Origin of the sequence: Streptomyces sp. NPDC088923 (assembly GCF_044749745.1) — a bacterium.
In the GTDB taxonomy this organism is placed as follows: Bacteria; Actinomycetota; Actinomycetes; order Streptomycetales; family Streptomycetaceae; genus Streptomyces.
In genome coordinates, this window is record NZ_JBIVIO010000008.1 from 227,421 (window position 1) to 282,096 (window position 54,676).

Below are 54,676 nucleotides of genomic sequence, written 5' to 3' on the forward strand. Positions count from 1 at the left end.
CCTGTTGCTCGTCGAGACGTACGCGACGCGGTGGGGAACGGAGCCGAAACCGTGGGGGAAAAGGGTGTGGGCGGAGGTACGGGCATGAGTGCCGAACCGGAGGAAGTGTGTCGGCAATGCGCCGAGTTGAGGCGCCGGGAGGTGGCCGCCGAGGCGGTCGGGGACTACTCCCGTGCCACCGACTGCCGCGTCCTCATGAAGCGGCACCCGCACATAGGGGACGGTCCACGGTGAGCTGCGGGCGCCCCGCCCGGTGGCGGAGGCGCCTCGCGGTGGGGTCAGTGGCCGGAGTGGTCGACGGCGTTGCCGTTGGAGCAGTTGTTCTTGTGGTTGCCGAACCAGTCGCTGAGGGCCGGGACGACTGCGAGTTCCTGAATGCAGACGTCGGCGGCGGAGAAGTTCCAGTCCTTGGTGGCGCTGACGTCGCCCCCGAAGTTGTCGCCGTTGTCGGCGAAGGCCGGGGCGGGGGCGGCGGCGGAGAAAGCGGCGGCGGCCAGCAGACCGCAGGTGAGAATCTTTCGCATGGCCGGTAAACCGTCACCGCGCGCCTCCGGTCACGCCCCGCTCACCCGAACGTGCGCCGGGCGCACGCCCACCGGGCCGGACAAGCGCCCTGCCGCCCCCGCGGCGACCGCCCACCGGCCCCCCGGACTCGCGCAGCGCCCGTACGGCGGCGCCTCGCCGTCGTCCGCCCTCGGTGAACCCGCCCCCGGCCGGGCCGCGCGGCTCGTAGCGTGCCCCGTATGACAGAGATCCGCTCGCGCGCCGTCACGTACGCCGCAGACGGGCTGGACATGACCGGGTACCTCGCGCTTCCGGGCGGTTCGGGGACGGGGCCCGCCGTCCTGATCGGGCCCGAGGGGCCGGGGCTCAGCGGCGTCGAGCGGGGCCGGGCGGAGACGCTGGCCGAACTCGGGTACGTGGCGCTGGCATTCGACGTGCACGGCGGCCAGTACTTCCGGGAGCCCGCCGACATGCTCGCGCGCTGTCTCCCGCTCCTCGCCGACCCGGCGCGGCTGCGCGGCATCGGGCGCGCCGCTCTCGACGTACTGCTCGCCGACCCCCGCGCCGACGCCGGGCGGATCGCCGCGATCGGGTACGGGACCGGTGGGGCCGTCGTGCTCGAACTCGGGCGTGATGGTGCGCCGTTGAGGGCCATCGGCACGATCAACGCGCTGATGACGGGCGGCGTCGCCGCGTCGGCCCGTATCCGCTGTCCGGTCTGGGCCGGGGTCGGCTCCGAGGACCCGATCATGACGCCCGACCAGCGCGAAGCCTTCACCACCGAACTCCAACAGGCCGCCGTCGACTGGCGTCTCACCGTCTACGGCGGCGCCCACCACGCCTTCCCCTACCCACCGGTCGACCACCCGACGGTCCCGGGCGTGGCCTTCCACCCGGCCCACGCGGCCCGCGCGTGGCGGGATGTGGTGGCCCTGCTCGGGGAGTGCGTGCCGGTGGACAACTGAACGGTCTCAGCGGCCCGCCCCGCCCCGGTGGGCCTTCACCAGCGCGTGCACGAGCGTCGGCACGGAACTCGACGGATTCGGCGGGACATGGGCGTACACGATCGGCTCGCACTTGGCAGCGCGGGTCAGGGCGGTGGCGTAGGCCGCGTACGGAAAATCCGCGGGGATGTTCTTGTCCACGAAGCCTCGCTTGCCCAAGAGCTTCTTGAGTTCGGCGCCGTCGATCCATCCTGTCCTGTGCTCGAAGTGCCACAGAAGCCAGATCTCGAAGCACGGCGCGCTGATCGCCACGTCGATGCCGAGGTCCCGCGCCTCCTTGCACGCACGCGGCAACGTCTCGTGCCGGTCCACGTCCACCACGCACCACACCTCGTCGAACGGGTCCCCGCCGTTCCGCTCCGCCCTTCGCCGGCGCTCCGCCTCCTTCACCACTGCGGCGGGGTCCCTGCCGATCCCGACCGGCTTGACCTTGACCACCTGGACCGCCTTGGCGTTGAGGAGCGCCGCGAAGTTCTCGAAGTACTGCGGTTCGGTCCTCGTTCCCTCGGTGACGATGAGGAACTTCCGGTTCTCCTGGCGGCGAGCCCGTGGTTTGGAAATGCGCCCGCCCCCTCGGATCTCCCGCCGGCTCACGAGGCGGGCTCCGCGAGGGCGGCATGCAGTTCTTCCCAGGCGAGCGCCGGGACGGCGCCGTAGCGGCCACCGAGGTAGCGGCGCTCGATGTTCTGGTCCTTCTTCACCGGGAAATCGGTGAGGGGGTAGAGGTCCGTGACTCCGTTCCCGCCCTTCTCCGCGAACCAGACCTCCTCGGTGTCCAGGCTCTCGCCCGCGAGGTGCCCCATGAGCGAGGTGTCGTGGGAGGTGAAGATCAACTGGGCACCACGCGGGTTGATCTCGGGGGACTTGAAGAAGGAGATGAGGGCGGAGGCGAGGCGGGGGTGGAGGCTGGCGTCGAGCTCGTCCACGAGCAGCGTTCCGCCGTGCTGGATCTCGCGCAGTGCGGGCAGTGCGAGGGCGAGCCAGGCGATTGTGCCGCTGCTCTCGTCGGCGAGGTCCAGTCTGCGGGGGGTGTTGTCCTCCCCCGCGCCGTGCCAGAAGGTGATGCGCTTGTCCCGCTGGCCGAGGACTCCCGCGAGGGCGCGCTTGTCGAAGCTGTCCCCGGCCGCCAGAGCGGCCAGCGCGTCGCGCGATTCCCGCGTGGGCTCGCGCTCCTCCAGACTCACCCTCGCGATCCCCAGGTCTGCGAACCGCAGAAGGCTCTGTGCCTGCCGGACGTACCCCTCCTCTTCCAGCCACTTCCTCACAAGGAGCATGCGCCGGGTCTGGTTGACCTCGGAGAAGTCCGCGAACACGACGTGCTGGCTGATGCGGTGGTAAAAGGGCTTCAGGTAGGGGTGGTTGGCCATCGACGCGACCGAGAGGAAGAGGTTCTTCCCGCTCATGAGCCGCGAGATGCGCACGTTCTCCCCTTTCAGGTGCCGGCTGAAGGAGATGTCCTCCGGGTCCGGTCCCGTCCGCTCGAACAGCATCCGGCGGCGGCCCTCGGGAAAATTGCTCAGCCACTCCGAGACGATGCCCTCCGCCCGAAGCTCGAAGCCGTAGACGTGGCGGACGCCCCCGACCGTGAAGTCGAACTCGTAGGCCGAGGTCTCCGAGGCCGAGCCGCCGTCGAGCAGGAAGGGCCTGTGGGGGATGGCCCGGCGGTCGCTCCACGACGCGGAGTCCCTGATGACCGAGACAGCGAACGCCATCGCGTCCAGCACCGTCGTCTTCCCCGACGCATTCGCCCCGAACAGCCCCGCCACCCGGTTCGTGACCGCCCCCCAGTCGCCGTCCTTCGGACGCACCGCGTCGAAGCCGGACCGGGTCAGCACGAGTTCCGTCGTGTCCCGCAGGGCCTTGTGGTTCGTCGCACGGAATCTCAGCAGCACCTGTGCACGCTCCCAGGCTGTCGTTTCACCCTGTCTCAGGACGGTAATCGTCTCACGATCTTGTCAAAGCGTATGTGAGCGTCCTCTTCGGTACCGGAAACAGACTCCGCAGCACGAGGGCCCCGCACCCCCGCCGAAGCGTGAGGGTACGGGGCCCGTACGGCCGGTAGGGGCTCTACGCCGTTACCTCACCACCGTGATCCGGTCCGCCTTCGGCGGGGACAAGGGGGTGGCCGCCGACGAGTTGGCCGTCAGGTAGTCGTTGAACGCCTTCAGGTCGTCGCTTCCCACCAGGGGGCTCGTGCCCTTGCCGAGGGACGTGAAGCCGTCGCCTCCGCCGGCGAGGAAGCTGTTCATCGCCACGCGGTAGGAGGCCGCGGGCTCGATCGGTTCGCCGTTCAGACGGATCGAGGACGTGTCGACGCGGGACGCTCCCGACTTCGTCAGGTCCAGGGTGTAGGTGAGGCCGTCCGAGACCTGGAGGATCTTCGGGGACGCCTCGTTCGGGCCGCTGACCTGCTCCTGGAGCGCGCTCACGAGCTGCGCGCCCGTCAGCGTCACCAGGTTCACCGTGTTGCTGAAGGGCTGCACCGTGAACGCCTCCCCGTACGTCACGACGCCATCCCCCTCCGCCCCGCTCGCCGCGTGCACGAGGTCCGCGCGGATGCCGCCCGGGTTCATGAGCGCGAGCGACGTGCTCGGGTCGAGCGTCTTCGCGTGGGCCAGCTGGGCGTCCGCGATCAGGTCCCCGAGCGGCTGTTCCGGGCTCGTACCGCGCGGGACGTCCGCCGAGATCCAGCCCACCGCCTGGTTCGCGACCGGGGCCGCCAGGGTGTTCCAGCGGCTGATGAGGGCCGTCATGTCAGCGGCCTTCGGCTGCGTGCGGCTCACCACGTGGTTCGCCGAGCCCACCTTGGTGCGGACGATGTCGTTCGTACGACGGTCGTAGGTGAGGGTCGTGTCCGTGTACAGGCGGCCGAAGGACGAGGCCGAGGTGACCAGGCGCGGGTTCCCGGCCGGGTCGGGGATCGTGCACACGTACGCGTTGTGCGTGTGGCCGGTCACCAGCGCGTCCACCTTGGGCGTGATGCCCTTCGCGATGTCGACGATCGGGCCCGAGATCCCGCCGCCCGCCGCGGGCGAGTCGCAGTCGTAGTTGTACGCGCCGTTCGCGGGCAGTCCGCCCTCGTGGATGAGCGCCACGATCGACTTCACGCCCTGCTTGTCGAGCTCCTTCGCGTACTTGTTGATCGTCTCGACCTCGTCGTGGAACCTCAGTCCCTTGACGCCCTCGGCCGTGACGATGTCCGGCGTGCCCTCCAGCGTGACGCCGATGAAGCCGACCTTCACGCCGTTCTTCTTCCACACCCAGTACGGCTTCAGGAGCGGCTTCCCGGTCTTCTCCTTCGTCACGTTCGCCGTGAGGTAGGGGAAGTCCGCGCCCTGGAACTTCTTGCCCTTCTCGTAGCAGCCGTCGTCCGGGTGGCACCCGCCGTTCTGCATGCGGGAGAGCTCGGTGGCGCCCTCGTCGAACTCGTGGTTCCCGACGCTCGTGACGTCGAGGTCCAGCTTGTTCATCGCCTCGATCGTCGGCTCGTCGTGGAAGAGGCCGGACAGGAGGGGGCTCGCCCCGATGAGGTCACCGGCCGCCGCCGTCACGGAGTACGGGTGGCCCTCGCGGGCGGTGCGGAGCGAGGAGGCGAGGTACTCGACGCCACCCGCCGCGACCGCCTTCGTCGTGCCGTCCGGCTGGAGTTCGGTCACGGAGCCGGAGGAGCCGGCGGGGGTTTCGAGGTTGCCGTGGAAGTCGTTGAAGGAGAGCAACTGGACGTCGACGGTACGGGGGGTGGGGGCGTGGTGACCGTGGTGGCCGTGGCCCGGCCTGCCGTGCGAGGTGTGACCGTGGCCGTGCGCCGCCGCCGGGCTCGCCGCCGTCAGCGCGGCGACGGTGGCCAGACCGGCGGCAACCGTCAGCAGATGGCGGCCTGTTCGGGGTGGACGGGGCGGTGTGGCGGGCATAGGGGTCCCCTCGTGCGCTCGGGAGTTCGCGGAGATTCGCTGTGCGGAGCCTGTACGGACGCGGTGCCCGTACGGGCGGCAGGATACGGTCAACGCGCGTAGCGTGGCGAGGGATTGGGTGACGAGGAGCTGTACGGCTCAGAAACCGTCGGGGCACCAGGGGCGGCGGGCGGTGCGCAGGACGCGCTCCGCGCGGGCCGCGGCGCCCTCCGCGCGCTCTTCGACCAGACCCGCCTCCACCAGTGCGAGCGGCGAGCCGTCACCGAGCCAGAGCCGTGCCAAGTTGCTTACGCTCAACACGAGTTCGGGCTCCTCCCCGGTCCGCTCGACCCGCCCCGTACCGTCCGCGTCCGCGGTCAGCCGGTACGTGCCGCCCGCCGGTCCGCCCGGGTCGGCCACCCCGAGGACGAGGCCGCCGGGGGCCTCGTACGTACGGGCCTCGAAGGCGGCGACGACGTCCAGGAGGCGGACCCACAGGAAGTCCGTGACGTGCTTGACGGTCGCCGCGCGCGGGTCGGGCAGGAGGAGCGGGAGGAGGTCGTCGGGGCTCCGGTGGCAGGACTCGACGTGCGTGACGTGGTCGATCGCGCACAGGTACGTCCACAGCGCGCGCCGGGCCCCGGGGGTCACGGTGAGCAGGTCGTGGACCTTCGCGGTGCGCGAGGCGTCGTCCACCTCGTAGCAGAGCAGTCCGGCGGGGGTGCCGTCGGGCTCGCGGTGCAGGACGTACACCGGCTCGTTCCAGCCGGGCGGGCGCGAGCGGGTGCCGGTGAGGGTGCGCCACCAGTCGGCTCCCCTGCTGATCGCGCCCGGCTGGGTGGCGAGGAAGCGGGCGTGCAGCGCGGGGCCGTGCGTCAAGGCCGACTCGGCGTCCACGAGTTCGAGGCGCCCGTCCTGGGCGGGGAGCGCCCGCTGCCGGTCGAATCCGCTGGCCGCGGCATCGACGCGCCAGGTCACGGAGTGTGTCGCCGGGCCGAAGCCGAAGCGGCCGTAGATGGGGTACTCGGCGGAGATGAGCGTCGCGATCGCCTCGCCGCGCGCGTGCGCGGCGGCCAGTTCGGCGCCCATCACGCGGCTGAGGATGCCGCGCCTGCGGTGCGTCGGGGCGACGGACACGGCGGTGATGGCGTCGGCGGCGACCTGCGCGCCCCCGACCGCGGTGACACGCTGCGGGAAGGAGCGCAGCGTGCCCACGCACGCGCCGTCCTCGAAGGCCCCCGTGTACCGGGACTCCCCGAATTCCGCGGTGAGTTCGGCGAGACGCTCCGGCAAAACGGTCGGCGGTTCGAGGAAGGCGGTACGGACGACCCTGAGCCAGGCGGGGAGTTCGTCCGGCCCGGTCAGGGGACGTATGTCGAGAGGCATGGGGGCAGGCTAGGCGGACGTGCGGGTGGGACGCACGCCGGTTTACGGGCGCGCCCCACCACACCGGACGGGTCAGACCAGGCCGTTGAGCAGCCACCACTCGCCGTCGCCGCGCACGCCGCCCGCCAGCTTGCCGTTGCCGAGGCCCTTGTACGTGACGAGCCAGCCCGGATTGCCCTCGAAGCCGTCGAGCACGTACTTCTCGTTGGTCACCGTGACGAGGTCGGGGCGGCCGTCGCCGGAGATGTCGCCGACGCCCACGATGTCCTCGCGCGCGTTCCAGCCGCCGTTGCCGATCAGGACGCGGGAACCGAGGGCGGAGGCGCGGCCCGGGTAGAGCCACAGCTTCCCCGTGGCCTTCTCGCGCGCGTACAGGTCGGGTCGCCCGTCGCCGTTCGCGTCGCCCACGCCGACCAGCTTGTTCATGGCGTTCCAGCCGCCGTTGCCGATGAGCTTGCGCGCGCCCAGCCCGCCCCCCGACGTACCCGGGTAGAGGTAGAGCTTGCCCGTCGAGGTCTGGACCGCGACGAGATCGGCGCGCTTGTCCCCGGTGAGGTCGCCCACGGCGGTGATCGCGTTCATGCCGTTCCAGCCACCGTTCCCGATGAGCTTGCGGGTGCCGAGGCCCCCGTCGCCCTTGCCGGGGTAGAGCCACAGCTTGTCCGTGGACTTCTCGCGCGCCACGAGGTCCTCGCGCCCGTCGCCGGTGAAGTCGCCGTGCCGGGTCAGGGCGCTCATGCCGTTCCAGCCGCCGTTCCCGACGAGCCGCCCGGTGCCGTCGCCCGGCGAGAACCACAGCCGCCCGGCCTTGTCGCGGGTGAGGAGGTCGGCCCTGCGGTCGCCGTTGAGGTCACCGAAGCCGAGCGCCTTGGACGACGTCTCGCTGAACCAGGTGGGGTACGCGGTCCCGGAGCACTCGCGCTCGGTGGCGACGAGCTTCACGGAGTTGACGGTTTCGTCCGTGCCCCCGTGCCACTCCCCCGAGGTCCCCGGGTCTTCCGCGAAGTAGCCCTTCGCGATCTCGTAGTTCTTGGCGCTGTACTCGCAGGCGATCAGTTTCGTGCGGTTGCTGAACGCGTGGAGCTTGTTGGCCCAACTGCTCCCGAAGTCCTTGGCGCTGGTCTTCGTCTTGTACGGCGTGCCGGTGGCGTTCTTGCTCTTCCAGCCGCACCAGTACCCGGCCGGGCAGTTGGTCCCGCCCTCGTCCGCGGCGGCGGGCGCGGCTGTCGTGGTGACCAGGCCCGTACCGGCGAGCGCGAGACCCGCGAGTGTCGCGAGGCCCCTGATGAAACGCTGTCGCATATGGCTTCCCCTCCCTGCGCGGACCGGCGACGACACCGCCGGTCCCCGGGGGCACTTTACGGGCAGCCGCACACCGTCTCTTCACCGGTCGCCCACAAGTGGGGCCGAGGGCGGGGCCGGTGGCCTCAGAACGTCGCCCGGACCTCCCCGACCACCACGGACCCACCCGTCAGCGGGACTTCACCGATGCGGTCCACCACCGGGTCGTCCACGTCCAGGAGTTCCAGGCCCCGCGCGAGGACGGCGCGCAGAGCGCGGCCGCCGCCGTCGTCGATCTTGAAGGCGAGCGCGGAGCCGTCGGGGAACGCGACCGCCTGCACGCCCTCCGCGCCCATCTTGGAGAGGACCCCGGGGACGGCGCGCATGAGCCACGTGTCCGGGCGGCGCGTGCCCGCCACGTACTCGGGGTGCGCGCGCATCGCGGCGGCGACGCGGCCCTCGGCGCTCGACGGGTCGGCGAGGACGAAGGAGCGGAAGGCGCGCGCGAGGCCCGTGAGGCTGAGCGCCATGAGCGGCGCGCCGCAGCCGTCGATGCCGAGCGCGGAGATCTCCTCGCCCGCCGCCTCCTCGACGCAGTCGCGGACGAGGAGCTGGAGCGGGTGCCCCGGGTCGAGGTACGAGCCGGTCGGCCAGCCGTTGGCCCGGCAGGCGGCGAGCATCGCGGTGTGCTTGCCGGAGCAGTTCATGGTGACGCGGGCCCTGACCTCGCCCGCCGCGAGGTACGCCTCCGCCTCCTCCGCGTCGAGCGGGAGATCGGGCGGGCACTGGAGCTGCGCCGGGTCAAGGCCGTGCTCGTCGAGCATCGTCCGAACGAGCGAACGGTGGAAGGGCTCTCCGGAGTGACTCGCCGCCGCGAGGGCGAGCCGGGGGCCCTCCAGGTCGAGTCCGGCACGCAGCACGGCGGCCGCCTGCATCGGCTTGTTCGCCGAGCGCGGGTAGACCGGCGCGGCCGGATCGCCCAGGGCGGTACGGACCGAGCCGTCCGGGGCGAGCAGGACGAGGCTGCCGCGGTGCCTGCTCTCGGGGAAGCCGGACCGTACGACCTCAGCGAGTACGGGGGCGACGACGGAGTGCGACGGGGTGGTGCTCATGGGGGGTGCTACGGCCTTCCGGGCGGGCGGCCCGCCCCCTCGGACCCCGGCCGCGCCCCCACGGGGGCGGCACGGCCGGGGACGGCGGGATCACCGCCTCTTCACAGGAGCAGGTCGTCTACTTGCGCTTCTCCCTCACGGTACCTGCGGGCGATCTCCGCGCTGCACCCGTCGGCGGTGCGCTGGAGGGCGAGACGACGGCGCGAGACGTCCGCCTCGTAGGCGAGCAGGCGGGCCCGGCCGCGCGACAACTCCTCGTCGGTGCGGGCCGCGAGATCCGAGAGGGCGACCTCCTGGAGCATCGCCCCGGCGAGCCGCTCGGCCTCCTCGCCGTCCGGCGTCACGACGCTGAGGTGCCGGACCGAGGACCGCTGCCGCGCCGGGCCGTCCCGCAGGATGCCCGCGAGGCGCGCCACGACATCGGCGTCCCCGGGGCCCGCGACGGCGGGGGGCGCGGGGCGCGGGACGGGGGGCGCGGGGGGCGCTTGCGGCGCGGGGGGCGCCTGGCGCGCGGGGGGCGCCGGTGGAGCGGCGGGCGCGGCGGGCGTCTGCGCAGCGGCGGGCGTCCGCGGGGTGGTGCGGCCGCGGATCTCGGCGGTGAGGATGTCGATGCGGCCGTGCAGCATCCGTCGTACGTAACTGAGTTCGGCCTCCTCGCGGCCCGAGACCCGCCGCAGTTCGCGCAGTTCGGGCAGCGTGAGCCGGCCGAGCCGGGCCGCGGGCTCCTCGGGTCCGTCCGCACGCGGGCGCGGCGCGCAGGCCGTGACCCAGTCGTGCGCGGTGCCCTCGGCGCGCGTGGTGGGGGCCGCGAGGACCCCGGGGTGTCTCATGGCTGAGCTGTTCATGTGTTTCCGTCCCCTCGACAGCGCCTCGCGGCGCTGAATGCATTCTGCTCCCGCGGGACGGCCGTTGTGTCCAACTGGCCGCATTCGCGGGACGTTGAACCGTTAGCGACCGCTTTATGTGCGCACGTCCGGACCGGGATACGGAGTTCACGCGGGCGGCCGGGATGCAGCCATGTAGCGCAGCGCACGAGGGCGTACGGAGTGGAGCGGGGGCGGCACGGGGGGCGGCCGGGACCGAGCGGTGTGCGCCCCCGAGCGCCCCCTGCACGGCTTCGGGCGGGGCGGCGGGGGGCGGGCTGGGCGGTACCGGAGCGGGCGGGGCACCTCCGGGGCGGTACGGGGGCGGGCGGGGCACCTCCGGGGCGGTACGGGGGCGGGCGGGGCGGCGCGGTTCAATGGGCCCATGCGTGCAGTCGTGCAGAGGGTGGACGGGGCCGGTGTCGTCGTCGGCGGCGAAGTCGTCGGGGAGATCAAGGGGGAGGGCCTGTGCGTCCTCGTCGGGGTGACGCACGAGGACACCCCGGCCAAGGCCGCGCAGCTGGCGCGGAAGTTGTGGTCCCTGCGGGTGCTGAACGACGAGAAGTCGTGCTCCGACACCGGTGCCCCGCTCCTCGTCGTCAGCCAGTTCACGCTGTACGGCGACGCGCGCAAGGGCCGCCGCCCCACGTGGAACGCGGCGGCCCCCGGCGAGGTCGCCGAGCCGCTGGTGGCCGAGGTCGTACGGTGCCTGCGCGAACTGGGGGCACACGTCGAGACGGGCCGCTTCGGCGCCTCGATGCGAGTCACGCTGACGAACGACGGCCCGTTCACGGTCCTGCTGGAGATGTAGTCGCGCGTGCCGGCTCGGGCCAGCCATCCGAGGCCCGCAGGGCCGAGCAGCGTCGGCTGAGCCGAAGGGAGCGCGACGGTGTCGAGACGCCCGTCGCGCGCAGGTCGCGAGGAACGAGCGACCGAGCACGTCGGGTGACTCGACACCGGCTCGGGCGCTCCCGGAGGCGAAGCCGACGCAATTAAGAGAGGGTTTCCTGCGCCGCGGCCGTCTCCTCCGCCAGCAGCGGGGCGTCCACCGGCACGTTCCGCTTGATGAGGCCGAGCGCGATCGGGCCCAGCTCGTGGTGGCGGGCCGAGGTGGTGACGAAGCCGAGGACGCGGCTCTCGGGGCCGTCCGTCGCGAGGCGGAGCGGGGCGCCGTGCGGCGGGAGGTGGACCTCGCTGCCGTCGAGGTGGAGGAAGACGAGGCGGCGCGGGGGCTTGCCCAGGTTGTGGACGCGCGCGACCGTCTCCTGGCCCCGGTAGCAGCCCTTGTCGAGGTGGACGGCGCTCGCGAGCCAGCCGACCTCGTGCGGGATGGTGCGGTGGTCGGTCTCGAAGCCGAGCCGGGGGCGGTGCGCCTCGACGCGCAGCGCCTCCAGGGCGAGCAGCCCGATCGCGGGCCCCGCGGCCTCGGCGAAGGCCGCCAGCTCCGTACGGGGCAGGAAGACGTCCCGGCCGTCCGGCGTCTCCCGTACGGCCGCGGCGTCGGGCGTCGGCGTGATCGACCCGGCGGGCAGGTGCACGACCGCGTACTGATCGGTGCGGTCCGCGACCTCGACGCGGTAGAAGAACTTCATGCTCTCCAGGTAGCCCGCGAGCGCCTCACGGGTGCCGGGCTCGACGTGCAGCCACGTCGTGGTGCCGTCGTCGACGAGCGAGAGGTGGTGCTCGACGTGGCCGTTGGCGGAGAGGACCAGGGCCTCGGTGGCCCGCCCGGCGGGCAGCTCGCTGACGTGCTGCGTGAGCAGCAGGTGCAGCCAGGCGAGCCGTTCGGGCCCTTCGACGGTGAGCACGCCGCGGTGCGAGAGATCGACGAAGCCGCGCCCGTCCGCGAGGGCGCGTTGCTCGCGGAAGAGATCGCCGTAGTGCGCGGCGACCCCGGCGTCCACGCCTTCGGCGGCGACGGCTCCGGGAAGGGTGAGGAGCGGGCTCTGCGACTCGGTCGTCTTCATATCCACGAAGGGTACGACCCCGGCGCGGCCCGGGTTATTCCGGCAGGGAGCGGGTGTGCTCGGTGCGGTCACCGGATACGTGCCCGGCGTGCTCGGTGTGCTCACCGGGGGTCCGCTCGCGGCCCTCGCGGTCCTCGCGGCAGTCGCGGCAGCGGCCGAAGATCGCGAAGTGCTTGAGATCGGTCTCGAAGCCGAACTCCTCGCGGAGCTTGCGCGCGAAGGCGTCGGCGCTCGCGACCCCGGTCTCGATGACGTCGGCGCAGTCACGGCACACGAGGTGCAGGTGGTCGTGCCGGTCGGCGAGGTGGTAGGTGGGAGCGCCGTGGCCGAGGTGCGCGTGGCTGACGAGGTTCAGCTCCTCCAGCAGCTCAAGCGTGCGGTAGACGGTCGAGATGTTGATGCCCGAGGCCGTCTTGCGCACCTCGCAGAGGATGTCGTCGGGCGTCGCGTGTTCGAGCGCGTCGACGGCCTCCAGGACGAGCTGGCGCTGCGGCGTCAGCCGGTAACCGCGCTGCCTGAGATCGCTCTTCCAGTCGGTGCTCACCACACGACCAGTGTAGGCACGGGCGCGGAAAGCGGGACCGGGCCGCGGAAAGGGCCGGGGACCGGACCGCGGGAAGGCGGCCCCGGCCCCGTACGAGGGCCCGCGCGGGGGCCTACTTGAAGAACGCGATGCCGTCGTCCGGCATGTCCGGCAGGTTGCGGGCCATCTCGGCGACCTGCTCGGGGCTCACGACCTTCTTGAGCTGCGCGGACATGTACGGGCGCAGGCTGACCTCGGGGGTCTGCTTCTCGCCGACCCAGAGCAGGTCGCTGTTGACGTACCCGTACAGACGCTTGCCGCCGCTGTACGGCTCGGCCGCCTCGACGCGGGCCACGGCGTCCGTGACGAGGTCGATCTGCGGCTTGCCCTCGGCGAGTTGCCCGTACCAGACCTCGACGACTCCGGCGTCACGCGTCATGACGGTCTCGACCTGGCGGTCCTTGCCGATCCGCCAGAAGCCGGACTCGGACTCCAGCGGGCCCACCTTGTTGCCGTCCTTGTCGAGCACCCAGCTGTGCGAGGTGTACTCCAGGAAGTCCCTGCCGTCGTGGCTGAAGGACAGCTCCTGCCCGAAATTGCACTTCTCGGCGCCGGGGAAGTCGAAGACACCCGCGCCGGCCCAGTCGCCGAGGAGCCAGGCGAGGGGGACGAGGTCGCGGTGCAGGTCGGAAGGGATCTCGATCATGATGTGCGGCTCAGCGATCTCTCGGGGTGGTCTCTCGGGCGACAGTGATCAGCGCTGGCCCTGGTACAGCTTCTTCAGCGAGAGGCCGGCGAAGGCGAGGACGCCGACGCAGACGAGCACGAGGAGAGTCGTGTAGATGGCCTCAAGCATGGAGTGCTCCTTGGGAGGGGCGGACCGCGATCGCGGGACCCGGTGGTCGGGCAGCACTCAGCTTAATCGGAGGCGGCGGCGGAGGTGGGGGCGAGGGCGGCCGGGTGGGGGTACCGGGCCGCCCTCGGCACCCGGGGCGCGGCGGCTCGCGTCGTTCAGTAGAGGAGCTGGCTCTGGAGGACCACGGTCTGATGGAAGGGGAGGGCCGGCGTCTTGCCCTTGCGGTCCATGATCACGAACGCCACCGTGTCGCCGGCCTGGATGTACGCGTGGCGTACCTGCCGCGCGCCGAACGGGGCCTCCTCGGCGTACGCGGCGGTGATGCCGAGGCGCACCTTGGGGCCGGCCTGCTTGCTGCCCTGGTCGATGTAGCTGAGGGAGGAGCCGAGGGGTTCGACCTCGGGGCTCCAAGCGGTGTCGATGGCGGACGTCTGGTAGTAGGACGCCTGCGCCTGCCCGGGGAAACGGAGCAGGTAGACGCGGGTGTGCGTACCGTCCGGCGTCGTCCAGCCGCGCGCGGTGACCTGACGCAGCCCGCCGCCTTCGAGGTTGTCGCGCAGCTCCTTGCGGTCCTCCTCGCGGTACTCGGCGAGGTAGCGGTCCGTGGGCACGACGCCACCTGGCAGCGCCCTGTCCGCTCTCGCCCCGGCGGGAGCGGGAAGCAGCAGGTCGCGCGGGTCGGCGAAGTGCAGCCCCGCGCGGTTCGCCTCGTCGCCCGGTTGCGGCTCGCCCTCGCGCAGGGCGGGCAGCGAGAGCGCGGGGTAGTCCCAGCGGCCGTCGCTCTTGGTGGAGAGCCCCGGCACGTCGTCGCGGTGCATCGCGGTGACGTACGCGGCGGCGCCACCGCCGAGCCCGGCGCACAGCACGACGGCGAGCCCCCAGCGGACGGCGGCACGGAAGCGGGGGCGCGTACGGAGAGGGGGACGGGGCGGGGCGGAGGGCTCCGCGACGGCGGGGGGCTCGGGGGGAACAGGAACCTGGGCGTCAGCCGGGCTCTCCGCGACGGCGGGAACCTCCGTGGCCGCCGGGGTATCCGTGGCCGGGATATCCGTGGCCGCCGGGATATCCGTGGCGGCCTTCGTCTCGGCCGCTTCGTCCGCGGGCGGCGGTCCGGCGGGGATGGGGGGCAGGAGCTGGTCGGTCATACGGCGGTCCCCGTGGACTTGAGGCGGTCGAGCTGGCGGGCGAAGAAGGCGACGGCTGCGTGGGAGTTCAGCGGGTCCGCTCCCGTGGCGTCGATGGCGACGCTGAGATCACCGTGCCAGGCGACGCATGTCAGACGTGCGAGATCGACCGCGGTGCCATCGGTGTCCTCCATCCCGGGCATCCGGAAACAGGCGGCGTCCTTCGCGTGCCCGGGCACGGCCGGCCCCTTCTTGAGGTTCTTCTCCATGGCCGCCACGCTCGGCTTGAGGACCGACGCGGCGGGCTTGCCACCCTTGGACTGCGAAAGGCTGACGATGTAGACCGAGTCGTCGGGAGCCGCATAGCTGCGCACGGCCAAGGCGCGGGGCGCCGAGGTGCGCACGACTCGGTCCACTCCCTCGCGCTCCTCGGCGCCGAGCCCCTGCCCGGCCGCCGACGAGGTGAGCCACTGGGCGATTTCCCGGGAACTCAGCTCGACGTCGTCGCTCCCCTCCGTCACGTACGGGCCGAGCGCGTAGCCGTCGGGCACCGGCAGGAGCTGGCGCTGGAGTTTCCCCTGCGCCGAACCCTTTCCGTACGTGCTCTTCGGCCGTTTCGCCGCCGGGGCGTCCGTGTCCCACTGCCGGGTCGCGACGGTACGGTCCGCGCCGTCCACGCTGTGCTTCACGTACGCGAAGGAGCCGGCGCCCGCGCCGACGAGCATCACGGCGGGGAGTGCGTAGCCGAGGACGGTACGGAGCCGGGGGCGCCGCTTCCGTACGGGCGCGGCCCCTGCCGGTTCCACGACCTCGGCCGACGCGGTGACAGCCTCCGCCCGCGCGGTGACAGCCTCCGCCGGCGTCGTGGCCTCGGCCGGTCCCACCGGTTCCGTGGCCTCCGCCGTGGGGTTCACCGGCGGTTCGTTCTCGCTCACAGGCGCTCCCACTGCTTCTTCGCGGCCTCCGTCAGCTTCGCCTCACTGACGGGTGACGTGCCGAAGAAGACCATTTCGATGTTGACGTTCCCGCGCGAGCCGAACACGGCGCCGCCCCACATGGGCGGGTAGCCGGAGTGCGGAGGCTCCTTCCAGCGGAAGACGGAGGTTCCGGGGGCGACTTCGTCGGCGGTGGACCCGTCGTCCAGCTGGAAGTACGCGCCGTTGTCCGTGGCCCGCTGCGCGGCGTCGTCCTTCGAGCCCGGCCGGAACTCGATGAGCCGTACGTAGCCGTACAGGCCCCTGCCGTCCGTCCAGTTCTCGCCCGCGAAGCGGACCGCGCCGGTGCGGACCAGTTCCGCCAGCGTCTCCCCGGAGTCGTCGTACTCGACCGCGTACCTGGCGATGTCGTCGGTACGGAGGGTGCCCTTGCCGAAGACTTCCTTGCCGGCGCGCTTCCAGCCCTTGGGCGGGGCGACCACGAGCCGGTCCAGGCCGCCCCGGTACACGAGCTGGTGGTCCTGGTTCTCCTCCAGCGGCGGGCGGGAGCCCTTCGCGTCGGCCGGGAGCGCCTTCTTCGGGTAGCTCAGTCCCGGCTGGGCGAGGGGCGGGAGCTGCTTGGGGTGGCGGTCCGCCTGGACGTGGTAGCCGTAGGCCGTGCCGCCGCCGAGGCCGAGCACGGCGGCGGCGACGAGCAGCAGCGTGGTCGCTCCGCGCGGGCGGCGCGGGGCGGGCGCGGCCGGCTCGCTCGCCTCCCCCTCTTCGTCTCGCTTCCCGCGTCCGCGCAGGTTCACGCAATCCCCCCAGGGTGTCGTAAAAGTGATCTTTTTGCCGAAAACTGTGGGCGCATCGTGCAACCGTGTGCACAGAAGACCCACACTTCCCCCAGGGAGTTGTACACCGCACCGTTACGATTCGGCCATGGCAAATAAGCTGGTGATCAAGGTGACGGCGGGTGCCGACGCGCCCGAACGCTGCTCGCAGGCGTTCACGGTCGCCTCGGTGGCGGTGGCGAGCGGCGTCGAGGTCTCGCTGTGGCTCACGGGCGAGTCGTCGTGGTTCGCGCTGCCGGGCCGCGCGGCGGAATTCGAACTCCCGCACGCCGCACCGCTCCCCGACCTGATCGAGGCCATCCAGGCGGGCGGCACGATCACCCTGTGCACGCAGTGCGCGGCGCGCAGGGACATCGCGCAGAAGGACGTCTTGGAGGGCGTGCGGATCGCGGGGGCGCAGGTCTTCGTGAGCGAGATCATGAAGGACGGCGTCCAGGCGCTGGTGTACTGACGGGCTCGGGCGCTGACGGGGGGGAGCGATGGCGGATCTGCTGGGGGCGGCCCGCGGCCTGTGGTCCGAACTCGCCGGATTGCCCCAGGAGTTCCCCTCGACGGCCGGTGAGGTGCGGGTCGCTGTCGCGCCGGGGTCGCGGCTGTGCCCGGACGGCTGGGTGGGCGTGGTGACGCTCGGCGGGACGGCGCTCGTGACCGTACCGGACGAGGAAACGGGCGAACTGGTGCGCGGGGCGCGGACGTTGACGGAGTCCGGGCTGCGCGAGCGGTTGCCGGTCACGTCCGTACTGGGGCCTGCGGCGCTCTCGTACGTATCCGGAGAGGCGTTCCTGCCGGTCGCACCCGGCGCGCCTCAGGTCGAGCGACTTCCGTCGGCACACGCTTACTTGCGTGAGCTGGAGCGAGCGGCCGGGGAAGCGGACGCGGCCGAGGCGTCCCTCGACGAGATCACGTCCCCCGCCTTCGTGATCCGCGAGCACGGCCGCCCGCTGGCAGCGGCGGGATACGCCCACTGGCCGCACCGGACCGCCCACCTCTGCGTCCTCACCGCCCCCGGGTCCCGGGGGCGCGGCCTGGCCCGTACCACCGCCTCGGCGGCGACGGCCCACGCCCTCGCCGCCGGGCTCCTCCCCCAGTGGCGTGCCCGTCCGCCCGCCTCCCGCCGCGTGGCGGCGGCCCTGGGCTACCTGGAACTGGGCACCCAACTCAGCCTGCGGCTGGGGTAACGGGGGGGGCGGCGCGGGCGGGCGCAGGGGCTCAACGGGCCTTGCGCAGCACCCCGTCCCGGACTTCCTCGTACGCCTCCGCGGGGCGCGCGAAGTACGTCCACGGCGCCGCGCCGATCCGGCCGTCGACGAGGCGGAACTGCTCCCGCGCCTCCCCGTACCGCTTCTGCTCGGCCAGGAAGTACGCGGCCAAGTGGCGTACCTGCGGGGCGGTCCGCGCCTCGGGCGCGGCGGCGAGCGCGCGGAGCGCCGCGTCGGTCGCCGCACGCGCCTGAGGGCTCGTGAACGGGTCCTTCATGTCGTTCCGGTGCTCCCAGCGGGCGAGGAGCGGCAGGATCGCGAGCATCGACTCGGGCGGTGCCCCCGCCGCGGCGCTCTCGGCGAACTCCATCGCCAGTTCCCGTGATCCGCGCCACTTCGCGCACCAGTACTGCAAGGCCGCCCAGTGCCCCTGGAAGTGGTACGGGTCGAGCGCGACGATCCGCGCCCACAACTCCCGCATGGACGCGTGCGGTTCGCCCATGCCGAAGGCGAGCGGGATGGAGGCCACCAGCGGGGTCGGGTCCTCGGGGTTCAGCGCGATCGCGCGATCGAGGTCGACGCGCGCCTGGTGGAGCACCTGGTGGAAGCCGCGGAACTGCTCGGCCGTCGTGTGGTCGGCGGTGAGCGAACCCCGGATGTTCCAGGCGAGGTCGACCGTCGAATCGCCCCGTACGAGAGCGGCCTCCGGGTCGCCGGGCCGGGCCCGTTCCCAGGCGGCGAGCCAGGCGTCGTCCTCGGCCGCCCGCTCCGCGAGCCGCGAGACGCAGTTGCGCCGCAGCCACCAGTCCGTGCCGCTCTCCCGCACGAGCGCGGCGGCCGGTTCCCACTCCCCGCGCACCACGGCCTCGACGGCGGCCTCGACGCGCGGATCGGGGGCCGCGGTCCGCTCGGTGTCGAGCCGTTCGCGCGGCAGGAACCCGGCCGCCTCGGCCCGCTCCCTGACCCGGGCCTCCCGCGAGTCCGCCGCCGTGTCACGCGGCAGCGTGATCCCGCCGCGTTCGTTCCGCCGCTGCTTGCGCCACGACAGCAGCAGGGACACCAGCATCACGGCGAGTGCGCCGCCGACCACGGTCATACGAGTCCGTCCTTCGGGGTGTGCGGGCCGCCCCCCAGCGCGCACAGCGCGCGCAGCGGCCCGGTGTCGGGGCGGTCGGCGAGCGCCGCCTCGATCGCGTGCTCCAGGGCGGGCCCGCCCTCGTCCCGGCTCTCGGCCCCCTCCTCCAGCGGCGCCCCGCGCTCGCCCGTGAGCACCGCCGCGTGCGGGCCCTCCCACGAGAACTCCCAGCGCAGCCGCCCCCGTACGGAGAAATCGGCGAGCACCATGCGGTGCAGTTGCACGCGCAGCAGCGGCCTCAGCATCGTCTGACGCGCGCGGCCCTTCGCGGCACGGGTCTCGGCGGAGGCGGGCAGGTGGCGGGCGAGTTCCCACAGCTCGCCCGCCTCGATCACGGAGAGGAGCGTGGGCAGCCCGGCCGTGCCCTTCTCGCGCACGAGGGCACGGGGCAGCGGGGCGTCCTGGTCGCCGAGCCGGGCGTCCATGGAGCGGGTGAGCAGGTCCGGCCAGTCGGCCGCGCGCGCCCAGGTGCCCGACGGCGGTGCCTTGAGCACCGCGTCCTCCAGCGCCGCGAGCGGCTCTCGCGGCGCCTCCAGCAGTGCGAAGGCCGCCGCACCGCCCTCGTCGGTGCGCCCGTCGTCGGGCAACTCCTCGATCCGGCGCACGCGCGCGGCGAGCGGCGGGTGGGAGTCGTACGGCGAGGACGAGTCGTGGGGCAACTCGGCGCGCAGCCCCACCAGTTCGAGCTGCCGGGCGTCGAGCAGCCGCCCGTACCCGCCGAAGACCTCACCGCGCGGCGGCAGCAGCCCCTGATCGCTGCCCGCGAGGGCGTAGGCGTCGAGGTAGAAGGCGAAGGAGGTTTCGAGCGCGGGGAGTTCGCGCAGCGCCGAGGCGGTCGCCGTACGGCCCGCGAGGCGCGCGGCGAGCCGGTCGGCGGCGTACTCCTGGCGGCGCGCGTCCTGGAGCGTGACGCGCAGGACGAACGTGCCGTAGCCGGTGTACAGCTTGGCCAGCAGACGGTGCAGGACGTTGCGCTTCTCGGTCTTGCCCTCACCGGCCTCGCCCCGCAAGTGCGCGACGGTACGGGCCACTTGGCCGCGCACCCGTGCGGTGATGCCGCTCAGGCGCGTGTCCGCGTGGGCGTAGTGCCCCAGCTCGTGCGCGAGCACCCCCCGCAACTGCGCCTCCGTGAGGCCCTGGAGGAGCGGAAGCCCGAGGTACAGCTCGCGCGGTCCGGGGACGAGGCCGAGCAGCCGCGTGCGTTCGCTGACGGCCGCGTTGACGTCGGCGGTGAGCAGGATGCGCGCCGGGGCGCGGGTCCCCGCCGCCTCGGCGAGCGCGCGCACCAGCTCCCACAGCCGCGGCTGCGCCTCGGTCGTCAGCTCGACCCCGTGCGGCCCCTCACCGCGCGGGGTGCGGACCAGCGCGAGGCCGCGCACGAGCGGTACGGCGAGGACGACGGACAGGATCTGGAGCCGGATGACGCCGATCCCGTGGTGCCCGGAGGTCACGAGGGCCCAGTCCCCGAGACCGAGCAGCGCGAGCAGCACGAGGCCGACGAGATAGAAACCGGCGAGCAGTACGAGAGCGCGCAGCGCGCGCGTGAATGCGCCCATCGGGCGTGGTCCCCCCACGGAACACGGAAGTGGAATCGGTCCAGGCCGTGGGCGGTGCGCGCCCGGGGTGAACCCGGGGGCATCGGACGCGAACGGCGAGGTGGGGGGAGTATTTCCCGCGAGTTGTGCGCGAGGCAAGAAGGATTCGTGAAGCTGCCACGTACGTCCCGTTTGGTACGGGCCGTGAAGGGGCGGGGCACGCGGGACGGGGCAGGAGGGCGCGGGGCGGGAGGGGGCAGGAGGGCTCGGGGCGGGAGGGGGCGGAGGCGGGCGGCCGGGTGCCCGGCGGGCGCTCAGCGGCGCTTGCGGTGCTCGCTGTCGTCGTCGTCCTTCTCGTCCCACCAGCGGTCCTCGGGGCCGCGCCGGTTGGCGACGATGGCGGCGACGGGCGGGATGACGAGGGCGACGACGCACATGGCGATGGCCGCCGGGACGGACCAGATGCGGACGAAGGCCCAGGCGGAGACGAAGAGGACGAGGCAGATCCCCATCATGAGGAAGTAGGCGCGCCTCCGTCGTGTGTACATCCCTCCACGGTAGGACGCCCGGAGGAGGACGGCACGCGCGGCGGGCCACCGGGACGGGCGCGGAGGGCGGCACCCGTCCCGCACGGCACGAAGCGGGGGTGCCCGTCCGTGCGGCGCGCAGCGGGCGTCTCCGTCCCGGACGGCGCGAAGGGCCGTACCCGTTGTGTCAGGAAGCGTCCAACCCCCTGGGGCACGGCCCTCCGGCCGGTTCGTGGCTCCCGCGCGTCACCCGCGGGAGCCGTACTGCCTGCTCAAGACCGCTCAGACCGCGATCGCGACCTCCGCGAGCCCGCCCTGCTGCGCGACGACGGTGCGGTCCGCCGTGGCGCCGGGGACGAGGGCCCGCACGGTCCAGGTCCCCTCGGCCGCGTAGAAGCGGAACTGCCCGGTCGCGGAGGTCGGGACCTCGGCGGTGAACTCGCCCGTCGAGTCGAGGAGCCGCACGTACCCGGCGACGGGCTCGCCGTCGCGGGTCACCTGCCCCTGGATCGTCGTCTCACCGGGCAGAATCGTCGAGGCGTCAGGGCCGCCGGCCTTCGCTCCACACATGAACTACTCCTGTAGCGGGTCGGGGTGGGGTGGTACGTGAGGACTACGCGCGGGTGCGTAGTCCCTCGGGACTACTTCGCGGCGCCGAGCTCGATCGGCACGCCGACGAGGCTGCCGTACTCGGTCCAGGAACCGTCGTAGTTGCGGACGTTCGGGACCTCAAGGAGCTCGTGCAGGACGAACCAGGTGAGGGCCGAGCGCTCGCCGATGCGGCAGTAGGCGATCGTGTCCTTCTCCAGATCGACCCGCTCGTCGGCGTAGAGGGCCTTCAGTTCCTCGTCCGACTTGAAGGTGCCGTCGTCGTTGGCGTTCTTCGACCACGGGATGTTGCGGGCGCTCGGCACGTGCCCGGGCCGCTGCGACTGCTCCTGCGGCAGGTGCGCGGGGGCGAGCAGCTTGCCGCTGAACTCGTCGGGCGAGCGCACGTCGACGAGGTTCTCGGCGCCGATCGCGCTCACGACGTCCTCGCGGAAGGCGCGGATCGAGGTGTCCTGCGCCTGCGCGGTGTACGTCGTCGCCGGGCGGGCCGGGACCTCGGAGCCGTCGACGAGGTCGCGGGAGTCCAGTTCCCACTTCTTGCGCCCGCCGTCGAGGAGCTTGACGTCCCGGTGGCCGTACAGCTTGAAGTACCAGTACGCGTAGCTCGCGAACCAGTTGTTGTTGCCGCCGTAGAGGACGACGGTGTCGTCGTTCGCGATGCCGCGCGCGGAGAGCAGCTTCTCGAAGCCCTCCTGGTCGACGAAGTCGCGGCGCACCGGGTCCTGGAGGTCCGTCTTCCAGTCGATCTTGACGGCGTTCTTGATGTGGTTCTTGTCGTAGGCCGAGGTGTCCTCGTCGACCTCGACGACGACCACCTTCGGGTCGTCGATGTGGGCCTCGACCCAGTCGGCGTCGACCAGGACGTCACTGCGGCTCATACTCTTCTCCTCCGTCGTGCGGGTCGCGGGCGGTGTCGCCCGGCAGGGGTGCGCGAAGTGCGGGATGTACGGGGCGATGCGGCCCGTAGCGGGAGCGGGAGCGGACGGGCCGGGGCCGAGGGGCCCGGGGGAAGGCGTCACGCACCGGTGTCGCGTACGGCTTCGGGGCTCTCGGCGCGGGATCGCCGCCCGCGCGGGTGTCAGGAAAGGCGACAGAGCATGGCGGCGACGCGGCACAGGTCCACTGCCCGCCGCTTCGTGAGGTCCGCCTGGTGCGTCATGGCTCCGATCGTAGGGACCGATTCCGGGACATGTCACCGTCCGTTCGCATGGTGAGACGATGTTGTCCGCGATGCGGGCGCCGCAGCTCAGGCTGCGTCCTCGCGCAGATCGAGGTCCTTCCCCGAGAAGCGCACGCGCACGCCGTCGCTCCCGGCCCGTACGGAGTCCAGCCGCAGCCCTTCGGGCAGGTCGCTGACCTTCTGCTCGACGTCGAGCGCCCGCGCGGATTTCCCCGGCAGCGGGATGCCGAGGTCGGGGAGGGCGTCGGCGTGCAGGACGAAGTGGTCACCGCCCTTGAGCGAGAGGGAGCACAGCACGGTGAAGGTCCCCGGGAGCGCGTGCCCGAGGACGCTGCCCTCGACGCCCACGGCGATCCGCCCCTTGCCGCCGTCCTTGAGCGAGGCGACCTTCGCGGAGACGCCGGAGGCCACGGGTATCTCCTCGCCACCGAGGGACTTCACGAGGTCCCGGTACGTGATCCGGGCGCTCCCGGACACGTTCTCGACCCGCGCCCGCTCGTAGTCGTCCTCGAACCGCACCCCGCGCAGCGCGGCATCGATCCGCGCGACCCTGACGCGCCCCTGCTCGGTCCGCGCCCGGTATCCGTCCATGCGGACGTCGACGTGTTCCATCCGTCCCGAGACGACCTGCGTGAGGAACGGGAACCCCCGGATGCCCACATCGGCGTCCTCGACCCCCTCCCGCTCCTCGACCCGCTTCGCGGCCTCCCCCTCGGCCCGGTGCAGCGCCCACCGGTCAGCGAGGAGACCGCCTCCACCGAGGAGGACGACGAGCACGACGACTATTCGCAGGAGACGCATGACGAACGGTTACCCCCTGTACCGGTCTGCAATTGAGCCCTCCCGAGGTCCCCCGGGCCGCACCGGAAAAGGAATCCGCACCAAAAAATCCAGCCCCTCCGGCGTTTGAGGAGCGGGGTCCGGGGCGGAGCCCCGCGAGGCCCGCCCGGCACAGGGCTCACCCCACGAGCGACCCCAGCCACCACACCACCGGCGCCGCCGCGGCCAGCGGCAACGCCACCCCCGCCGTCATGTGCACGAACCGCGACGGATAGTCGTACGACGCCACCCGGTGCCCCACCACCGCGCAGAGCGCCGCCGCGAGTCCCACCACGGCCCCCGCCCCGGCCCCGAGGCCGCCGACGGCCCCGCCGAGCACACCGGCCACGACCCCCACGACCACCGCCGCGAGGAACGACGCCGGCAACGGCAACCGCACGCTCCGAGCCACGATCGCCCCCGCCACCGCGAGGGTCCCCGCGACCACGGCCCCCGAGTCCGCCGCGAGGAACCCCGCCCCGCACACGGCGAGCGCGGAGGAGACGACGGTCGCCATGAGCCCGTACAGCCGCTCGTCCGGCGAGGCGTGGCTGCGCAGCTGGAGCACGACGCACAGCAGCACCCACACCCCCGCCGCGCCGATGATCGCCCCGGGCCCGGAGTCCGCCGCGAGGACCCCGATGTCGGCGACGACCCCGCCGAGGAAGGCGAGCGCGATGCCCTGCCGCGCGGGCCACATGCCGTTGAGCCGGAACCACCCGGCGGCCGTGACGGCCTGGAGCACGACGAGCGGGAGCAGCAGCGCGTACGAGCCGAGCGCCGCGCCGCCCGCGAGGAGCAGCGCGAGCGCGGCGGTGAGCGCGGCCGGCTGCGTCCCGGGGTAGATGATCGGCGAGCGGCCCTCGGCACGGGCGCGCTGCGCGTCGGAGATGCGCGTGTTCCCGGCGAGTGTCGCGGGCCCGAAGCCGGCTCCCGCCGGCGGCGCGGCGACCGGCTCCGCGGGAGCGGCGGGCGGCACGGGCGGTTCCGTCACCGGAGCGGCGGGCGGCACGGGCGAGGGTCCGGGCGGCGGCGTGTAGGCCCCGTACGCGTACTCCTGCCCCTGGGACTGCGACCGCTGCTCCCGGGACAGCGACTGCTGCTCCCGGGACGGCGACTGCTGCCCGTACGTCACCGGCTGCCCGTACGTCTCCGGCTGACCGTACGGCGCGAAGCCGGGTCCACCCTGCGAGAGGCCGGTCCCGTCCCGCGAGACGTAGGGGTCGGCCCCGTACGGTCCCGGCGGGCGTTCCTCGTACGCGGCGGGCTGGACGGGCGGACCGGGCTGAGCGGGCGGACCGGGCTGAAGAGGCGGCACGGGTGGCAGGTACGCCGTCGCCTCGGCCGCCGACTCCGGCGGCACCACCGGCTGCACGGAGGTCTCCCAGGTCTGCGCCTGCCAGGTCTGGGTCTGCTGCATGTCGTCCTGCTGCCCCTGCCCCGGCTGCTGGCCGGTGGGCCACTGCTCCTGGGGCTGGGCGGGCCCGTACGGGTCGTACGGCTGATTGCTCATGGTGTGCGGTTCACCCTCCTGCGAACGGCGGGAGCACCTCGACCGTGCCGCCCTCGGCCAGACGTACCGTCTCATGCGGACGGCTCCCCACGGCATTCCCGTCGACCAGGAAGGAGGAGCGGTCCAGGACCCGGACCAGCTCTCCCGGATGGCGGACACGCACCGCCGCCAGGGCCTCCGCGAGCGTCGCCGCCTCGTACGGCTCCTCCGCGGTCCCCGCCGCGGCCTTCGCCGCCGCCCAGTACCGCACCGTGCCCACTGCCACGCCGCGCTCCTCTCCGGTCCACCCCCGCACCCGCGGGGCGTCCATCATGCCCCCGCCGCCGCGCCCGTCCGCTCCGCCCACCGCCACAGCCGCCCGAGCAGCGCCTCGTCCGTCGCGTTCTCCGCGTGCCCCATCCCGCGCTCGATCCACAACTCGCCGTGCGTCCCCGCGGCCCGCTGGAGCGCGCGCGGGTGGTCGAGCGGGAAGTAGGGATCGCGGTCGCCGTGCACGAGCAGGAGGGGCACGGGGGCGATGTACGGGGCGAGCGCGGTCGGCGAGAGCGGTACGGGGTCCCAGTCGCCCGGCCTGATCCGGGTACGGAAGCCGAGCCGGCCCACCGTGCGCCCGAGCCGCCGCGTCACGAGCCAGTGCAGGCGCCGCATGGGCGCCGTGCCCCGGTAGTACCAGCGGGCCGGGGAGCTGACGGCGATGACGAGATCGGTGCGGTCGGCGCGACCGCCGTCGAAGACGAGGCGGTCGGCTTCGGAGAGCGGCGCGGGGAGGAACGCTTCCGCCCCGTGTGCTCCGCCGCGCGCTTCCGTGCGCCCCCCGTTCGTACCGGCCGCCGTACGGGCTGCCGTACCGGCCGCAGTACTGGCTGCCGCCGCGTTCGCCGCCGTGTCCGGCACTCCGCCCGCCGCTCCGCCCGCCGCCCCGTCCGGCGCCGCCGGTAGCTCCGCGAGCCCGTGCAGGCCCGCGTGGCGCAGGACGACGGAGCCGCCCATCGAGAAACCGAGCGTGATGACACGGCTGTGTCCGAGTGAACGCGCCCAGGTGACGGCGGCGGCGAGGTCGAGCACCTCGCTGTCACCGACCGTGGAGCGGCCCCCGGAGCGCCCGTGGCCCCGGAAGGAGAAGGTCACGACCGCCGCGTGCCGGGCGAGGAAGTGCGCGGCGCGCCGTACGTGGGGCCGGTCCAGATCGCCGGTGAAGCCGTGCGCGAGGACCACGACGGGTCCCCCGACCGGCCCAGGCCCCGGCTCGTACGCCGCGTCGATCCGTACCCCGTCCGCCGCCCGCACAGTGGCGCGCGCCCTGCGCGGGCCGTGCGCCCCGGTCCCCTCCGTGACCGGTCCTACAGGTCCGGAACCTGCCGTCGTCGCGCTCATGTGGGCTATTCTCCTCGGCAGAGGACCTGGGCAGCGAAGCCCCCGGGTCCTTTCGTGCTTTCCGGCGCGTTGTATACGACCGGCCCCCACCGGGTGTGTGCAGCGGGCCGCGAGGACACGGGGCTCCCCGGGGACGCGGGGGCCCGCGGCTTCCCCGTACGAAGAAGTGCCGCATATCCCGGTCGCGCACCGGCCGGGGACCCATCGGTACCGAGGAGGAACCTGTGATGGGCGAGCGAGACGCACACCATTCCAGCCGGCCCCGCACGACCACGGAGGCAGGTGGCCTCCGATGAGTTCCCTGCTCCTCCTGACCAACGCCCTCCAGCCGTCCACGGAGGTCCTGCCCGCGCTGGGCCTGCTCCTGCACAACGTCCGCGTCGCGCCCGCCGAGGGGCCCGCGCTCGTGGACACCCCGGGCGCCGACGTGATCCTCGTCGACGGCCGCCGCGACCTGCCGCAGGTGCGCTCCCTGTGTCAGCTCCTGCGCTCCACCGGGCCCGGCTGTCCGCTCCTGCTCGTCGTCACCGAGGGCGGCCTCGCGGCCGTCACCGCGGACTGGGGCGTCGACGACGTCCTCCTCGACACGGCGGGTCCCGCCGAGGTCGAGGCGCGGCTGCGGCTCGCGACGGGCCGCCGCCAGAACGCCGCCGACGACAGCCCGATGGAGATCCGCAACGGCGACCTCTCCGTCGACGAGGCCACCTACAGCGCGAAGCTGAAGGGCCGGGTCCTCGACCTGACCTTCAAGGAGTTCGAGCTGATCAAGTACCTCGCGCAGCACCCGGGCCGCGTCTTCACGCGCGCCCAGCTCCTGCAAGAGGTGTGGGGGTACGACTACTTCGGCGGCACCCGCACGGTGGACGTCCACGTGCGGCGCCTTCGCGCCAAACTCGGTCCCGAGCACGAATCACTCATCGGTACTGTCCGCAATGTGGGATACCGCTTCGTGACTCCTGAGAAGCCGGAACGCGAACGGACGGAGAAGTCCACCCCCGAGCCGACCGCCGCCGAGCAGCCCGAGACCGACCGGGACGAGGCCGCCGCCGCCGAGAAGAGCGAGGTCAGGGCCACGACTCCGGCCAAGCGCTGAACCGCTCCGCGTCCCCGTGGCGGGGGCGGCCGCCCGGTCCCTTCCGGATGGCTGCCCCCACCACGGGGTTTACGTCCTTTTTGCGCTCCCGGGCCGCCGTTCTCGGGCCCTGGGCAGCGCTTTCACCCCGCGTAGACTGCCCGGCGTGGCCAAGGTGACGCGGGACGACGTGGCGCGGCGGGCGGGGACTTCGACCGCCGTCGTGAGCTACGTCATCAACAACGGACCCCGGCCGGTCGCCCCGGCCACGCGCGAGCGCGTGCTCGCCGCGATCAAGGAGCTGGGCTACCGGCCCGACCGCGTCGCGCAGGCGATGGCCTCGCGCCGCACCGACCTCATAGGGCTCATCGTGCCCGACGCGCGCCAGCCGTTCTTCGCCGAGATGGCGCACGCGGTCGAACAGGCGGCGTCCGAGCGCGGGAAGATGGTCCTGGTCGGCAACTCGGACTACGCGGACGCCCGCGAGGTCCACTATCTGAGAGCGTTTCTCGGCATGCGGGTCGCGGGGCTCATCCTCGTCTCGCAGGGCCCCAGCGAGACCGCCGCGGCCGAGATCGACGCGTGGGACGCGCGCATCGTGCTGCTGCACCGCCGCCCATCGCCGATCGACGACGTCGCCGTCGTCACCGACGACGTCGGCGGCGCACAGCTCGCGACCCGCCACCTCCTCGAACACGGCGCCCCGTACGTGGCCTGCCTCGGCGGTACGGAGCAGACCCCGGCCGAGGGCGACCCGGTCTCCGACCACGTCGAGGGCTGGCGCCGGGCGATGACGGAGGCGGGACTGCCGACCGCCGGCCGCCTCTTCCAGAGCCCGTACAACCGCTACGACGCCTACAAGGTCGGTCTCGAACTCCTCGCGGGCCCCGAGCGGCCCCCGGCCCTCGTCTGCGCGACGGACGACCAGGCGATCGGCATCCTGCGCGCGGCCCGCGAGCTGCGCATCGATGTCCCCGGCGAACTCGCGGTGGCCGGCTTCGACGACGTCAAGGAAGCCGCCCTCACCGACCCGCCCCTGACCACGGTCGCCTCCGACCGCACCGCGATGGCCCGCGCGGCCGTCGACCTCGTCCTCGACGACGCCCTCCGCGTCAGCGCCCCCCGCCGCGAACGGCTGCGGGTGTACCCCTCGCGGCTGGTGATCCGGCGCTCGTGCGGGTGCGGGTGAGGCAGGGGGTGGCGGGGCTCGGCGGGGGGCGGGGGAAGCGCGCGCAGTGCGGGTGAGGGGTGTGGGTGACGCGCGGGCGCGGGGTTGCGGGTGAGCGGTGTGGGTGACGCGCGGCCTGCGGACTCTCGTCATCCGATCGAGTGGCGGGATTTTTTACTTCGGGGAAGTTATCCACAGATTTGCGGGGATGGTCGGGGGGCTCGGCCGATTTGCGGAAGACTGATAGCAGGGGAGCCCCCCAGGGCGGGTGGGGGCTGTCCGCTGAGCGAGCGGGCGCGGGCTGTCCACCGAGCGGCCGGAGTCTGTCCGTCACGGCAGGTGCGGGCACCGCGCCCCCGAGCCTGAACGCCCCCCGCCCAGACAAGCTCAGCACGCCCGCCGGATACGTCTTTACATCGGGCAAACAGCCTTCTGCCGCCCTTCTCAGCCCCGTCTCAGGGACCTCTCATGATCCGCGGACACGCTGAGACGCATGACCGAGAACCCGTACGGCCCCAGCACCCCGTCCGCAGCGACCCCGGCACCCGGGACGGCCCCCGCACCCGGGACGACCCCGGCGGCCTCGTACCCGCCGCCGCCCGCGTTCGAGCCCGACCCCTACGCCTACCCGGTCGAGTCCCCCGCGGCCCCCGCCGCCTCCCGCAAGCGGCTGCGGCTGCGCGGCCCCGCCGGCATCCTCACGGCCGTCGCGGTCGCGGCGGCGGTCGTCGGCGGTGCCACCTCGTACGGACTCCAGCAGCTCGGCGGGAACGACGGCGGCGACACCGTCACGATGGTGAGCGGTACGACGGTCTCCGAGTCGAGCAAGGGCACGGTCGCGGGCGTCGCCTCCGCCGTGAGCCCCGCAGTCGTCGAGATCAGCGCCGCCTCGAACGCGGGCCAGTCGACGGGTGCGGGTGTCGTCATCACCTCGAACGGCGAGATCGTCACCAACAACCACGTCGTCTCGGGCGCCCAGCAGATCAAGGTCGCGCTGAAGAACGGCAAGAGCTACACGGCCGAGGTCGTCGGCACGGACAGCTCCAAGGACCTCGCGCTCATCAAGCTCAAGAACGCCTCGGGCCTCAAGGCCGCGACGCTCGGCAACTCCGACAACCTCCAGGTCGGCGACAACGTCGTGGCGATCGGCTCCCCCGAGGGCCTGAGCGGCACGGTGACCAGCGGCATCGTCTCGGCCCTCGACCGGGACGTCACGGTCGCGAAGGAGAGCGGCGGCTCGCAGGGCCAGGAGCAGCAGGGGCAGGGCCAGGGGCAGGGCCGGCAGGGCTTCGGTGGCGGCGACAGCGACTCGTGGCCCTTCCAGTTCGGCGGCGAGCAGTTCAACGGCGACACGGGCGACACCACGACCACGTACAAGGCGATCCAGACCGACGCCTCGCTGAACCCGGGCAACTCGGGCGGCGCCCTCATCGACATGAACGGCGCGATCATCGGCATCAACTCGGCGATGTACTCGGCCGCGTCGAGCGGCGGGCAGTCCTCCTCCTCGGACGCCGGCAGCGTCGGCCTCGGCTTCGCGATCCCCGTCAACACCGTGAAGGCCGACCTGGCCAAGCTGCGCTCCGGCGCACAGGACTGAACGGCCCGCCGGGCCCCGGCGTGACAGGCTGGACGCCGCCACCACCGGCACGCACCCCACGCGGGACGCCGCCACCACCGGCACGCACCCCACGCGGGACGCCGTACCCGCCGCGTACCCCGTGACGGCCGCCCCGCGCACGTACCCGCGCACCGGACCCGAGCAGACCGAGGAGCAGGAAGCGATGAGCCCGCAGGAAGGCGACCGCGAGCAGCGGCAGCAGCGCATCCTCGTCGTGGACGACGAACCCGCCGTCCGGGAGGCGCTGCGCCGCTCGCTCGTCTTCGAGGGATACGGCGTCGAGGTCGCGGCCGACGGGCACGAAGCCCTCCAGAAGGCCGCCGCGACCCCGCCCGACCTCGTCGTCCTGGACATCCAGATGCCCGGTATGGACGGCCTCACCGCCGCCCGCCGCCTGCGCGCCACCGGCTCGACCGTGCCCGTCCTCATGCTCACCGCGCGCGACACGGTCGGCGACCGCGTGACCGGCCTCGACGCCGGGGCCGACGACTACTTGGTCAAGCCCTTCGAGCTCGACGAGTTGTTCGCCCGTATCCGCGCGCTGCTGCGTCGCTCCTCCTACGCCGTCGCCGAGCAGGCCGCCGACGACGAGGAGACCCTCGCCTTCGGCGATCTGCGCATGAACCTCGCGACGCGCGAGGTGACGCGCGCGGGCCGCGCCGTCGAGCTGACCCGTACCGAGTTCACGCTCCTGGAGATGTTCCTCGCCCACCCGCGCCAGGTCCTCACGCGCGAGCAGATCCTGAAGACCGTGTGGGGCTTCGACTTCGAGCCCTCCTCCAACTCCCTGGACGTCTACGTCATGTACCTGCGCCGCAAGACCGAGGCGGGCGGCGAGCCGCGCCTCGTGCACACCGTGCGCGGCGTCGGGTACGTACTGCGCGGCGGCGGCGAGTGAACCGCGTCGTCCGCCGATTCCGCGCCCTGCCGCTGCGCTCGCGGCTGTCCCTCCTCTCGGCCGCCGCCGTGGCCATCGCGGTCGCCGCCGTCTCGGTGACCTGCTGGTTCCTGGTACGCGGCAAGCTCTACGACGAGGTCGACTCGCAGCTCAAGGACCAGGCGGGCCGGGTGCACCTGTCGTGGGTGCAGGCGGTCGCCGGCCCCTGCCCCTCCGAGCCGCCCGCGCAGGACTCCTCGCAGCGCCCGCCGTCCGCGCCGCTGTACCTCCAGATCGTCAGCGTCGACTCCGACCACCCGTGCGTGGCGGACGGCTCGACCGGCGTCGTCCGCGTCACCGCCGCCGACCGCGACCTCGCCGCCGACCCCGAGGGCCGCCACCCGCAGACCCGCGACGGCACCACGACGGACGGCCGCGACGTGCGCGTCCTGACCCTGCCGGTCGCCCTGAACAGCCAGCAGCTGCTCGCCGGGCGGGCCGTGCAGATCGCCGTCCCGCTCAAGGACACCCGCGACACGCTCAACGAACTCGCGCTGATCCTCCTGCTCGTCTCCGGCGTCGGCGTGCTCGGTGCGGGGGCCGCCGGGCTGTGGGTCGCGCGGACGGGGCTGCGCCCGGTGGACGACCTGAGCCGCGCCGCCGAGCACATCGCGCGCACCGAGGACCTCACCACCCGTATCCCCGTCGAGGGGGACGACGAGATCGCGCGCCTGTCGCGCTCGTTCAACAGCATGACCGCCTCGCTCGCGGCCTCGCACGAACTGCAACGCCAGCTCATCGCGGACGCGGGCCACGAACTGCGCACCCCGCTGACCTCGCTGCGCACCAACATCGAACTCCTGGTCCGCAGCGAGCAGACGGGCCGCGCGATCCCGCCGGACGACCGCCGTGAGCTGCTGGAATCGGTCAAGGCGCAGATGACGGAACTCGCGGCGCTCATCGGCGACCTCCAGGAGCTGTCCCGCCCGGACGCGCGCCAGCAGGGCCCGCTGGACATCGTCGGCCTGCACGAGGTGGCGGAGACGGCGCTCGCCCGCGCGCGGCTGCGCGGCCCGCACCTGACGATCGACGCCGCGCTGGACCCGTGGTTCGTGCGCGCGCACCGGGCGCCGCTGGAACGGGCGGTGGTCAACATCCTGGACAACGCGGTGAAGTTCAGCCCGGAGAACGGCCTGATCCGCGTCCGCCTGGAGCGCGGCGCGCTGACGGTCCGCGACCACGGTCCCGGCATCCCCGCCGAGGACCTCCCGCACGTCTTCGACCGCTTCTGGCGCTCCCCCTCGGCCCGTTCCCTCCCCGGCTCGGGCCTCGGCCTGTCCATCGTCGCCCGTACGGTGCGGGACGTCGGCGGTACGGTCACGCTGGCCCCGGCCCGGGACGGCGAGCCCGGCACCCTCGCGACGATCAGCATCCCGGGGGCTCCGGTCCGCCCGCCGAGCGAGCCGGAGTAACGGGGCGCCGCGCGGCCCCCCGCCACGGTTCCGTACGCGTCGCGAAGACCTCGTGACGAATCCGCGCACGAGCACCCGGCATATGCGGACAACGGGGGAAGCGCGCTTGCGGGCGGCACCCGCGCCTGTGGTGGACTGCGCCGATGCGTTCCCCCCACCGCATGACCGACCGCACCACCGCTGACCAGCCGGGCGAGCCCGCGTACAAGGCCGCGCAGGAGCCCGCGCACGAGGCCGCGCACGGGGCCGCCGCCACCTCGGACACGCGGCGGCTGGAGACCGTGCGGGGTCCGCACGAGTACCAGGCCGCGCCGGCCGGCCCGTACGCGTACGGGGCCGCCCCCGGCCCCTACCCGCACCGGGCCGCCCCCGGCCCGCACGGTGGCCGCGCCGCCCCGAACCCGTACGAGGAGCTCGGCGAGCTGGCCGGCCCGCTCGACGGTTTCCTCCGCCCCGAGGAGCCGCCGTTCGCGGACGCGTACGACGACGAGGGGGCGCCCTGGTCCGCGCCCGACCACCGGCGCAGGCCCCGCCTCTTCTTCCGCTTCGCGGGCATCCCCTTCGCGCTCAAGGCGGTCATCACGCTCGTCACGCTGCTCGCCTTCCTCGCGCTCGGCGACCGCTGGGCCGTGCTGTACGCGGAGCACACGGCGGCGGAGAAGCTGAAGGACGCGATGCGCCTGGAGGCGACGCCCGAGGTGAGCATCGGCGGGTTCCCGTTCGTCACGCAGGTGCTCGGCAAGCACCTCGGCTCGGTCACGGTGACGGTCCCGGACGTGGCGGCCGACCGCGTCTCGCTCGCGAAGGTGAGCGCGACGGCCGACGACATCCGCCTCAGCGGAGACCTGCCGACGAAGCTGAAGGGCGCGTACGCGGGCCAAGTGCGCGGCGAGGTACTGCTCTCCTTCGACGACCTCAACCGCGAACTCGGTGCCAGCCAGGTCACGTTCACCGGCGCGGGCCGCGACCGGGTGCTGGCGCGCGGCACGCTCCCGGTCGCGGGTCACGACGTACGGGTACGGGCCGACGCCCGCATCACGCGCGACGGGACCCGGGGCATCCGCACCGAGATCGGCGGTATCCGGCTGAGCGTGGGCGACCTGGCCACCTTCCAGCCGGGTACGGGTCCGGCGGACGGCCTGCACCTCACCGAGAAGAGCGCGAAGGCGCTGCGCGAGCGGACCGCGAAGGTGAAGGCCCTCTTCGGCGTGCGCGAGATCACCCGCCGCCTCGGCGTCCCGCAGCAGGCGGTCGACGCGGCGCTGCGCAGCGACGACAAGCTGCGCGAGGTGACCGGCGCGCCCCGTTTCGTCCACGACCTCATGCGGATCAACCTCATCGACGCGGCCCTCGACCACCCCGAGCTCCTGCGCCGCCTCGGCTTCGACCCCGGCCTGTTCACCTCGCTCTCCACCCTCACCCGCCCCCAGCTCGCGGACCAGCTCACCCTCGGTTTCCACCTCCCCGAGCTGCCGACCCAGACGGGCACCGTCGGCCTCTCCGACGTGCGGGTGACGAAGGAGGGCATCCACGTCCGCCTGAAGGGGGACGGCGTGGGGGTCAGCACGAAGTAACGGGTCGGCGCCCATCCACGCCCCGTCCCGCGCCACCGCCCCGCAGCCACCCCGCGCCACCGCCCGCGCCCCTCCCGGCGCCCCCGCCTTCCCGCACCTCACCCCGCCCCGCCAGGGGCAACCCGCCATACCTTCACGGTTCAACTCCCGTTCACTCTTCCCGGAACGCCTGGTCACTTCGGCTGCCTACTTTCGGCCTCACGAGGTTCGCAAAGACCCCGACCAAGCCACCGCCGAGCCCTTCCGCAGGGTCCCGGCTCCCGGAAGGAACACCCCAACAGTGAAGCTTCAGCGCAAGAACCGGCTGCGGGCGCTCTCCCTCGGCGTCGTCGCCGTGTCCGGCGCCCTGGCCCTGACGGCGTGCGGCTCGGACGACACGAGCGGCGGCCCCAGCGGTGACAAGAGCAAGGACAGCTCGGCCGCCGCCGCGCCCTCCGCTTCCTCGGACATCGACTGCTCCGACGCCAAGGGCGAGCTGCTCGCCTCGGGGTCCAGCGCGCAGCAGAACGCGATCGACGCCTGGGTCAAGGCCTACACGGCCGCGTGCAAGGACGTGCGGATCAACTACTCCCCGGACGGCTCGGGCGCCGGTGTGACCGCCTTCCTCCAGGGCCGTACCGCCTTCGCCGGCTCGGACTCCGCGCTCAAGCCGGAGGAGATCACCAAGTCCGCCGAGGTCTGCAAGGACTCGCAGGCCATCGACCTGCCCATGGTCGGCGGCCCCATCGCGATCGGCTACAACGTCCCGGGCGTCGACAACCTCGTCCTCGACGCGAAGACCCTCGCGCACATCTTCGACGGCAAGATCTCCTCCTGGGACGACAAGGAGATCAAGGCCCTCAACCCGGACGCGAAGCTCCCGTCCACGAAGATCCAGGCGTTCCACCGCTCGGACGAGTCCGGCACGACGGACAACTTCACGAAGTACCTCAAGGCCGTCGCGCCCGCCGACTGGAAGTACGAGGGCGGCAAGGCCTGGCAGGCGAAGGGCGGCCAGTCCGCGCAGGGCTCCTCCGGGCTCGCCCAGCAGGTCAAGCAGACGGCCGGCGCGATCTCGTACTTCGAGCTGTCCTACGCGGCCGACGGCATCAAGACCGTCGACATCAAGACGAAGGCCGCCGAGCCGGTCAAGGCCACGACGGAGAACGCCTCGAAGGCGATCGCCGCCGCGAAGGTCGCCGGCAAGGGCAAGGACCTCGCGCTGGAGCTGGACTACAACCCCTCCGCCGACGGCGCCTACCCGATCACCCTCGTGACGTACGAGATCGCCTGCGAGAAGGGCAACAAGGCGGACACCCTGCCCGCCACGAAGTCCTTCCTCAACTACATCGCGAGCGAGGACGGCCAGGGCCGGCTCGCCGACGCCGGCTACGCCCCGATCCCCGACGCGATCATCGCCAAGGTCCGCGAGACCATCACCGCCCTCAGCTGAGCCCGCGTGCGGGCGGCCCCCACCGGGTCGCCCGCACCGTCCGGTGCACCGCCGCCAGCAAGCCCCCTCCCCCTGAGACGTGATCCTCGCCGGGAGCGGGTCCGCAGACCGGAGAAACCCCATGGACATACCCACGACCCCCGCCCCCGGCGGCCCGCCCGTCGCCCCACCGACTCCCGCGGCCCCGCAGCCCGCCCCCGTCCGCCCGAAGGGCGACGGCAGGAAGGCGGAGCCCGGGAAGGCGCGCGGTTCCCGCCACCTCGGCGACCGCGTCTTCCTCGGCCTCTCGCGCGGCTCCGGCATCCTCCTCCTCGTCGTGATGGCGGCCATCGCCGTCTTCCTCGCCTACCGTTCCTCGCTGATCCTCACGAAGAACGACGGCAACTTCTTCACGACCTTCGAGTGGAACCCGACCGCGAGCCCGCCGGTCTTCGGCATCGCCGTCCTGGCCTTCGGCACGGTCGTCTCCTCGGTCATCGCGATGGCCCTCGCCGTGCCCGTCTCGGTCGGCATCGCGCTCTTCCTGACGCACTACGCGCCCCGCGCCGCGCGCGGCCCCATCAGCTACGTCATCGACCTGCTCGCCGCCGTGCCCTCGATCGTGTACGGGCTCTGGGGTGCCCTCGTCCTCGTCCCGCACCTCAGCGGGCTCTACGGCTGGCTCGACGAGTTCTTCGGCTGGACCGGGCTCTTCTCCTGGCAGGGCGGCCTGCCGCGCTCGCTCCTGACCGTCGGCATCCTGCTCGCGATCATGATCCTTCCGATCGTGACCAACGTGAGCCGCGAAGTCTTCCGCCAGGTCCCTCAGGCGCACGAGGAGGCGGCGCTCGCGCTCGGCGCGACCCGCTGGGAGGTGGTCCGCATGGCGGTCCTGCCTTTCGGTCGCTCCGGGGTGATCTCCGCTTCGATGCTCGGCCTCGGCCGCGCGCTCGGCGAGACGATGGCCGTCGCGACCGTGCTCTCGCCCGGCTTCGACATCCAGTCGAGCCTGCTCGACCCGGGCGGCGGCACCTTCGCGCAGAACATCGCGAGCAAGTTCAACGAGGCCAGCGTCGAGGGCCGTGACGCGCTCATCGCCTCCGGGCTCGTCCTCTTCGTCATCACGCTCCTCGTCAACGGAGCCGCGCGGGTCATCATCGCCCGCCGCAAGGAGTACTCGGGGGCCGACGCATGAGCCACGACCAGAACCCGGCGGCCGGCCGGCCGACCCAGCGGCCCGCCCCCCGGACCTCGCGCGAGAACGCACGGGGCGAGCGCACCGGTTCGCTGCGCGCCGCGCGCCTGCCCCGCTGGTCCAACCTCGCCGTCGCCGCCGCCTCGGTCCTCGTCGCCTGCCTCGTCGGCCTCGCCGCCGGGCTCGACTCGAAGATCCAGTGGGGCCTGATCGCGGCGCTCCTCTTCGTCTTCGGCGGCTACGCGCTCGCCGCCCGCGTCGAGGGCCGCAGGCAGGCGAAGGACCGCGTCGTCACGAGCGTCGTGTGGGTCGCCTTCCTCGCCGCCTTCATCCCGCTCGCCTCGCTCGTGTGGGAGACGGTCAAGCGCGGTGTGAAGGTCCTCGACCCGTACTTCCTGACGCACTCGATGGTCAACATCGGCTCGATGGACGAGGGCGGCGGCATCTACCACGCGATCGTCGGCTCGGTGGAGCAGGTCGGTCTCGCGACCGTCATGGCCGCGCCCGTGGGGCTGCTCACCGCCGTCTACCTCGTCGAGTACGGGCGCGGCAAGCTCGCCAAGACCGTCACCTTCTTCGTCGACGTCATGACGGGCATCCCCTCGATCGTCGCGGGCCTGTTCATCCTGAGCCTGATGCTCCTCCTCAAGGCGGAGCCCTTCGGCTTCGCCGGCTCCCTGGCGCTCGCGATCCTGATGATCCCGGTCGTGGTCCGCTCGACGGAGGAGATGCTGAAGCTCGTGCCCAACGAGCTGCGCGAGGCGTCCCTCGCCCTCGGCGTGCCGAAGTGGCGCACGATCCTGAAGGTCGTCCTGCCCACGTCGATCGGCGGCATCACGACCGGCGTCATGCTCGCGATCGCCCGCATCGCGGGCGAGACGGCTCCCGTCCTGCTCCTGGTCTGGGGCTCCGCGTACATCAACACGGACCCCTTCCACGGCGGCCAGTCCTCGCTGCCGCTGTACATCTACCAGCAGTACGCGACGAGCGGCGGCTACGGAGCCTCCTACGACCGCGCCTGGGCCGCCGCCCTCACGCTGATCGCCTTCGTGATGATCCTCAACCTGGCGGCCCGCGCGCTCGCCCGGTGGAAGGCCCCCAAGACTTCCGGTCGCTGAGGCGGCCTTTCGTACGAAAGAAGCAGTGAACCCATGGCCAAGCGCATCGATGTCAGCGGACTGACCGCGTACTACGGGGCCCACAAGGCGATCGAGGACATCTCGATGACCGTCGAGCCCCGCTCCGTGACGGCCTTCATCGGCCCCTCGGGCTGCGGGAAGTCCACCTTCCTGCGGACCCTGAACCGCATGCACGAGGTGACCTCGGGCGGTCGCGTCGAGGGCAAGGTCCTCCTGGACGACGAGGACCTGTACGGGAACCACGTCGACCCGGTCTCGGTACGCCGCACGATCGGCATGGTCTTCCAGCGCCCGAACCCCTTCCCGACGATGTCGATCTTCGACAACGTCGCGGCGGGTCTCAAGCTCAACGGCTCCTTCAAGAAGTCCGAGCTGAACGACGTCGTCGAGAAGTCCCTCCAGGGCGCCAACCTCTGGAACGAGGTCAAGGACCGCCTCAACAAGCCGGGCGCCGGCCTCTCCGGCGGCCAGCAGCAGCGGCTGTGCATCGCGCGGGCGATAGCCGTCGAGCCGCAGGTCCTCCTCATGGACGAGCCCTGCTCGGCGCTCGACCCGATCTCGACGCTCGCGATCGAGGACCTGATAGGCGAGCTGAAGGAACGCTTCACCATCGTGATCGTCACGCACAACATGCAGCAGGCGGCACGCGTCTCGGACCGTACGGCCTTCTTCAACCTCTCGGCGGTGGGCCAGCCCGGCCGCCTCATCGAGATCGACGAGACCCAGCGGATCTTCTCCAACCCCTCGGTCCAGGCCACGGAGGACTACATCTCGGGCCGCTTCGGCTGAGCCGCCCGCCCCGACCCCTTCGCGGTGCTGCATGGCGGTGCCACCACGGAGGTAACGAAGAGCCCGCCCCGACGACAGGCCGGGGCGGGCTCTTTCCTGCCGCAGGCATCGGCGGCCCCGCGCAGGCTTCGGCCCCGCGCAGGCATCGGCCCCGCGCAGGCATCGGCCCGGCGCAGGCTTCGGCTCAGCGGGCGAGCATCTCCTCCGTCAGCTCCCACAGCCGCCGGGCCGCCTCGGGGTCGATCGAGTCGGGATGCGCCTCGGCGGGGATGCTGTCGGCGGTGAGCGGCCGGTCCGCACGGTCCACGACCGAGACCTCGCAGTCCTTCAGGTACACGCCGCCGATGCCGTCGAGCAGCGGGCTCGCGGCCCCGAAGACGATGGTGGCCGCCCCCTGCGCGGGGGTCTTCTTCCCCACCTCGGGATCGATGACGGGCCTGCCCTCGTCATCCAGCAGTCCCTGTTCCCGGTAGGCCGCCTGATCCTCGGGACGGTTGTTGAGGTTCGTCCCGATGACGACTCCCGGGTGTACGGCGTACCCCCGGACGCCCTCGGCGGCCCAGCGCCGGTCCAGCTCGACGGCGAAGAGCACGTTGGCGCGCTTGGCCTGCGCGTAGGCGAGGCCGGGGTGGTAGCCGGTGGTGAAGTCAGGATCGTCCCAGCGGACGGCCCCCATCCGCTGCGCGCCGGAGGACACGTTGACGACCCGCGCCCCCTGGCGCGCGGCACGCAGCAGGGGGAGCAGCCCGAGAGTGAGCCGGAAGGGCCCGAGGTGACTCGTCGCGAACTGGATCTCGTGCCCGTACGCGTCGAGGGTCCGCTCGGCGGGCGGGGCGACGGCGGCACAGTTGACGAGCACGTCGACGGGCCGCCCCGCCGCGAGCCGCCGCCCCACGAACGCGTCCACGGACTCCGGATCGACGAGGTCGAGCCGGTCGACCTCCACCCCGGCGATCCCCGCGACCTTCTCGGCGGCCCGTTCCGGGCTCCGCGCCCCGACGAGCACCTCCGCCCCGGCCCCCGCGAGCGCCCGCGTCACCTCGAACCCGATCCCCTGATGCCCCCCGGTGACCACCACGAACCTCCCCCGCAGATCCACCTCCTCCAGCACCTCGGCCGCCGTGGCGGCAGGCCCGAAGGGGGAACCGATGGGGTGCTGCTGAGACGACTGCGACGACGACTGCGACCGCGACATGGGCACACGCCCTCCCAAACGAAACGGAACCTTGTTCCGCGCACTCTACGGAACAAGGTTCCGCTTCGCCACCGAGAGGAACCGCCAGGAACGCGAGGACGCGCCGTTCCGGTCCCCGCCCAGCAAAAAGCGCCTCCCGCATCAACGGAAGGCGCCCAGGCCGAAGCCGATGGAGACGCGGGACCGACGACAAAGCCCGGGCCCTCGCCGGGACGAGGGGGGCACTCGGACACGTAGGGCAGGAAGCCCGCACACACGACGAAGGCCCACCCGAACACGCAGCGGCGACGCCGCCCCCGTACGACGGAGGCCCACCCCGCGCAGGTACAGCCGAGAAGAAGCCGTCCCCCTTCGAGAGAGGCCCACCCGCAGACGTGAAGCCGGGAAGCCGCCCCCCTACGACGGAGGCCCACCCGCACACGTACAGCCGCGAGACCGCCCCCTACGACGGAGGTCCGCTCCGACACGTACAGCCCGGAAGTCGTCCGCGTACGACGGACGCGTCCCCCGCGCGTACCGTCCGCCCTCCCCCGTACGTACCGTCTTCGCGCACCGCGGGAACTCCGCCCGCCCGCCGCGCGTCATGGCCCACTACAGGGGGCCCATCGAACCCTTAGGTGATCCGTTCGACCGCCCCCTAAGGGCCCCCGCCCCAAGCCCCGGGGCTTTACGCCCCATCCCAGAGCCCCGGATCACAAGAACAAGAAGTTCACGACCCAGAAGCACACGGCGCCCACGATCCCCGCCGCCGGCATCGTGATGAACCAGCCGAGCACGATGTTCTTCGCGACGCCCCACCGCACCGCGTTGACCCGCTTCGTCGCACCGACGCCCATGATCGCCGAGGTGATCACGTGGGTCGTCGAGATAGGCGCGTGGAAGAGGAAGGCGGTCGTGAACATGATCGAGGCGCCGGTCGTCTCGGCGGCGAAACCCTGCGGCGGGTCCAGCTCGATGATCTTGCGGCCGAGCGTCCGCATGATGCGCCAGCCGCCCGCGTACGTACCGAGCGAGAGCATGAGCGCGCAGGCGATCTTGACCCACACCGGGATCGCGTCGCCCTGGTCCTCGACATCGGCGATGACGAGCGCGAGCACGACGACGCCCATCGTCTTCTGCGCGTCCTGGAGGCCGTGCCCGAGCGCCATCGCGGCGGCCGAGACGGTCTGCGCGATACGGAAACCGCGCTTGGCCCGGTGCGGGTTCGACTTGCGGAACAGCCACAGGATCGCGCACATCACGAGGTAGCCGACGACGAGCCCGACGAGCGGCGAGAGGAACATCGGGATGACGATCTTGTCGATCACACCGGACCAGATGACCCCGATCCCGCCCGCGAGCGCCGCCCCGACCATTCCGCCGAACAGCGCGTGCGAGGACGAGGAGGGCAGTCCGAAGTACCAGGTCACGAGGTTCCACACGACCGCCCCCACGAGCGCGGCGAAGAGAATCCACATCCCCTTGTCGCCGTGCGGGGTGTCGATGATGCCCTCGCTGACCGTCTTCGCGACGCCGTTGCCGAGGAAGGCACCGGCGAGGTTCATGACGGCGGCCATCGCGAGCGCCGCGCGCGGCGTGAGCGCCCGGGTCGAGACGGAGGTCGCGATCGCGTTCGCGGAGTCGTGGAAGCCGTTGGTGTACGTGAAAGCGAACGCGACCAGAACGGTCACGACCAAAGCAAAGGTGTCCACCGGGTCAGGACTCCTTGACCGCGATGGTCTCCACCGTGTTCGCGACGTGCTCGAACGCGTCGGCGGCCTCTTCGAGGACGTCGACGATCTGCTTGAGCTTCAGCACCTCGATGGCGTCGTACTTCCCGTTGAAGAGGTGCGCGAGGAGCTTGCGGTGGATCTGGTCCGCCTGGTTCTCCAGACGGTTCACCTCGATCCAGTACTCGGTGAGGTTGTCCATCGTCCGCAGGTTGGGCATCGCCTCGGCGGTCAGCTCCGCCGCACGGTGGAGGACCTCGATCTGCTGCTCGACACCCTTGGGAAGCTGGTCGATCTGATAGAGGACGACGAGATCGACCGCCTCCTCCATGAAGTCCATGATGTCGTCGAGCGAACCGGCGAGGGTGTAGATGTCCTCGCGGTCGAACGGCGTGATGAAGGAGGAGTTCAGCTGGTGGAAGATGGCATGCGTCGCGTCGTCCCCGGCGTGTTCCGCGGCCCGCATGCGTTCGGCGATCTCGGCCCGGGCGGAGGGGTCCGCCCCGAGCAGTTCCATGAGGAGCTTGGAGCCCGTGACGATGTTGTCCGCGGACGCGGCGAACATGTCGTAGAAACTCGTCTCCCGGGGGGTCAGACGAAAACGCACGTGGGGTCCTCGGTGTCCTCTGGGTTCGGTCAGGCTGATGCTAGGCGCATCATCCGGCCACGGCGAACCGGCTTTCACAGTGTCGCCCATGAAAGCGAGCGATCATCACAGGGCCCCAACCGACCCCATAGGAACAGAACCGATCCCAACAGATCGGAAATATCGGTACGATATACCCACGCGGGGTAAAGAGGGGCCGTTCAGCGCCCGTCTCGACGCTTCTGCGCAGCCTGCCCCACACTGGCCGTAACCTCGCAGGGCCCCGCGGTCCGCGAGGGGTGTCGGACAGCTCACATCTGCGCCGTGGTCCCCCACGGCCCCCGTACCGGGAGGACGCGATGACGACCACCGAGGCCGAAGGCACCGGAGCGGCGACTCCCACCGGGGCGCCCCACCCGACCGGCCCCGACACCGCGGGTGCGGAGGCTCAGGCGGCCGGGCACGCCGTGCACGGCTACCACGACCACAAGCAGGAGCACCTCAAGCGCCTGCGCCGCATCGAGGGCCAGATCCGCGGCCTCCAGCGGATGGTCGAGGAGGACCAGTACTGCATCGACATACTCACCCAGGTCTCCGCCTCCACGAAGGCCCTCCAGTCCTTCGCCCTCCAACTCCTGGAGGAGCACCTGAGGCACTGCGTGGCGGACGCGGCGGTACGGGGCGGGGACGAGGTCGAGGAGAAGGTCGCGGAAGCCACGCGGGCCATCGCGCGGATGCTCCGTACGTGAGAGGCCGTGGGCGAGGGCCGCGGGTGGGGGGCGTGGGTGGGGGGCGGCCGTACGCGGGCCGCACGTGAGGGGCCGTACGTGAGCGGCTGAGCCCCGTCCGCCCGGCCCCGCCCGCCGCCGTACTCAGCCGCTCACGAACAGCCGCTCACGTCACCGGACCCGTCGGTCTCACCTGCAACACCTCGTCGATCCGCTCGACGCTCAGCCGCTCCTCGCACGAGCAGACGGCCGCGATCATCAGCTCCCCGCAGAGCTCGATCTCCGCGAGGGCCACCGGGTCCTCGACCGCGAAAGCTGTCGTCACCTTGGCTCACCCCCTTCTCCGGGACCCTCCAGGCCCCTTCTCGGGCACCGCCCCCGGACGGCGCGCGGCCCAGCGTAGGGAGCCGCGTGCGCCGGGCGCATGACACGGACGGACCATTTACGGGTCATCCACCCCGGCGCACGACGGGGCGCTCGACCGCTCGGAGCGTCCACCTGTCGCACCCGCTCGTCCACCCAGGCACTCATCGGGTCAACGAACAATACGTACGGCCGTCACGCTGCCCACCCGGGATTCCCCCGAATCAGCCCCCAGGTCTACGCCTTGTCCTCCAGGACTACCGTGGAGAGGTGACCCCCGAGGAGCCCCCGGCAGCCGCCCACCGCACCACGACCCAGGAGCGCGGCCCCTTCTGCACCGCCACCTGCCTGTGCGGCTGGCGCGGCCCCGCCCGCCGGGCCCGTTCCAAGGCCCGCTCGGACGCGGCGGAGCACCTGCGGGACGCGGAGACGGAAGCGCCCACGGGTTCGTGACCGGCCCTCGTACGAAAATCCGCTCCAGCGGGCCGCCTCCGTCACGCCGCCAGGTCCCGGTCCCCGCCCGCCGTCGCCGGGCGCACCGCCCCGTCGCCCCCCTGCTGCTCCCGCTCGTCCGCGGCGCCGCGCTCGTCCTCCGTACCACCGCCCGCACCGCCGCCCGCCCACACGAGGCGCCCCGCCCGGCTGCGGCCGACCGCGCGCAGCACGGGGGTGAACAGCATCGTGAAGAGCGGCGAGAGCAGCAGCGCCACGGCGGTGCCGAGCGCGAAGCCGCCGACCACGTCCGTCGGGTAGTGCACGCCCATGAGGACCCGGCAGAACCCCTCCGCGACGGCGAGCCCGATGCCGACCAGGCCGAGCTTGCGGTGGGCGAGGAAGAGCGAGACGCCGATCGCCATCGTCAGCGTCGAGTGATCGCTCACGAAGGAGAAGTCGGTCTTGCCCGGCTCCAGGACCTCCAGGCCCTTGTGGTCCACGAAGGGCCGTGGTCGTTCGACGAAACCGCGGATCGGGATGTTCACGCCCACCGCGAGCGCGGCGGCCAGCGGCGCCCAGACCACCGCGGCGACCGAGGAGGCCGCCGCGTCGAGGGAGCCGCGCCGCCTGACGCCCCACCAGCACCACAGCACGAGCAGTACGGCGAGCACCGGCAGCCCGTACTCACCGAGGAAGCGCACCGCCTGATCGCACCAGCCCGGGGTGTGCTCGGTGAGACCGTTGATGTCGAAGAGCAGGCTGACATCGGGGTTCGACCCGGAAGTGTCGAGTCCAGCCATCGTGCCGCGGCCCCTTGTCTTTCGTAGCGGGACGCACACGGCGTACGTCCCTCACCAACCCCCGTGGTCGGCACCGGCCGGCACCGCTCCGCTCGCGCGCACAGCTGTGGTCCTGAACAGAGAACGCCTGCTCCCTGCCCCCGCGTTCCGCACTCCACCGAATGATCACCCAGACGTTATCGAAGAGAGACGCGTCCACGCAGCTCAGGCCCCCGCCGCAAGCGGGGCGCACGCCGGGGCGCGGAAGGCGGACCGGGGGCGCGGAGACCGTGGCTCCGGGCGCCGGGTCCTCAGGGATGAGCGGCGCCCGTCTCCCGTACGAGAGACCTGCGACGGACGGCGGACAGCGGACGACGGGCGGCGTAAAGCGGGCGGCGTACGGCGGGCGATCGACGCCACGCGGCGGGGTGCGCCGCGCGGTGCACGCCGGGCCGGGTGTCCGCCGACCGGACGTACGCGTCCGGGCCGCCACTCCGTCAGTCCGCGCGCCGCGGCCCCGACGCCGCGCCCGCCAGAGCGACGGCACCGGGCGAGGAGGACGCCGCACCCGACCGTCCACCCGCGACGGCGGCCCCGCCACCGGCCTCCGACCCGCCGCCCTGCCGCGCCTCAACGCCCTTCGCGTCAACGTCGCCCCCGTCCGCCCCCGTGCTCCCCTTCGCCTCCGTCCGCTCCTGCCCCTTCGCCTCCTCCTTCGCCTTCTCCGCCTCGCGGTCCTCGTCGACGGGCCGCAGCGACTCGCTCTCGCCCGGTTCGGGGAGCGCCGCGGCGGCGGCCCGCGTGACGCGGGTCGCGCCGAAGTAGTCGGGGGTGTCGATCGGGTCGAAGCGGATGACGGCGCCGGTACGCGGCGCGTCGATCATGTAGCCGCCGCCCACGTAGATCCCGACGTGCCGGATGGCCCGTGAATTACTCAGGTCGTCGGAGAAGAAGACGAGATCGCCGGGAAGCAGTTCGTCCCGCCCGGGATGCGGTCCCGCGTTGTACTGATCGTTCGCGACGCGCGGCAGATCGATACCGACGCTTTCGTACGCGGCCTGGGTGAGCCCCGAGCAGTCGAAGCGCCCGCGCTGCGCCGCCGTCCCCGTACCGCCCCACAGGTACGGCGTGCCGAGCTTGCCCTGCGCGTACGAGATCGCCGCCGCCGCCTGCTCGGAGGGCTGGAGCCGCCCGGCCGGCGCGGAGAAGCTCTCCTCCAGGCCGCGGATCGTCTGCACGTAGTTCCGCGTCTCGCTGTACGGCGGGACCCCGCCGTACCGGATCACCGCGTCGGGACCGGCGTTGTAGGCGGCGAGCATGTTCGCCGAGCGATCACCCGGCACGTTCTTGACGTAGGAGGCGAGTTCGCAGTCGTACGAGGCGGCCGAAGGAATCGCGTCGGCCGGGTTCCACACGTCCCGTACGCCGTCCTTGTCGCCGTCGACGCCGTGCGTGGCCCACGTGCTCGGGATGAACTGCGCGATGCCCTCGGCCGCCGCCGCGCTGCGGGCGCGCGGATTGAACCCGGACTCCTGGTAGAGCTGCGAGGCGAGGAGCGCGGGCGTGAGGGCGGGGCAGAGATTGCCCCACTTCTGCACGAGCGCCTGGTACGCGGCGGGCACCGAGCCCTTCGCGAGACCTGTCGCGCGGCCCGCGCCACCGCCGGTGAGATTCCCGGCGACGACGAAGACACCGACGACGAGGAGCGCCACGAACCCCGTCCCGAGGGCGGCGAGCAGCGAACCGATCAGCCAGAACTTGCGCACGCGTCAACTCTCCCCCATGAAAGTGCGCTTCGTCACGGTGTACGGGAGCACGGGGCGCGCGTACCAGCCATATGAGCCGTTCATCGCAGCACGCGGAGGCGAACGGAGGAGCAGACCGATCGGACCGCATGAGGCGCAATCACATGACGTTCCATCAATGCGCCTGTACCCGCACCTGCCCGGCCTCCCTCCCTCTTCACCCGTTGGAGTGACTCGCCGGGGACACGCCCGCCTCGTTGCCCGCAGTCACATCGCATGATACACAGAGTAATCATGCGGGCGGGCGTGTCCCTTTCCACCCCTTCGGTCCGGTTCCCGCGAACGGAAAGAAGGCAAAACTCGGCCAGGTTTGACGCCAAGTCGACATGCGCAGGCGCCGGAGTCAGCGACAATGAGCGAGACCTCTGTGTCGAGCAGAGGACGGAACGACCCGTTAGGGGCGGTGAGTTACATGCTTATGGCGGCCGACAAGGGCGACATCAACACGATCATCGGCGGGATCGCCCCGGACTGGGGCCCCTTCGGGAGCCTCGGCAGCGAGGCCCGCGTCATGATCCAGGTCGTGATGGCCTTCGCGATCATCCTCTGCCTCGCCATCGCGATCTGGGGCGCGGCCAAGCAGCGCATCGGCGCGACGGCGCTGCGCGACACCTTCAGCGCCGAGCAGGGCAAGGGACTCATCATCGCCGGGCTCAGCGGAGTCTTCATCATCGGCTCCCTCGGCACGGTCTTCACGATCGTGTACGGCATGGCCGTCTAGCCACGCACACGGCTGCGCCGTCCAGTCGCGGGACGGCACGACCGGGGCCACGGGGGTGCCCCGCACGCCACCCGCGTCACCCCTGTCCCCCGTGCCACCGGCTGAGGTTGCGTCTCCCTGATGTCCCTGATGTCCAGTCACCACACCCCGCGCGAACGGCCGTCCACCGGGCTACCTTCGTACTACGCGCACCGCACCGCGGGCCGCGCGAGGGCTAACCGAACGGCCGAGGGGGCGCAGGAGGCATGAGCACGGGCGACGACCACCGGTACGGGGTGCCCCCGCTCCCCGACGACTACGGCGGCACCGGGCAGACCCGCACCCGCCTCCCCGACCGCGCGGGCCCCCCGCGCGGCCCCGCCCCGCGCCGCCCCTCACGCGGCCTCGTCGTCATCGGCGCCGTCGTCGCCCTCCTCATCGCGGCGATCGCCTTCGCGAACCAGAACACCGACGACTCCCCCACCCACCCCGACACCACCACCCCCGCCAAGGCCCCCGCCCCAGCCCCCACCACCCCCACCGGCACCAAACCCACCCAATCCCCCGGCCAAACGGGAATCCCGACGGGGTACCCCCACTCGGAGACGGGGGCCCAGAGCGCGGGCGCCAACTACGCGGTAGCACTCGCCTCCCAGGCCATGCTCACCAAGAACGGCCGCGAGAAGCTGCTCGCCCAGCTCCTCGTCGAGGACCAGCTCGCCCCCCTCGAAGAACGCTTCGACTCCGTCTATTCCACCGACTTCCTCGCAAAACTCGGCCTGGACGCGAAGGGAAACCCCGTGGACGGCGGCACCTACGTGTCCCGCGCCATGCCCATCGGCACGAAGACGACGGCGTACACGGACACCGAGGCCAAGGTCGAGGTCTGGTGCACGAGCCTGTCCGGCACCGCGTCCAAGTCGACCACGCACCCGGTCACGACCACCTGGTACACCACGGTCCTGACCCTGCGCTGGGAGAGGGACGACTGGCGGATCGCCGCCTTCACGCAGAAGGACGGGCCCACTCCCGTCAACGGGGACGGCACGGTGTCGACCTCCGAGGAGATCGAGAAGGCCGTCGAGGAGTACGGAGGGTTCACCTATGCCCGGTAACCGGCGCGCGCTCGCCCGGGGCACCGCACTGCTCGCCGCGGCCCCGGCGACGCTCCTCCTGTGGGCCGGCCAGGCCCAGGCGGACCCCGACAAGCCCTGCGACATCGTCCCGGGCCCGGTCAAGGCGGCCTGCGAAGGCGACAGCGGCCCGAGTGCCCCTCAGGTCCCCGACGCCCTCGACCCCCTCGCCTCCCTCGCCAACGGCTGCGCCGACGCCGCCTCCTGGACCGTCGACAAACTCTCCGAAGCCGTCAAAAGCACCGCCAACGTCGACTTCACCAACCCCAAGTTCCTCCAGCAGTACGCCGTCGTCTTCGCCGCCTCCACCATCCTCACCCTCCTCCTCTGGCTCCTCGCCGTAGCCAAACGAGCCGTACGCGGCGTCCCCATCACCACCGCCATCAGCGAAGCGGTCGGCTTCCTCTGGCTCACCGTCCTCGCCTCCGCCTTCACCCCCCTCGTCCTCTACACCGTCGTCTCCGCCACCGACGGCATCACCGCCGTCCTCTCCCGCACCACCGGCAGCCAGACCGACGTCTTCTTCGGCTCCTTCTCCAAAGCCCTCGACCAGGGCGACGACATCGGCGGCGGCCCCATCATGCTCGTCGTCGTCTCCCTCGTCTCGATCCTCGCCGCCGGCGTCCTCTGGCTCGAACTCGTCATCCGCGCCGCCCTCCTCTACGTCGGCGCCCTCCTCGGCACCGTCGTCTACGCCGGCCTCGTCGACAAGAACATGTGGGGCCACGTCCGCCGCTGGGCCGGCGTCATGATCGCCGTCATCCTCGTGAAGCCCGTCATCGTCATCGTCCTCGGCCTCGCCGGCGCCCTCGCCGGCGACGAAGGCCCCTCCGCCTTCTCCGCCGTCGTCTCCGGACTCGCGATCATCCTGCTCGCCATCTTCGCGAGCGCCATGATCTACCGCTTCGTCCCCGGCTTCGGCGACGAACTCGTCGCCTCCCGCTCCAACCGCATCCAGCAGGGCGCCGAGTCCCGCGCCGCCGCCGTCCTCTCCTCCCCCGCCTCCTACGTCGCCCAGGGCATCAAGACCCACAGCGCCCGCAACGACGGCGGCGGCAACTCCGGCGGCCAGAGCCAGGGCGGCTCCAAGGCCCCGCACTCGGTCGGCGAAGGCATCGCCGCCCACGGCACCCGCGGCGGCGCCCAGCAAGCAGCCGCCCCCGCCCCCCGCTCCGCCACCCAGACCCCGCACGCGTCCAACCGAGGCACGGGCAACAACAGCACGAGAGGTGAAGGGCGTTGACGACCCCGCCACAGACCTACGCGCCCCGCCGCACCTATCTCATCGGCCGCGCACGGCCCAACGCCGTCATCGGCCGCAACCGCGAGAGCGGCGAACTCGCCCTCATCATCGCCGGGGCCTTCCTCGGCATGATGTGCGGACTCCTCGTCCCCTTCCTCGCCCTGCGCCTCGTCCTCCTCATGGGCTTCCCCCTCATCGCCCTCGCCGCCGTCTACGTCCCGTACAAGCGCCGCACCTTCTACAAGTGGTACGAGATCAACCGCAGCTTCAAGCGGCTCAACCGCAGCGGCCAGGCCGCCTACCGCTCTACCGCCGCCGAGGCCGGCACCCGCATCGACGGCCGCGAGATCGAGGTCGGCCCGCCGCCCGGCATCGGCCGTATCTCCTGGCTCTCCGCCCCCTTCGGCCCCGACGAGATCGCCGTCCTCCTCCACGCGGACCGCCGCACCGTCACCGCCGCCATCGAGATCGAGGGCCCCGGCGTCGGCCTGCGCGACTCCGAGGACCAGGAAGCCCTCGTCGACCGCTTCGGCACCCTCCTCAAGCACGTCGCCAACGGAGACGGCTTCGTCACCCGCCTGCAAATGCTCGCCCGCACCCTCCCCGCCGACCCCGACGCCCACGCCAAGGACGTCAGCCAGCGCGGCGATCAGCGCGCCCCGCTCTGGCTCCAGGACAGCTACGAGCAGCTCCTCTCCATGGTCTCCACCTCCAGCGAGCAGCACCGCGCCTACCTCGTCGCCTGCATGGACTACGGGCGCGAACTCGCCGCCGAGGCGAACGCCATGGCCAAGGCAGCGCGCCCCAAGGGCGGCCGCAAACTCGACCGCGACGCCGGCCTCGCCATCGTCATGGCCCGCGAGCTGACGGATATCTGCTCCCGCCTCCAAGAAGCCGACATCCGCGTCCGCCAGCCCCTCGGCCAGGGCCGCCTCGCCTCCCTCATCCACTCCATGTACGACCCCGACCACCCCATCGACCACCTCCAGGCCATGACCCGCCGCAACGCCTGGCCCGCCGAACTCGACGCCACGGAGCCCACCTACCTCCAGGCCAAGACCCGCGAGTCCACCACCCGCGAGCCCTGGTGCCACGCCACCGCATGGGTCAAGGAATGGCCCATGACCCCCGTCGGCGTGAACTTCCTCGCTCCCCTCCTCGTCCACACCCCCGACGTCATCCGCACCGTCGCCGTCACGATGGACCTCGAACCCACCGAGATCGCCATCGAGCGGATGCTGACCGAGAAGACCAACGACGCGGCCGACGCCAGCCGCGCCGCCAAGCTCAACCGCACCGTCGACCCCCGCGACATGGCCGCGTCGGGCCGTATCGACCAGCGCGGCGACGACCTCGCCAGCGGCGCCGCCGGCGTCAACCTCGTCGGCTGGATCACCGTCTCCTCCCGTCACCCCGAAGCCCTCGCCCGCGACAAGCGCACCATCCGCGCCTCCGCCGGCAAGTCCTACCTCAAGCTCGAATGGTGCGACCGCGAACACCACCGCGCCTTCGTGAACACCCTGCCCTTCGCCACCGGCATCCGCCGCTGACCATCATTCCCTCCCCAACCAGGTAAAACCTCCCTCTCAAGGCGGAATCCTCCACCTCCGCCGCAAGTACGACATACCACCGCCTCCCGCAGGACTCACCGCCGTACCTCCACCCCCCGGTGGAACCCACCTCCACCCCAGGGTGCAGCCACCCCACTCCCGTCCCACACCCAAAGCCGCACCACCGACCCGCCACCGCCCGGGAGCCCGAGATGAAGGACCCGCTGACCCTCCTCACCGACGCCTTCGCCGCATTCCTCTTCGGAAAGGTCGAGACCACCCGTCTCCCGGTCCGCACCTCGACAGGGCAGGCCCAGGCCGTCTACCTGCCCACCGCCGCCCCGGGCCTCGGCGACTCCGGCGTCATCATCGGCCGCGAGGTCTACAGCGGAAAGGGCTACATCTACGACCCCTTCCAGCTCTACGGGCAGCAGCTCCCCGCCCCCCACTGGCTGGTCCTCGGCGAGTCCGGCAACGGCAAGTCGGCGCTGGAGAAGACGTACGTGATGCGCCAGCTGCGCTTCCGCGACCGCCAGGTCGTCGTCCTCGACGCGCAGGGCGAGGACGGCGTCGGCGAGTGGAACCTCATCGCCTCGCAGCTCGGCATAACCCCCATCCGCCTGGACCCGACCGCCGCCCTGGACATGGGCATCCGTCTCAACCCGCTCGACCCCGCGATCACCACGACGGGACAGCTCGCCCTGCTCCGTACGATCATCGAGGTCGCGATGGGCCACGGCCTCGACGAGCGCTCGGGCTTCGCGCTCAAGGTCGCGCACTCCTACGTCAACGAGACGGTCACCGGCCGGCAACCCGTCCTGACCGACATCGTCGAACAGCTCCGCCACCCCGAGCCGGAGTCCGCCGAGGCGATGAACGTCGCCCTTGAGGACGTCCGCGCCTGGGGCCTCGACGTCGCACTCGTCCTCGACCGCCTCGTCGACGGCGACCTGCGCGGCATGTTCGACGGCCCCACGACCGTCGGCATCGACCTCGACGCCCCCCTCATCGTCTTCGACCTCTCCCACATCGATCGCAACTCGATCGCGATGCCGATCCTCATGGCCATCGTCGGAGTCTGGCTCGAACACACCTGGATCAGGCCCGATCGCAAAAAGCGCATCTTCCTCGTCGAAGAGGCGTGGCACATCATCAACAGCCCCTTCGTCGCGCAGCTCTTCCAGCGCCTCCTGAAGTTCGGCCGCCGCCTCGGTCTCTCCTTCGTCGCCGTCGTCCACCACCTCTCCGACGTCGTCGACGGCGCCGCGGCGAAGGAAGCGGCCGCGATCCTCAAGATGGCCTCCACGCGCACGATCTACGCGCAGAAGGCCGACGAGGCCCGCGCCACCGGCACCGTCCTGGGCCTCCCCCGCTGGGCCCAGGAGATCATCCCCACGCTGACGCCAGGCATCGCCGTATGGGACGTCAACGGCAACGTCCAGGTCGTCAAACACCTCATCACCGAAGCCGAGCGCCCCCTCGTCTTCACCGACCGGGCCATGACCGAGTCCTCCGAGCCCTACCCCGAGGAACTCCTCGCCGCCGAGCGCGAGACCGCCGAACGCGCGGCGCTCATGGAGCAGCGCCACTCCGGAGTCGCCTGACCATGCGCACACGGCACGAAGCCGGGCCGTACCCGAGACGGCCGCATGCGAGTCGCTCGTCCGCGCGTCGGTGGTACGGGAGACGGAGCGACGTCGTACGAGAGGACGAGCCCAGATGAGCCCCCGCAAGGACGCCACACCGGGCCGCCCCGGCGGCGTCCCCGACGGCGTACTCCTCGGCGTCCTCGTCCTGGCCCTCGGCATCACCCTGCTCCTGTGGCTCGCGAGCGGCCTCGCGGCCCTCTTCTCGCACGGCGCCTGGCCCGGGGCGATCAGCCTCCGCAACACTCCCCTCGCCCTGCGCTCCCTGCTGACGGACCCGAAGGACCTCCACGCCGCCTGGCCCGACGCGCCCGCGTCAGCGCTCTCCGGCTACGGCCTCTTCTGGGGACTCTTCTTCGGCCTCGCGATGGTCCTCGCCGTCCTCGTGCTCTTCGCCCTCTCCGCCTTCGCCCGCCGCCGCGCCCTCCGCGCCGCCCGTAGGAACCCGCCCCCGCCCGAGGCCGCCCCCGAGCCGGCGCTCCTCCCCGGGGAGGAGTCCGTACGGATACGGGCAGAGGCCCTGCGCCGCCGCGAGGCCGCCCTCCGCCGCGAGGAGGAGGAACTCGCCCGCCGCGAGGAGGAAGCCCTCAGCCGCCGCGAGCAAGCTCTCGAAACCCGCCGCGAGGCCCTCGACCTCACCAAGCAGGACCCTCCATCCCCGCCGTCCCAGCTCGCGGCCGCCGCGGTCCCGGCCCCACGCCGCCCCCCGCTCCGCCTCGCCGACGCCCCGGCCCGTCTGGCCGAGGCGATCGACGCGGTACGGGAAGCGGCGGGCCCGGTGCTCGTCGTCACCTCCCAACCCGCGCTGTGGCGCGAGACGAAGGACGCCCGCGCCAAGCTCGGCCCCGTCCTGGTCCACGACCCGCTGCTGCGCTGCGACACACCCGACCGGCTCCACTGGTCCCCCGCCGGCGGCTGCGTCGACCCCAAGACCGCGGCGGTACGTGCCAGAGCGCTCCTCGCTCCGGTCCGCCCCGCCTCCCGGCTCGACGCCGCGACAGCCGACACCGCAGAGACCCTCCTGCGCTGCTTCCTGCACGCCGCCGACACGGACGGCCGTCCGGTCTCCCACGTCCACCGCTGGGCCCAGGGCACCCGCGTCCACGAGGCGGTGCGCATCCTCCGTACGCACCCCACGGCGGCACCCGGCGCCGCAGGCGAACTGGAGGCTGCACTCACCGCCTATCCGGAACGCCGCGACATGGCACAGGAACTGACGGCCCGGGCCCTGTCAGGGCTTGCCGAGGTGCACCTTCGCGAGTCCTGCACCCCGCACCGCACCGACACGGCCCGGCTGGATTCCTTCCTCGCCGAGGAGGGCACGCTCTACCTTGTGGGCGTTTCCGTCGAGGACCCCAAGGCGCACCCCGGTGCCATGCCTTTCACGACGGCGCTCGCCTCTGACGTGGTCGAGCACGGCCGCCGCGAGGCCGCGAGGTCTCCCGCCGGCCGGCTCGACCCACCACTGACGCTCGTCCTGGAGGACGTCGCGGCGGTGGCCCCCCTCCCCGAGCTCCCGGCCCTGCTCACCACGGGCCCGGCCGCAGGGCTGCACCCCCTGGCCCTCCTGCGCTCCCAGGAGCAGGCCCGCACCAGGTGGCCGGACTCCGACCTCGTGGGCTGACGCCTCAGCCGGCCGTGTTCGCGCCACCAGCGAGGGGGCCGTCCCACAGGTACTCCAACTCCTCGCCCGTACCCGCCTGGTCCGGCACCCGGTGCCCGGTCGCCTTGAAGCCGAGCCTCTCGTACGCTGCCGCCGCCCGCCCGTTCCCGGCGTGCACGAAGAGCCGCAACCGCTCGGCCCCGACCGCGCCGGCCCACTCCCGCACCGCGGCGACGAGGGGTCCCAGCACCCGCCTGCCGCCCCGGTGTTCGGGCCGAACGAACACCCCGACGAGCTGCACCTGCCGTTCCTCGATGGGCAACCCGAAGTAATCCTGCTCCCCGGCGTCCTCGACGATCCCCGCCACCGACCCGATCCAGCTGCCGTCCGGCGCGACAGCGGCGAACTGCCGACTGCTCACCCCGGCCTCGGAGTTCGCGGCCTGTTCCTTCCAGAGCACGTCCGGCTTCCCGAGAGCGTTCTCGTACGTGTCCAGAAAGGCGAGGTGTGCCATGGGGTCCCGCAACGCGGCAAGCCGCAAGTCCTTGGCCTTCGGCCAATCGTCGGCAGCCACTACTCGTATGACGTTCATGCGGCAGAAGATACCCGTGAACGCGGCAAAGCCCCGCACCAATTGAATGGTGCGGGGCTCCCCCACAAATATTGTTCGGCGGCGTCCTACTCTCCCACAAGGTCCCCCTTGCAGTACCATCG

53 protein-coding genes and 1 pseudogene (1 of these 54 running past the window's edge) are annotated in these 54,676 nt (G+C 72.3%); 23 read left to right on the plus strand and 31 right to left on the minus strand.

From position 1 onward, the window contains the following. Positions 1-88, plus strand: the 3' portion of a protein-coding gene (locus tag ACIP4O_RS26225; protein ID WP_401578068.1) for an ATP-binding protein. Its footprint begins 356 nt before the window's first position; 88 of the gene's 444 nt are visible here — the last part of the coding sequence; its start codon lies beyond the left edge, outside the window; it ends in the stop codon at positions 86-88. 190 nt (positions 89-278) lie between these two features. Here ACIP4O_RS26225 and ACIP4O_RS26230 read toward each other — a convergent pair whose 3' ends face one another. Continuing rightward, the gene (locus ACIP4O_RS26230) at positions 279-524 is read right to left on the minus strand and encodes a hypothetical protein (RefSeq protein WP_401578070.1); all 246 of its coding nucleotides are present in this window, start codon (positions 522-524) and stop codon (positions 279-281) included. Between the two features lie 219 nt (positions 525-743). On the opposite strand from ACIP4O_RS26230, the gene ACIP4O_RS26235 reads away from it, so the two are divergent. Next, positions 744-1,469: a dienelactone hydrolase family protein gene (locus tag ACIP4O_RS26235; RefSeq protein ID WP_401578072.1), complete on the plus strand. Its 726-nt coding sequence runs from the start codon at positions 744-746 to the stop codon at positions 1,467-1,469. 6 nt (positions 1,470-1,475) lie between these two features. On the opposite strand, the gene ACIP4O_RS26240 is transcribed toward ACIP4O_RS26235, so the two are convergent. The 7 genes from ACIP4O_RS26240 to ACIP4O_RS26270 all read right to left on the minus strand — a co-directional run bounded on the left by ACIP4O_RS26240 (position 1,476) and on the right by ACIP4O_RS26270 (position 10,022). Then, complete coding sequence (locus ACIP4O_RS26240) at positions 1,476-2,102, minus strand: RloB family protein (protein ID WP_401578074.1); 627 nt, start codon at positions 2,100-2,102, stop codon at positions 1,476-1,478. Beyond that, entirely contained in the window at positions 2,099-3,400 is a 1,302-nt protein-coding gene (locus ACIP4O_RS26245) for an ATP/GTP-binding protein (protein ID WP_401578076.1), read from the minus strand. The genes ACIP4O_RS26240 and ACIP4O_RS26245 overlap by 4 nt, the downstream gene beginning before the upstream one ends. A gap of 183 nt (positions 3,401-3,583) precedes the next feature. Further along, positions 3,584-5,419: a bifunctional metallophosphatase/5'-nucleotidase gene (locus ACIP4O_RS26250; protein WP_401578078.1), complete on the minus strand. Its 1,836-nt coding sequence runs from the start codon at positions 5,417-5,419 to the stop codon at positions 3,584-3,586. 138 nt (positions 5,420-5,557) lie between these two features. Continuing rightward, a complete protein-coding gene (locus ACIP4O_RS26255; RefSeq protein ID WP_401578080.1) occupies positions 5,558-6,784 on the minus strand; it encodes a GNAT family N-acetyltransferase in 1,227 nt (408 codons plus the stop codon). Between the two features lie 72 nt (positions 6,785-6,856). Then, on the minus strand, positions 6,857-8,086 hold the full coding sequence (locus ACIP4O_RS26260; protein ID WP_401578082.1) for an FG-GAP-like repeat-containing protein: 1,230 nt from the start codon (positions 8,084-8,086) through the stop codon (positions 6,857-6,859). Between the two features lie 125 nt (positions 8,087-8,211). After that, positions 8,212-9,177, minus strand: a complete 966-nt coding sequence (locus ACIP4O_RS26265; RefSeq protein ID WP_401578084.1) for an asparaginase — start codon at positions 9,175-9,177, stop codon at positions 8,212-8,214. A gap of 101 nt (positions 9,178-9,278) precedes the next feature. After that, positions 9,279-10,022 (minus strand): ABC transporter substrate-binding protein, encoded by a 744-nt coding sequence (locus ACIP4O_RS26270; RefSeq protein ID WP_401578086.1) that lies wholly within the window; start codon positions 10,020-10,022, stop codon positions 9,279-9,281. A gap of 403 nt (positions 10,023-10,425) precedes the next feature. Here ACIP4O_RS26270 and dtd point away from each other — a divergent pair, with 403 nt between their 5' ends. Beyond that, entirely contained in the window at positions 10,426-10,851 is a 426-nt protein-coding gene (gene dtd, locus ACIP4O_RS26275) for a D-aminoacyl-tRNA deacylase (protein WP_401578088.1), read from the plus strand. Between the two features lie 181 nt (positions 10,852-11,032). Here dtd and ACIP4O_RS26280 read toward each other — a convergent pair whose 3' ends face one another. From ACIP4O_RS26280 to ACIP4O_RS26305, 6 genes are all read right to left on the minus strand, one after another. After that, positions 11,033-12,007, minus strand: a complete 975-nt coding sequence (locus tag ACIP4O_RS26280) for a YgfZ/GcvT domain-containing protein (RefSeq protein WP_401578090.1) — start codon at positions 12,005-12,007, stop codon at positions 11,033-11,035. A 34-nt stretch (positions 12,008-12,041) separates the two neighbouring features. Continuing rightward, a complete protein-coding gene (locus tag ACIP4O_RS26285) occupies positions 12,042-12,554 on the minus strand; it encodes a Fur family transcriptional regulator (RefSeq protein WP_401578092.1) in 513 nt (170 codons plus the stop codon). Positions 12,555-12,663: 109 nt separating this feature from the next. Beyond that, positions 12,664-13,236 (minus strand): FABP family protein, encoded by a 573-nt coding sequence (locus ACIP4O_RS26290; RefSeq protein ID WP_401578094.1) that lies wholly within the window; start codon positions 13,234-13,236, stop codon positions 12,664-12,666. 305 nt (positions 13,237-13,541) lie between these two features. Beyond that, a complete protein-coding gene (locus tag ACIP4O_RS26295; protein ID WP_401578096.1) occupies positions 13,542-14,531 on the minus strand; it encodes a hypothetical protein in 990 nt (329 codons plus the stop codon). Beyond that, positions 14,528-15,445, minus strand: coding sequence for a hypothetical protein (locus ACIP4O_RS26300; RefSeq protein WP_401578098.1), 918 nt, complete (start codon positions 15,443-15,445; stop codon positions 14,528-14,530). The genes ACIP4O_RS26295 and ACIP4O_RS26300 overlap by 4 nt, the downstream gene beginning before the upstream one ends. Further along, positions 15,442-16,239: a hypothetical protein gene (locus ACIP4O_RS26305; protein WP_401578100.1), complete on the minus strand. Its 798-nt coding sequence runs from the start codon at positions 16,237-16,239 to the stop codon at positions 15,442-15,444. The genes ACIP4O_RS26300 and ACIP4O_RS26305 overlap by 4 nt, the downstream gene beginning before the upstream one ends. 127 nt (positions 16,240-16,366) lie before the next feature. Here ACIP4O_RS26305 and ACIP4O_RS26310 point away from each other — a divergent pair, with 127 nt between their 5' ends. Both ACIP4O_RS26310 and ACIP4O_RS26315 read left to right on the plus strand, forming a co-directional pair. Then, entirely contained in the window at positions 16,367-16,729 is a 363-nt protein-coding gene (locus ACIP4O_RS26310; protein ID WP_164291333.1) for a DsrE family protein, read from the plus strand. A gap of 28 nt (positions 16,730-16,757) precedes the next feature. Continuing rightward, complete coding sequence (locus tag ACIP4O_RS26315; RefSeq protein ID WP_401578103.1) at positions 16,758-17,456, plus strand: GNAT family N-acetyltransferase; 699 nt, start codon at positions 16,758-16,760, stop codon at positions 17,454-17,456. Positions 17,457-17,487: 31 nt separating this feature from the next. On the opposite strand, the gene ACIP4O_RS26320 is transcribed toward ACIP4O_RS26315, so the two are convergent. From ACIP4O_RS26320 to ACIP4O_RS26365, 10 genes are all read right to left on the minus strand, one after another. Beyond that, positions 17,488-18,573 carry a hypothetical protein gene (locus ACIP4O_RS26320; RefSeq protein ID WP_401578105.1) on the minus strand — a complete coding sequence of 362 codons (1,086 nt, stop codon included), beginning with the start codon at positions 18,571-18,573 and terminating at the stop codon, positions 17,488-17,490. After that, positions 18,570-20,168 carry a M48 family metalloprotease gene (locus ACIP4O_RS26325; protein ID WP_401578107.1) on the minus strand — a complete coding sequence of 533 codons (1,599 nt, stop codon included), beginning with the start codon at positions 20,166-20,168 and terminating at the stop codon, positions 18,570-18,572. The genes ACIP4O_RS26320 and ACIP4O_RS26325 overlap by 4 nt, the downstream gene beginning before the upstream one ends. Before the next feature lie 293 nt (positions 20,169-20,461). After that, entirely contained in the window at positions 20,462-20,695 is a 234-nt protein-coding gene (locus ACIP4O_RS26330) for a DUF3099 domain-containing protein (RefSeq protein ID WP_361323939.1), read from the minus strand. A gap of 261 nt (positions 20,696-20,956) precedes the next feature. Further along, positions 20,957-21,244, minus strand: a complete 288-nt coding sequence (locus ACIP4O_RS26335) for a DUF1416 domain-containing protein (protein ID WP_361323942.1) — start codon at positions 21,242-21,244, stop codon at positions 20,957-20,959. 71 nt (positions 21,245-21,315) lie between these two features. Next, positions 21,316-22,161 carry a sulfurtransferase gene (locus ACIP4O_RS26340; protein WP_401578110.1) on the minus strand — a complete coding sequence of 282 codons (846 nt, stop codon included), beginning with the start codon at positions 22,159-22,161 and terminating at the stop codon, positions 21,316-21,318. 200 nt (positions 22,162-22,361) lie between these two features. After that, positions 22,362-22,442, minus strand: a complete 81-nt coding sequence (locus ACIP4O_RS26345) for an Ms5788A family Cys-rich leader peptide (protein ID WP_356236317.1) — start codon at positions 22,440-22,442, stop codon at positions 22,362-22,364. Between the two features lie 87 nt (positions 22,443-22,529). After that, a complete protein-coding gene (locus ACIP4O_RS26350) occupies positions 22,530-23,264 on the minus strand; it encodes a DUF2993 domain-containing protein (protein ID WP_401578112.1) in 735 nt (244 codons plus the stop codon). Between the two features lie 157 nt (positions 23,265-23,421). After that, positions 23,422-24,795, minus strand: a complete 1,374-nt coding sequence (locus tag ACIP4O_RS26355; protein ID WP_401578114.1) for a hypothetical protein — start codon at positions 24,793-24,795, stop codon at positions 23,422-23,424. Between the two features lie 10 nt (positions 24,796-24,805). Next, on the minus strand, positions 24,806-25,060 hold the full coding sequence (locus ACIP4O_RS26360) for a MoaD/ThiS family protein (RefSeq protein WP_401578116.1): 255 nt from the start codon (positions 25,058-25,060) through the stop codon (positions 24,806-24,808). A gap of 44 nt (positions 25,061-25,104) precedes the next feature. Continuing rightward, entirely contained in the window at positions 25,105-26,169 is a 1,065-nt protein-coding gene (locus tag ACIP4O_RS26365; RefSeq protein WP_401578118.1) for an alpha/beta hydrolase, read from the minus strand. 292 nt (positions 26,170-26,461) lie between these two features. Between ACIP4O_RS26365 and ACIP4O_RS26370 the strand changes: the two genes are divergently transcribed. The 10 genes and pseudogenes from ACIP4O_RS26370 to pstB all read left to right on the plus strand — a co-directional run bounded on the left by ACIP4O_RS26370 (position 26,462) and on the right by pstB (position 38,487). Next, a complete protein-coding gene (locus ACIP4O_RS26370; protein ID WP_401578120.1) occupies positions 26,462-27,262 on the plus strand; it encodes a response regulator transcription factor in 801 nt (266 codons plus the stop codon). Positions 27,263-27,407: 145 nt separating this feature from the next. Then, entirely contained in the window at positions 27,408-28,430 is a 1,023-nt protein-coding gene (locus tag ACIP4O_RS26375; protein ID WP_401578122.1) for a LacI family DNA-binding transcriptional regulator, read from the plus strand. Between the two features lie 472 nt (positions 28,431-28,902). Further along, on the plus strand, positions 28,903-30,009 hold the full coding sequence (locus ACIP4O_RS26380) for a S1C family serine protease (protein ID WP_401578124.1): 1,107 nt from the start codon (positions 28,903-28,905) through the stop codon (positions 30,007-30,009). A gap of 184 nt (positions 30,010-30,193) precedes the next feature. Beyond that, positions 30,194-30,928 carry a response regulator transcription factor gene (locus tag ACIP4O_RS26385; RefSeq protein WP_361323969.1) on the plus strand — a complete coding sequence of 245 codons (735 nt, stop codon included), beginning with the start codon at positions 30,194-30,196 and terminating at the stop codon, positions 30,926-30,928. After that, positions 30,925-32,379: a sensor histidine kinase gene (locus tag ACIP4O_RS26390; protein WP_401578126.1), complete on the plus strand. Its 1,455-nt coding sequence runs from the start codon at positions 30,925-30,927 to the stop codon at positions 32,377-32,379. The genes ACIP4O_RS26385 and ACIP4O_RS26390 overlap by 4 nt, the downstream gene beginning before the upstream one ends. Positions 32,380-32,522: 143 nt before the next feature. Continuing rightward, entirely contained in the window at positions 32,523-33,953 is a 1,431-nt protein-coding gene (locus tag ACIP4O_RS26395; protein ID WP_401578128.1) for a DUF2993 domain-containing protein, read from the plus strand. A gap of 280 nt (positions 33,954-34,233) precedes the next feature. Next, complete coding sequence (pstS, locus tag ACIP4O_RS26400; protein ID WP_401578130.1) at positions 34,234-35,385, plus strand: phosphate ABC transporter substrate-binding protein PstS; 1,152 nt, start codon at positions 34,234-34,236, stop codon at positions 35,383-35,385. A gap of 121 nt (positions 35,386-35,506) precedes the next feature. Beyond that, entirely contained in the window at positions 35,507-36,559 is a 1,053-nt protein-coding gene (pstC, locus tag ACIP4O_RS26405; RefSeq protein WP_401578132.1) for a phosphate ABC transporter permease subunit PstC, read from the plus strand. After that, a complete protein-coding gene (gene pstA, locus ACIP4O_RS26410; protein ID WP_401578134.1) occupies positions 36,556-37,677 on the plus strand; it encodes a phosphate ABC transporter permease PstA in 1,122 nt (373 codons plus the stop codon). Before pstC ends, pstA begins: the two co-directional genes overlap by 4 nt. A gap of 25 nt (positions 37,678-37,702) precedes the next feature. After that, positions 37,703-38,487: pseudogene (gene pstB / locus ACIP4O_RS26415) on the plus strand (phosphate ABC transporter ATP-binding protein PstB). A gap of 184 nt (positions 38,488-38,671) precedes the next feature. Here pstB and ACIP4O_RS26420 read toward each other — a convergent pair. The 3 genes from ACIP4O_RS26420 to ACIP4O_RS26430 all read right to left on the minus strand — a co-directional run bounded on the left by ACIP4O_RS26420 (position 38,672) and on the right by ACIP4O_RS26430 (position 41,998). Then, positions 38,672-39,682 carry an SDR family NAD(P)-dependent oxidoreductase gene (locus ACIP4O_RS26420; protein ID WP_401578136.1) on the minus strand — a complete coding sequence of 337 codons (1,011 nt, stop codon included), beginning with the start codon at positions 39,680-39,682 and terminating at the stop codon, positions 38,672-38,674. A gap of 692 nt (positions 39,683-40,374) precedes the next feature. Then, positions 40,375-41,373 (minus strand): anion permease, encoded by a 999-nt coding sequence (locus tag ACIP4O_RS26425; RefSeq protein WP_401578138.1) that lies wholly within the window; start codon positions 41,371-41,373, stop codon positions 40,375-40,377. A 4-nt stretch (positions 41,374-41,377) separates the two neighbouring features. After that, entirely contained in the window at positions 41,378-41,998 is a 621-nt protein-coding gene (locus ACIP4O_RS26430) for a DUF47 domain-containing protein (protein ID WP_007824141.1), read from the minus strand. A 338-nt stretch (positions 41,999-42,336) separates the two neighbouring features. On the opposite strand from ACIP4O_RS26430, the gene ACIP4O_RS26435 reads away from it, so the two are divergent. Next, entirely contained in the window at positions 42,337-42,726 is a 390-nt protein-coding gene (locus ACIP4O_RS26435; protein WP_401578140.1) for a metal-sensitive transcriptional regulator, read from the plus strand. Positions 42,727-42,871: 145 nt separating this feature from the next. On the opposite strand, the gene ACIP4O_RS26440 is transcribed toward ACIP4O_RS26435, so the two are convergent. Next, entirely contained in the window at positions 42,872-43,030 is a 159-nt protein-coding gene (locus ACIP4O_RS26440) for a hypothetical protein (protein ID WP_401578142.1), read from the minus strand. A gap of 308 nt (positions 43,031-43,338) precedes the next feature. Between ACIP4O_RS26440 and ACIP4O_RS26445 the strand changes: the two genes are divergently transcribed. After that, entirely contained in the window at positions 43,339-43,521 is a 183-nt protein-coding gene (locus ACIP4O_RS26445) for a hypothetical protein (RefSeq protein WP_361324002.1), read from the plus strand. 41 nt (positions 43,522-43,562) lie between these two features. Here ACIP4O_RS26445 and ACIP4O_RS26450 read toward each other — a convergent pair whose 3' ends face one another. Both ACIP4O_RS26450 and ACIP4O_RS26455 read right to left on the minus strand, forming a co-directional pair. After that, entirely contained in the window at positions 43,563-44,303 is a 741-nt protein-coding gene (locus tag ACIP4O_RS26450; RefSeq protein ID WP_401578144.1) for a phosphatase PAP2 family protein, read from the minus strand. A 476-nt stretch (positions 44,304-44,779) separates the two neighbouring features. Further along, positions 44,780-46,048 (minus strand): NlpC/P60 family protein, encoded by a 1,269-nt coding sequence (locus tag ACIP4O_RS26455; protein WP_401578146.1) that lies wholly within the window; start codon positions 46,046-46,048, stop codon positions 44,780-44,782. A gap of 451 nt (positions 46,049-46,499) precedes the next feature. Between ACIP4O_RS26455 and ACIP4O_RS26460 the strand changes: the two genes are divergently transcribed. From ACIP4O_RS26460 to ACIP4O_RS26485, 6 genes are all read left to right on the plus strand, one after another. Further along, positions 46,500-46,808 (plus strand): hypothetical protein, encoded by a 309-nt coding sequence (locus tag ACIP4O_RS26460; RefSeq protein ID WP_008746622.1) that lies wholly within the window; start codon positions 46,500-46,502, stop codon positions 46,806-46,808. Between the two features lie 245 nt (positions 46,809-47,053). Further along, positions 47,054-47,902: a hypothetical protein gene (locus ACIP4O_RS26465; protein WP_401578148.1), complete on the plus strand. Its 849-nt coding sequence runs from the start codon at positions 47,054-47,056 to the stop codon at positions 47,900-47,902. Beyond that, entirely contained in the window at positions 47,892-49,163 is a 1,272-nt protein-coding gene (locus ACIP4O_RS26470) for a hypothetical protein (protein ID WP_401578149.1), read from the plus strand. The genes ACIP4O_RS26465 and ACIP4O_RS26470 overlap by 11 nt, the downstream gene beginning before the upstream one ends. After that, positions 49,160-50,713, plus strand: a complete 1,554-nt coding sequence (locus ACIP4O_RS26475) for an SCO6880 family protein (protein WP_361324016.1) — start codon at positions 49,160-49,162, stop codon at positions 50,711-50,713. Before ACIP4O_RS26470 ends, ACIP4O_RS26475 begins: the two co-directional genes overlap by 4 nt. A 212-nt stretch (positions 50,714-50,925) precedes the next feature. Continuing rightward, the gene (locus ACIP4O_RS26480; RefSeq protein WP_007824160.1) at positions 50,926-52,317 is read left to right on the plus strand and encodes an ATP-binding protein; all 1,392 of its coding nucleotides are present in this window, start codon (positions 50,926-50,928) and stop codon (positions 52,315-52,317) included. Between the two features lie 115 nt (positions 52,318-52,432). Next, positions 52,433-53,983 carry a type VI secretion protein gene (locus ACIP4O_RS26485; protein ID WP_401578152.1) on the plus strand — a complete coding sequence of 517 codons (1,551 nt, stop codon included), beginning with the start codon at positions 52,433-52,435 and terminating at the stop codon, positions 53,981-53,983. A 4-nt stretch (positions 53,984-53,987) separates the two neighbouring features. Here the strand turns inward: ACIP4O_RS26485 and ACIP4O_RS26490 are convergent, their stop codons facing one another. Continuing rightward, a complete protein-coding gene (locus ACIP4O_RS26490) occupies positions 53,988-54,554 on the minus strand; it encodes a GNAT family N-acetyltransferase (RefSeq protein WP_401578154.1) in 567 nt (188 codons plus the stop codon). Positions 54,555-54,676 lie beyond the last annotated feature (122 nt).

What these genes read in the sequence shown, in the direction of transcription:
- ACIP4O_RS26420 (WP_401578136.1), bottom strand. Translation starts at nt 39,682, where the DNA reads ATGTCGCGGTCGCAGTCGTCGTCGCAGTCGTCTCAGCAGCACCCCATC.
- ACIP4O_RS26325 (WP_401578107.1), bottom strand. Translation starts at nt 20,168, where the DNA reads ATGGGCGCATTCACGCGCGCGCTGCGCGCTCTCGTACTGCTCGCCGGT.
- ACIP4O_RS26370 (WP_401578120.1), top strand. Translation starts at nt 26,462, where the DNA reads ATGAGTTCCCTGCTCCTCCTGACCAACGCCCTCCAGCCGTCCACGGAG.
- ACIP4O_RS26330 (WP_361323939.1), bottom strand. Translation starts at nt 20,695, where the DNA reads ATGTACACACGACGGAGGCGCGCCTACTTCCTCATGATGGGGATCTGC.
- ACIP4O_RS26270 (WP_401578086.1), bottom strand. Translation starts at nt 10,022, where the DNA reads ATGAACAGCTCAGCCATGAGACACCCCGGGGTCCTCGCGGCCCCCACC.
- ACIP4O_RS26250 (WP_401578078.1), bottom strand. Translation starts at nt 5,419, where the DNA reads ATGCCCGCCACACCGCCCCGTCCACCCCGAACAGGCCGCCATCTGCTG.
- dtd (WP_401578088.1), top strand. Translation starts at nt 10,426, where the DNA reads ATGCGTGCAGTCGTGCAGAGGGTGGACGGGGCCGGTGTCGTCGTCGGC.
- ACIP4O_RS26265 (WP_401578084.1), bottom strand. Translation starts at nt 9,177, where the DNA reads ATGAGCACCACCCCGTCGCACTCCGTCGTCGCCCCCGTACTCGCTGAG.
- pstC (WP_401578132.1), top strand. Translation starts at nt 35,507, where the DNA reads ATGGACATACCCACGACCCCCGCCCCCGGCGGCCCGCCCGTCGCCCCA.
- ACIP4O_RS26460 (WP_008746622.1), top strand. Translation starts at nt 46,500, where the DNA reads ATGCTTATGGCGGCCGACAAGGGCGACATCAACACGATCATCGGCGGG.
- ACIP4O_RS26470 (WP_401578149.1), top strand. Translation starts at nt 47,892, where the DNA reads ATGCCCGGTAACCGGCGCGCGCTCGCCCGGGGCACCGCACTGCTCGCC.
- ACIP4O_RS26480 (WP_007824160.1), top strand. Translation starts at nt 50,926, where the DNA reads ATGAAGGACCCGCTGACCCTCCTCACCGACGCCTTCGCCGCATTCCTC.
- ACIP4O_RS26255 (WP_401578080.1), bottom strand. Translation starts at nt 6,784, where the DNA reads ATGCCTCTCGACATACGTCCCCTGACCGGGCCGGACGAACTCCCCGCC.
- ACIP4O_RS26365 (WP_401578118.1), bottom strand. Translation starts at nt 26,169, where the DNA reads ATGAGCGCGACGACGGCAGGTTCCGGACCTGTAGGACCGGTCACGGAG.
- ACIP4O_RS26230 (WP_401578070.1), bottom strand. Translation starts at nt 524, where the DNA reads ATGCGAAAGATTCTCACCTGCGGTCTGCTGGCCGCCGCCGCTTTCTCC.
- ACIP4O_RS26485 (WP_401578152.1), top strand. Translation starts at nt 52,433, where the DNA reads ATGAGCCCCCGCAAGGACGCCACACCGGGCCGCCCCGGCGGCGTCCCC.
- ACIP4O_RS26235 (WP_401578072.1), top strand. Translation starts at nt 744, where the DNA reads ATGACAGAGATCCGCTCGCGCGCCGTCACGTACGCCGCAGACGGGCTG.
- ACIP4O_RS26490 (WP_401578154.1), bottom strand. Translation starts at nt 54,554, where the DNA reads ATGAACGTCATACGAGTAGTGGCTGCCGACGATTGGCCGAAGGCCAAG.
- ACIP4O_RS26395 (WP_401578128.1), top strand. Translation starts at nt 32,523, where the DNA reads ATGCGTTCCCCCCACCGCATGACCGACCGCACCACCGCTGACCAGCCG.
- ACIP4O_RS26385 (WP_361323969.1), top strand. Translation starts at nt 30,194, where the DNA reads ATGAGCCCGCAGGAAGGCGACCGCGAGCAGCGGCAGCAGCGCATCCTC.
- ACIP4O_RS26345 (WP_356236317.1), bottom strand. Translation starts at nt 22,442, where the DNA reads ATGACGCACCAGGCGGACCTCACGAAGCGGCGGGCAGTGGACCTGTGC.
- ACIP4O_RS26290 (WP_401578094.1), bottom strand. Translation starts at nt 13,236, where the DNA reads ATGATCGAGATCCCTTCCGACCTGCACCGCGACCTCGTCCCCCTCGCC.
- ACIP4O_RS26310 (WP_164291333.1), top strand. Translation starts at nt 16,367, where the DNA reads ATGGCAAATAAGCTGGTGATCAAGGTGACGGCGGGTGCCGACGCGCCC.
- ACIP4O_RS26435 (WP_401578140.1), top strand. Translation starts at nt 42,337, where the DNA reads ATGACGACCACCGAGGCCGAAGGCACCGGAGCGGCGACTCCCACCGGG.
- ACIP4O_RS26450 (WP_401578144.1), bottom strand. Translation starts at nt 44,303, where the DNA reads ATGGCTGGACTCGACACTTCCGGGTCGAACCCCGATGTCAGCCTGCTC.
- ACIP4O_RS26465 (WP_401578148.1), top strand. Translation starts at nt 47,054, where the DNA reads ATGAGCACGGGCGACGACCACCGGTACGGGGTGCCCCCGCTCCCCGAC.
- pstA (WP_401578134.1), top strand. Translation starts at nt 36,556, where the DNA reads ATGAGCCACGACCAGAACCCGGCGGCCGGCCGGCCGACCCAGCGGCCC.
- ACIP4O_RS26355 (WP_401578114.1), bottom strand. Translation starts at nt 24,795, where the DNA reads ATGAGCAATCAGCCGTACGACCCGTACGGGCCCGCCCAGCCCCAGGAG.
- ACIP4O_RS26350 (WP_401578112.1), bottom strand. Translation starts at nt 23,264, where the DNA reads ATGCGTCTCCTGCGAATAGTCGTCGTGCTCGTCGTCCTCCTCGGTGGA.
- ACIP4O_RS26320 (WP_401578105.1), bottom strand. Translation starts at nt 18,573, where the DNA reads ATGACCGTGGTCGGCGGCGCACTCGCCGTGATGCTGGTGTCCCTGCTG.
- ACIP4O_RS26335 (WP_361323942.1), bottom strand. Translation starts at nt 21,244, where the DNA reads ATGTGTGGAGCGAAGGCCGGCGGCCCTGACGCCTCGACGATTCTGCCC.
- ACIP4O_RS26280 (WP_401578090.1), bottom strand. Translation starts at nt 12,007, where the DNA reads ATGAAGACGACCGAGTCGCAGAGCCCGCTCCTCACCCTTCCCGGAGCC.
- ACIP4O_RS26340 (WP_401578110.1), bottom strand. Translation starts at nt 22,161, where the DNA reads ATGAGCCGCAGTGACGTCCTGGTCGACGCCGACTGGGTCGAGGCCCAC.
- ACIP4O_RS26315 (WP_401578103.1), top strand. Translation starts at nt 16,758, where the DNA reads ATGGCGGATCTGCTGGGGGCGGCCCGCGGCCTGTGGTCCGAACTCGCC.
- ACIP4O_RS26260 (WP_401578082.1), bottom strand. Translation starts at nt 8,086, where the DNA reads ATGCGACAGCGTTTCATCAGGGGCCTCGCGACACTCGCGGGTCTCGCG.
- ACIP4O_RS26295 (WP_401578096.1), bottom strand. Translation starts at nt 14,531, where the DNA reads ATGACCGACCAGCTCCTGCCCCCCATCCCCGCCGGACCGCCGCCCGCG.
- ACIP4O_RS26380 (WP_401578124.1), top strand. Translation starts at nt 28,903, where the DNA reads ATGACCGAGAACCCGTACGGCCCCAGCACCCCGTCCGCAGCGACCCCG.